The 57671-nt window shown below is 33.5% G+C and carries 47 protein-coding genes (2 of these 47 cut by a window edge); 33 read left to right on the forward strand and 14 right to left on the reverse strand.

Annotated elements, in window-relative coordinates; all coding sequences use genetic code 11:
- Positions 1–992, forward strand: the 3' portion of a protein-coding gene (locus ACFPTQ_RS04345; protein WP_379774318.1) for a formylglycine-generating enzyme family protein. It extends 133 nt beyond the left edge of the window; the window shows 992 of its 1125 coding nt (coding positions 134–1125); its start codon lies off the left edge, out of view; its stop codon occupies positions 990–992.
- A 128-nt stretch (positions 993–1120) separates the two neighbouring features.
- On the opposite strand, the gene ACFPTQ_RS04350 is transcribed toward ACFPTQ_RS04345, so the two are convergent.
- The 4 genes from ACFPTQ_RS04350 to ACFPTQ_RS04365 form a co-directional block, all read right to left on the reverse strand.
- Positions 1121–2284, reverse strand: coding sequence for a redoxin domain-containing protein (locus ACFPTQ_RS04350; RefSeq protein WP_379774320.1), 1164 nt, complete (start codon positions 2282–2284; stop codon positions 1121–1123).
- Between the two features lie 13 nt (positions 2285–2297).
- On the reverse strand, positions 2298–3710 hold the full coding sequence (locus ACFPTQ_RS04355) for a RagB/SusD family nutrient uptake outer membrane protein (protein WP_379774322.1): 1413 nt from the start codon (positions 3708–3710) through the stop codon (positions 2298–2300).
- An 11-nt stretch (positions 3711–3721) separates the two neighbouring features.
- Positions 3722–7216: a SusC/RagA family TonB-linked outer membrane protein gene (locus tag ACFPTQ_RS04360; protein WP_379774325.1), complete on the reverse strand. Its 3495-nt coding sequence runs from the start codon at positions 7214–7216 to the stop codon at positions 3722–3724.
- Positions 7217–7430: 214 nt separating this feature from the next.
- Positions 7431–8579, reverse strand: coding sequence for a FecR family protein (locus tag ACFPTQ_RS04365; RefSeq protein WP_379774327.1), 1149 nt, complete (start codon positions 8577–8579; stop codon positions 7431–7433).
- A 49-nt stretch (positions 8580–8628) separates the two neighbouring features.
- Here ACFPTQ_RS04365 and ACFPTQ_RS04370 point away from each other — a divergent pair, with 49 nt between their 5' ends.
- A complete protein-coding gene (locus ACFPTQ_RS04370) occupies positions 8629–9237 on the forward strand; it encodes a sigma-70 family RNA polymerase sigma factor (protein ID WP_379774330.1) in 609 nt (202 codons plus the stop codon).
- A 25-nt stretch (positions 9238–9262) separates the two neighbouring features.
- Here the strand turns inward: ACFPTQ_RS04370 and ACFPTQ_RS04375 are convergent, their stop codons facing one another.
- Positions 9263–10261, reverse strand: coding sequence for a GntR family transcriptional regulator (locus ACFPTQ_RS04375; protein ID WP_379774332.1), 999 nt, complete (start codon positions 10259–10261; stop codon positions 9263–9265).
- Positions 10262–10588: 327 nt separating this feature from the next.
- Here ACFPTQ_RS04375 and ACFPTQ_RS04380 point away from each other — a divergent pair, with 327 nt between their 5' ends.
- The 6 genes from ACFPTQ_RS04380 (at position 10589) to ACFPTQ_RS04405 (ending at position 19356) form a co-directional block, all read left to right on the forward strand.
- Positions 10589–11911 (forward strand): BNR repeat-containing protein, encoded by a 1323-nt coding sequence (locus tag ACFPTQ_RS04380; protein WP_379774334.1) that lies wholly within the window; start codon positions 10589–10591, stop codon positions 11909–11911.
- A gap of 29 nt (positions 11912–11940) precedes the next feature.
- Entirely contained in the window at positions 11941–15066 is a 3126-nt protein-coding gene (locus tag ACFPTQ_RS04385) for a glycoside hydrolase family 2 TIM barrel-domain containing protein (RefSeq protein ID WP_379774336.1), read from the forward strand.
- 181 nt (positions 15067–15247) lie between these two features.
- On the forward strand, positions 15248–16441 hold the full coding sequence (locus tag ACFPTQ_RS04390) for a DUF4861 family protein (RefSeq protein WP_379774339.1): 1194 nt from the start codon (positions 15248–15250) through the stop codon (positions 16439–16441).
- A 36-nt stretch (positions 16442–16477) separates the two neighbouring features.
- The gene (locus ACFPTQ_RS04395) at positions 16478–17320 is read left to right on the forward strand and encodes an SDR family oxidoreductase (RefSeq protein ID WP_379774342.1); all 843 of its coding nucleotides are present in this window, start codon (positions 16478–16480) and stop codon (positions 17318–17320) included.
- Positions 17321–17349: 29 nt separating this feature from the next.
- The gene (gene uxuA / locus ACFPTQ_RS04400) at positions 17350–18528 is read left to right on the forward strand and encodes a mannonate dehydratase (RefSeq protein WP_379775547.1); all 1179 of its coding nucleotides are present in this window, start codon (positions 17350–17352) and stop codon (positions 18526–18528) included.
- A gap of 99 nt (positions 18529–18627) precedes the next feature.
- Complete coding sequence (locus ACFPTQ_RS04405) at positions 18628–19356, forward strand: porin family protein (protein ID WP_379774345.1); 729 nt, start codon at positions 18628–18630, stop codon at positions 19354–19356.
- Here the strand turns inward: ACFPTQ_RS04405 and ACFPTQ_RS04410 are convergent.
- On the reverse strand, positions 19351–19959 hold the full coding sequence (locus tag ACFPTQ_RS04410) for a hypothetical protein (RefSeq protein ID WP_379774348.1): 609 nt from the start codon (positions 19957–19959) through the stop codon (positions 19351–19353). The genes ACFPTQ_RS04405 and ACFPTQ_RS04410 overlap by 6 nt on opposite strands.
- Positions 19960–20274: 315 nt before the next feature.
- Between ACFPTQ_RS04410 and ACFPTQ_RS04415 the strand changes: the two genes are divergently transcribed.
- The 3 genes from ACFPTQ_RS04415 (at position 20275) to ACFPTQ_RS04425 (ending at position 24378) form a co-directional block, all read left to right on the forward strand.
- Entirely contained in the window at positions 20275–22719 is a 2445-nt protein-coding gene (locus ACFPTQ_RS04415) for a bifunctional UDP-N-acetylmuramoyl-tripeptide:D-alanyl-D-alanine ligase/alanine racemase (RefSeq protein WP_379774350.1), read from the forward strand.
- A gap of 86 nt (positions 22720–22805) precedes the next feature.
- Positions 22806–23189, forward strand: coding sequence for a large conductance mechanosensitive channel protein MscL (mscL, locus tag ACFPTQ_RS04420; RefSeq protein WP_278034262.1), 384 nt, complete (start codon positions 22806–22808; stop codon positions 23187–23189).
- Positions 23190–23382: 193 nt separating this feature from the next.
- Positions 23383–24378, forward strand: a complete 996-nt coding sequence (locus tag ACFPTQ_RS04425; RefSeq protein WP_379774353.1) for an aspartate-semialdehyde dehydrogenase — start codon at positions 23383–23385, stop codon at positions 24376–24378.
- 277 nt (positions 24379–24655) lie between these two features.
- On the opposite strand, the gene ACFPTQ_RS04430 is transcribed toward ACFPTQ_RS04425, so the two are convergent.
- Positions 24656–25309, reverse strand: a complete 654-nt coding sequence (locus ACFPTQ_RS04430; protein WP_379774356.1) for a hypothetical protein — start codon at positions 25307–25309, stop codon at positions 24656–24658.
- A 2-nt stretch (positions 25310–25311) separates the two neighbouring features.
- Complete coding sequence (locus tag ACFPTQ_RS04435; RefSeq protein WP_379774359.1) at positions 25312–25959, reverse strand: hypothetical protein; 648 nt, start codon at positions 25957–25959, stop codon at positions 25312–25314.
- Positions 25960–26219: 260 nt separating this feature from the next.
- On the opposite strand from ACFPTQ_RS04435, the gene ACFPTQ_RS04440 reads away from it, so the two are divergent.
- From ACFPTQ_RS04440 to ACFPTQ_RS04480, 9 genes are all read left to right on the forward strand, one after another.
- Positions 26220–26570, forward strand: coding sequence for a hypothetical protein (locus tag ACFPTQ_RS04440; protein ID WP_379774361.1), 351 nt, complete (start codon positions 26220–26222; stop codon positions 26568–26570).
- Positions 26571–26769: 199 nt separating this feature from the next.
- Positions 26770–29013 carry a TonB-dependent receptor gene (locus tag ACFPTQ_RS04445; protein ID WP_379774364.1) on the forward strand — a complete coding sequence of 748 codons (2244 nt, stop codon included), beginning with the start codon at positions 26770–26772 and terminating at the stop codon, positions 29011–29013.
- 246 nt (positions 29014–29259) lie between these two features.
- The gene (locus tag ACFPTQ_RS04450; RefSeq protein WP_379774367.1) at positions 29260–29913 is read left to right on the forward strand and encodes a flavin reductase family protein; all 654 of its coding nucleotides are present in this window, start codon (positions 29260–29262) and stop codon (positions 29911–29913) included.
- On the forward strand, positions 29906–31375 hold the full coding sequence (locus tag ACFPTQ_RS04455) for a cryptochrome/deoxyribodipyrimidine photo-lyase family protein (RefSeq protein ID WP_379774370.1): 1470 nt from the start codon (positions 29906–29908) through the stop codon (positions 31373–31375). The genes ACFPTQ_RS04450 and ACFPTQ_RS04455 overlap by 8 nt, the downstream gene beginning before the upstream one ends.
- 85 nt (positions 31376–31460) lie before the next feature.
- Complete coding sequence (locus ACFPTQ_RS04460; protein WP_379774372.1) at positions 31461–31607, forward strand: DUF2256 domain-containing protein; 147 nt, start codon at positions 31461–31463, stop codon at positions 31605–31607.
- Complete coding sequence (locus ACFPTQ_RS04465) at positions 31600–33135, forward strand: cryptochrome/photolyase family protein (RefSeq protein ID WP_379774375.1); 1536 nt, start codon at positions 31600–31602, stop codon at positions 33133–33135. The genes ACFPTQ_RS04460 and ACFPTQ_RS04465 overlap by 8 nt, the downstream gene beginning before the upstream one ends.
- Positions 33132–34424: a DASH family cryptochrome gene (locus tag ACFPTQ_RS04470; protein WP_379774378.1), complete on the forward strand. Its 1293-nt coding sequence runs from the start codon at positions 33132–33134 to the stop codon at positions 34422–34424. Before ACFPTQ_RS04465 ends, ACFPTQ_RS04470 begins: the two co-directional genes overlap by 4 nt.
- 55 nt (positions 34425–34479) lie before the next feature.
- Positions 34480–36594: a prolyl oligopeptidase family serine peptidase gene (locus tag ACFPTQ_RS04475; protein ID WP_379774381.1), complete on the forward strand. Its 2115-nt coding sequence runs from the start codon at positions 34480–34482 to the stop codon at positions 36592–36594.
- Positions 36595–36695: 101 nt separating this feature from the next.
- A complete protein-coding gene (locus ACFPTQ_RS04480) occupies positions 36696–37010 on the forward strand; it encodes an HPF/RaiA family ribosome-associated protein (RefSeq protein WP_379774383.1) in 315 nt (104 codons plus the stop codon).
- Positions 37011–37086: 76 nt separating this feature from the next.
- Here the strand turns inward: ACFPTQ_RS04480 and ACFPTQ_RS04485 are convergent, their stop codons facing one another.
- Positions 37087–38670 (reverse strand): L,D-transpeptidase family protein, encoded by a 1584-nt coding sequence (locus ACFPTQ_RS04485; RefSeq protein ID WP_379774385.1) that lies wholly within the window; start codon positions 38668–38670, stop codon positions 37087–37089.
- 316 nt (positions 38671–38986) lie between these two features.
- Between ACFPTQ_RS04485 and ACFPTQ_RS04490 the strand changes: the two genes are divergently transcribed.
- From ACFPTQ_RS04490 to ACFPTQ_RS04520, 7 genes are all read left to right on the forward strand, one after another.
- The gene (locus ACFPTQ_RS04490; protein WP_379774387.1) at positions 38987–40351 is read left to right on the forward strand and encodes an ammonium transporter; all 1365 of its coding nucleotides are present in this window, start codon (positions 38987–38989) and stop codon (positions 40349–40351) included.
- Positions 40352–40455: 104 nt separating this feature from the next.
- Positions 40456–41133 carry a tRNA (guanosine(46)-N7)-methyltransferase TrmB gene (gene trmB / locus ACFPTQ_RS04495; RefSeq protein WP_379774390.1) on the forward strand — a complete coding sequence of 226 codons (678 nt, stop codon included), beginning with the start codon at positions 40456–40458 and terminating at the stop codon, positions 41131–41133.
- Between the two features lie 47 nt (positions 41134–41180).
- The gene (locus ACFPTQ_RS04500) at positions 41181–41813 is read left to right on the forward strand and encodes a LysE family transporter (protein WP_379774392.1); all 633 of its coding nucleotides are present in this window, start codon (positions 41181–41183) and stop codon (positions 41811–41813) included.
- Positions 41814–41865: 52 nt separating this feature from the next.
- Positions 41866–42201, forward strand: coding sequence for an MGMT family protein (locus ACFPTQ_RS04505; RefSeq protein ID WP_379774395.1), 336 nt, complete (start codon positions 41866–41868; stop codon positions 42199–42201).
- Between the two features lie 185 nt (positions 42202–42386).
- Positions 42387–43514: a P-loop NTPase gene (locus tag ACFPTQ_RS04510; protein WP_379774397.1), complete on the forward strand. Its 1128-nt coding sequence runs from the start codon at positions 42387–42389 to the stop codon at positions 43512–43514.
- A gap of 14 nt (positions 43515–43528) precedes the next feature.
- Positions 43529–43768 (forward strand): NifU family protein, encoded by a 240-nt coding sequence (locus ACFPTQ_RS04515; RefSeq protein ID WP_278034245.1) that lies wholly within the window; start codon positions 43529–43531, stop codon positions 43766–43768.
- Positions 43769–43837: 69 nt separating this feature from the next.
- On the forward strand, positions 43838–44155 hold the full coding sequence (locus ACFPTQ_RS04520; protein WP_026712464.1) for a 2Fe-2S iron-sulfur cluster-binding protein: 318 nt from the start codon (positions 43838–43840) through the stop codon (positions 44153–44155).
- Positions 44156–44207: 52 nt separating this feature from the next.
- On the opposite strand, the gene ACFPTQ_RS04525 is transcribed toward ACFPTQ_RS04520, so the two are convergent.
- Positions 44208–44960 (reverse strand): SGNH/GDSL hydrolase family protein, encoded by a 753-nt coding sequence (locus ACFPTQ_RS04525; RefSeq protein WP_379774401.1) that lies wholly within the window; start codon positions 44958–44960, stop codon positions 44208–44210.
- 53 nt (positions 44961–45013) lie between these two features.
- Positions 45014–45796, reverse strand: a complete 783-nt coding sequence (locus ACFPTQ_RS04530; RefSeq protein ID WP_379774403.1) for a DUF3050 domain-containing protein — start codon at positions 45794–45796, stop codon at positions 45014–45016.
- Positions 45797–46127: 331 nt separating this feature from the next.
- Here ACFPTQ_RS04530 and ACFPTQ_RS04535 point away from each other — a divergent pair, with 331 nt between their 5' ends.
- The 6 genes from ACFPTQ_RS04535 (at position 46128) to ACFPTQ_RS04560 (ending at position 55366) form a co-directional block, all read left to right on the forward strand.
- Complete coding sequence (locus ACFPTQ_RS04535) at positions 46128–46721, forward strand: RNA polymerase sigma-70 factor (protein ID WP_379774406.1); 594 nt, start codon at positions 46128–46130, stop codon at positions 46719–46721.
- 82 nt (positions 46722–46803) lie between these two features.
- A complete protein-coding gene (locus ACFPTQ_RS04540; RefSeq protein WP_379774408.1) occupies positions 46804–47904 on the forward strand; it encodes a FecR family protein in 1101 nt (366 codons plus the stop codon).
- 12 nt (positions 47905–47916) lie between these two features.
- Complete coding sequence (locus ACFPTQ_RS04545; RefSeq protein ID WP_379774411.1) at positions 47917–51273, forward strand: SusC/RagA family TonB-linked outer membrane protein; 3357 nt, start codon at positions 47917–47919, stop codon at positions 51271–51273.
- 4 nt (positions 51274–51277) lie between these two features.
- A complete protein-coding gene (locus ACFPTQ_RS04550) occupies positions 51278–52759 on the forward strand; it encodes a RagB/SusD family nutrient uptake outer membrane protein (RefSeq protein ID WP_379774414.1) in 1482 nt (493 codons plus the stop codon).
- Positions 52743–54215 carry a hypothetical protein gene (locus tag ACFPTQ_RS04555; RefSeq protein ID WP_379774417.1) on the forward strand — a complete coding sequence of 491 codons (1473 nt, stop codon included), beginning with the start codon at positions 52743–52745 and terminating at the stop codon, positions 54213–54215. The genes ACFPTQ_RS04550 and ACFPTQ_RS04555 overlap by 17 nt, the downstream gene beginning before the upstream one ends.
- A 2-nt stretch (positions 54216–54217) precedes the next feature.
- A complete protein-coding gene (locus ACFPTQ_RS04560) occupies positions 54218–55366 on the forward strand; it encodes a cytochrome-c peroxidase (protein ID WP_379774419.1) in 1149 nt (382 codons plus the stop codon).
- Between the two features lie 15 nt (positions 55367–55381).
- Here the strand turns inward: ACFPTQ_RS04560 and ACFPTQ_RS04565 are convergent, their stop codons facing one another.
- The 3 genes from ACFPTQ_RS04565 to rimM form a co-directional block, all read right to left on the reverse strand.
- The gene (locus tag ACFPTQ_RS04565; protein WP_379774421.1) at positions 55382–56560 is read right to left on the reverse strand and encodes an acyl-CoA dehydrogenase family protein; all 1179 of its coding nucleotides are present in this window, start codon (positions 56558–56560) and stop codon (positions 55382–55384) included.
- Between the two features lie 147 nt (positions 56561–56707).
- The gene (locus ACFPTQ_RS04570) at positions 56708–57421 is read right to left on the reverse strand and encodes a tRNA1(Val) (adenine(37)-N6)-methyltransferase (protein ID WP_379774423.1); all 714 of its coding nucleotides are present in this window, start codon (positions 57419–57421) and stop codon (positions 56708–56710) included.
- A 77-nt stretch (positions 57422–57498) separates the two neighbouring features.
- Positions 57499–57671, reverse strand: the final stretch of a protein-coding gene (gene rimM, locus ACFPTQ_RS04575; protein WP_379774426.1) for a ribosome maturation factor RimM. Its footprint extends 352 nt past the window's final position; 173 of the gene's 525 nt are visible here — the last part of the coding sequence; the start codon falls outside the window, past its right edge; it ends in the stop codon at positions 57499–57501.

The raw sequence follows: 57671 nt of genomic DNA on the forward strand, positions 1-57671 counted from the left end.
AACCTACTTATAAACCTACCATTGAAAATAAAAATAACAAACCAAGTGATACTCCTGAAAGGATGGTTTGGATACCAGGAGGTGAATTTTCTATGGGCAGTAAAAGGGAATCAGAAAGCTTATGTAGTAAGCCTGGAGTTACACAAGATGCATTACCAATTCATCAGGTATATGTAGATGGGTTTTGGATGGATGCAACCGAAGTAACAAATGAGCAATTTCAAAAATTTGTGGATGCTACCGGTTATGTTACGGTTGCCGAAATGAAACCTACTGCTGAAGAGTTTCCCAATGTGCCATTGGAAAATTTGTTTGCAGGTTCTACTGTTTATACACCTACGCCTATTAAAGTTGCATTAGATAATTATTTACAGTGGTGGCGTTTTCAAAAAGCAGCCGACTGGAGGCATCCCGAAGGACCCAATAGCTCGATTAAAAATCGAGAGCATTACCCTGTTGTACATATTGCTTATGAAGACGCACTGGCTTATGCTAAATGGGCTGGAAAACGATTACCCACTGAGGCCGAATGGGAATTTGCAGCTCGTGGAGGGAAAACGGGAGAATTGTACAGTTGGGGGAATACTTTAACAGTTGAAGGAAAATACCAAGCTAATATTTATCAAGGAAATTTTCCTGTTGAAAACGGGGATAGTGCAGAAGATGGTTTTGCTGGAATTGCTCCTGTAGCTCAATATGCTCCTAATCCTTATGGTTTGTATGATATGGGGGGTAATGTATGGGAATGGGTGAATGACTGGTATAGTTCTGATTATTACAGTCAATTAAGTAAAGAAGCAAAAGTTGCCAAAAACCCAAAAGGGCCTGATATGCCTTATGATGCAAGAGGTGGTAACGAGTTAAAAAGAGTACATCGTGGAGGTTCTTTTCTTTGTACTTCCGAATATTGCAGTCGTTACATGGTAGGAACAAGAGGTAATGGTGAAGTTCGATCGCCAACGAATCATCTTGGGTTTAGATGTGTCAAGTAGCTTTTTTTGGGCTAATCCAAGTTGGAATATAAAAAAATCATACTTTTTTAAAAGGTATCTCATTAAACAACAAAGGCTTTCTAATTTTAGAAAGCCTTTGTTGTATGGTTTAAATTCTTATTAGGTATTTAAAATCCGAAAAGTTCTTGTAGTTTCTTACCTAAATCTTCACCTCTTAAATTATCGGCTATTAATTTACCTTCGCCATCAATTAAATAAGTAGTAGGCACTGCAATTACTTTATACAATGTAGCTACCTCATTATCATTGAAGTTAGGCCATTTCATCTTTTCGTCATCTAAAGCTTTTTGCCATGCTTTTGGATCACTATCAATTGAAATACTGATTACTTCAAAACCTTTGCTAGCATATTTTTCATAATTCGCTTTTACATTAGGTAATTCTTGGCGGCAAGGCTTACACCATGATGCCCAAAAATCAATTAAAACTGCTTTTTTACCTTTGATTAACTCGGCTAAGCTATGTTTAACTCCATTTGCATCCGTTGTCACAAAATCGTGTACTTTTTCACCAATTTTATTCGCTGGATATAATAACTCTGAAGCCATTTCTCCATAGTAACTTTCTTTTGCTTCTTTAGACATTCCTTCAAAAGTAGGTCGTTGATCCGGTGTGAAATAGGAGTATAGTGATAGCATCATCAAAGGTCCCCAAAAAGTTTCTTTGTTAGCTTGAATCACTCTCTCGAATTCGGATTCTACAGTCTTGAAGAAATCCTTTTCAGCTTTTTCATACTCTTTAAAAGCTGGCAATTGCATAAGAGAGTCCATTTTTTTGCTGTTTTTTTCGCCCTTGGTCTTGGAAGCTAGAATGATGATGTCTTTATAACGAGATTGATTACTTTCGAACAAATCATTTAATTTTTCTCTAAAAAGAACCTGACTTTTGAAATAGTCATTACTTTTTGATCCAGAAACAACGATGTTCTTGAATTTGTCCTTTTCTCCTTTTTTTGCTACTTCACCTTTAAGGGTGATAGTTGCATTTTCAATCATGATTTGGTAATAATCATTCTTCTCTCCCAATACTAAATAATACAAACGTGGTTCAGAAACGTCACCTTTAAAAGTAAATTTTCCATTTTTAATCACCGTTTCTAATTCTGTTTTTTGGGAGTATTTGGAAAAAGGAACCAAAGCAATTTTGGTTCCATTAGTAGCTCCTTTTAAAGTTCCTTTAAGTACGTATCCTTTACTGCTGTTAGCTAAACTGACAGCTGAAAGTAATAAGAAAAAAATACTAAAAAGTAATCCTGTAAATTTTGTTTTCATGATGTTGTTTTGATTATTTGGTAACGTTTTGTGTCAATGTTCCGTTACCAGGATTGTCAATTGCTCCCTGTGGGAAAGGCATTGTCCAAAGATGGGATGTTGGCGATAAAGTTAAGGTTTTGCCCTCTACAACTTTAGTTAAAGTTGTTGTATAGGTTCCTTCATGGTTCCATCTACGAATATCACAAAATGGTACAATACTTAAAATTAATTCGTTTCTTTTGGTTTTCATGATATGCCCCATAGCTTGAGCTACTGTTGTAGCTGTTAAATCAGCATAACTTGTACTAAGAATACGTTTTTTACGAACAGTATTTACCGCATTCATAGCGCCTGTTAAATCATTTTTACGAGCTAAACACTCCGCTTTAATTAAATAGATTTCTGCTGTCGTAATACCGCCTAAGTTGAAGAAACCTTGTATCGTACCAAAATAGTATGTGTCGGCACCTACTGTTCTAATTTTCCAACGTGATTTGAATTTAGCATCACCAGCTTCAAATTCATTGCCTCTTTCGTATGGAATGGTGCTTTCACTACTGTTATTGTTTGAAGAACCATGTCTAAATGAATAATTTTCAACATAATTAAATCCCATAGGTGAAGTGGTTCTAATATAGGATGTTGCATTTTCAATTTGAGTTTTATTAGCTTCATAATAGGCTGTCCAGTCATACAATTGGTTATTTTCTGCTAAAGCTTTTTCTGCAAATTCTAACGCTTTTGTGTAATTATTCATTTGTAAATAGATACGAGCATAAAAAGCATTAGCTGTTCCTATAGTTGGGTGTAAAATTGTAGCTCCAACTTTAGGTAAATAAGGAAGAGCTTCTTCCATGTCTTTAAGCATAAAATCATACATCGCCTGAATGCTGATTTGTGTATATGGTGCATTTACATTGGCACTAGTAATTAATGGTACAGATTGTTTTGTTGAGGCAGTAGTTGCGTCATAGGTGTCTGCATAAAAATTAACTAAATTGAAATAGGTCATAGCACGTAAAACTTTAGCTTGAGCCCATACTACTCGTTTCGCATCTTCTGTAGCGTCTTTGCTTACAAGTGCATTCTCAATGATTAAATTAAATGCGTTGATAGCTCCGTAACTTGCATAGTAAGTGGTCTCATCGGCATTGTTTAAGGGAATTCTGTTAATAGTTTCATCCCAAAAATAATTGGCTTTATACAATGGATAAAAGCTCAAAGTACCACTAGATTGCCATTTGTCGTTTAATAAATTTTGAGCTTGTGTGATATCAACACGATGGTTTCCATATTCGTAACGCAACATCGCTTCAAAATCAGCTAATGTTTCTGGTATTTTTTTCCCTTTAGGAACATCATCTAAATAACTTTCACAACTACTTAAGCTAATGAAAAATAGGAAAAAATTCAACAAGATGATTTTATGTATGGTCTTTTTCATGATTGTTTGTTTTAAAAGTTAACATTTAATCCAAATACAAAATTTGGTGAGTTAAATCCTCCTAGCATAAATTTAGCATCGTTACTATGTGCAAGTGTAAACACGTTCTCAACATTAAAATTTAAATGTGCAGCTGCCATTCTCAATTTAGAAACTAACGAAGAAGGGAAATTATATCCTAATGAAATATTACTTAGTCTGATGTTAGTTGCATCTAATACATTGATGTCTGCTAATGAATAAATAGAATATAAAGCAGAACTAAAATCATTATCATATTCAAAAACCGCACGAGGAATGTTTGTTGTTAATTCATCACCTGGATTTCTCCATCTGTTTTTGATGTCACTATTTACAACACCAATAGTAGTAATATAACCACCTGCTGCACTATTATATGTATTATTTAGCATAGGAAGCTTGTTGTTTCTAATCTTGTGTCCTCCTTGATAGATAAATAGCATTGACAAATCAACATTTTTGTATTTAAAAGTACTTCCAAAGGAACCACTGTATTTAGGTGTTGTAGTTCCTAAATTTACTATAGATTCTAAATCTGTAGGTTGTGAACTTTGCGCTGTTCCTTGACTATTATATACTTGTGGTAATCCTGTAGCTGATAAACCAGCCCATTTGTAACCATAAATAGAATTATATGGAGTTCCTATTCTTGGGAATTCACTTGGGTAATCTATTTGTAAGATGTAAAATGGAGCTTTTACATTTACATAAGTCACTTTGTTTTTGTTGTATCCGTAAATTGCAGAAGCATTCCAACTAAAGTTGTTAGTTTTAATAACGGTACCGTTTAAAGTAACCTCGATACCTCGGTTTTGCATTTCTCCATTGTTGATGGTGTATGTTGAATATCCCCAACCTTCAGTAGGGACTCCTTGTGTATTTGCTAATAAATCTTGACCTTTTTTGTTATACAGTTCTACAGTCCCGTTTAAACGGTTTTTAAATAAAGCAAAATCAACTCCAAGGTTTGTGGTGGTTGTTTTTTCCCAAGATAATTCTGGGTTAGGCCTTGTTCCTACATAACCATATGTTCCTCCTACTGTTGTACTGTTAAAATAGAAAGCTGTCATGTATGGAGCTGAATCTTTAGCTATATTTCCACCAATACCATTAGATACTCTCAATTTTAACATGTCTATCCATGAAACATTGAAAAAGTCTTCGTCACTAATATTCCAGGCAGCACCCACAGACCAAGTAGGTTTGTTTTGGTACTTATTATCGGTTCCCCATAAGTTAGAACGATCCCAACGTAAACTTCCACTAGCAGTATATTTTTTGTTAAAGGTATAATCGGCATTTCCATATAATGAAACAAAGCGATTAGTGATTTCACGAATTTGAGCAAAATCTCCAGCAGCCATAGAACCACCTATAATTAGTCCAGATGGATTTAATAAACTACCTTGATTTACAGGGCTAAAAGTAAGTAAAGACGGGTCGAAGTTGTATAAAGTGTTCGAACGGTATTCGTTTTTTGAGTGACGTATTTCATTACCAACAATGGCTGATAAAAAATGTTTGTCGCCAAAGTTTTTAGTAATATCTAATTGCTGTCTGAAATTATATGCATTAGAGTATTGATTAGTTTCATTATAAATATTTCCATAAGGTAAGTTGTATACGGCTTTTCCAGCTACAGCAGAAGCCATTTGATTTACCCTATTACGTACACCGTAAGATTCTTTGTTTCTTAATAAACTACCTCTATCTGAGGCATATTCATACTGGAACATGGTGTTGTGTTTTAACCAACTAGCTAATTTGAAGTTAGCTTTGATATAATTTCTGCTTAAAAAGTTTTTATTGTCCTGGATTCCGTAATTTAATTCATCCATTGGGGTTAAATCCATATTGTACAATCCAAAACTTTGAATAGCGTTTAATGTAGATTGATTGAATCTTGAAGCTGCGGTATAAACAAATGGATTTCCTTGGTCATCTACTAAACTATTATAAGGTTGATAAGTTGATAATCCTGGAGATAGTACATTGAAAGTTTGGGTGTTTCCGTCCAAATATTTAAAAAAGGCACCTACATCTATGGTTAACCAATCTGTTACTTCTGTTGAATTGCGAAGGTTTATTCCTAAAGATTTATCTTTAGTATTGATGTCTTCATATTCATTACCTCTGTAAGTTATAGAAGCATTAAAGTTATTTTGCTCACTTGCTTTACCAATAGTAAGGTTATGTTGTTGATACATTGGACTACGTTTTGCATATTTAGCCATGTCATCATAATACTTATAACCATTAGAAGCTAAATCATTTAAAGTAGCGTTCATAGTCGCTTGTGTGGTCTTTCCTGCGTAATAATTTAAAATAGATTGTAAACCAAAGCTAGTGAAAACAGCATTGTTAAGTAATGAATTAGCATAAGTTGCTGCACTACCATTTGTTGCTTGTAATTTGGGGTTTTTATTAGCCCATTCTTTTTCTAAATCGATTATGGCTTCAGAATCTGTTAAATTATCTGTGTAATAACGATAAGGGGTAATTGTCAAGTTTGAAGAAAAAGAGATGTTTGTTTTTCCCTTTTTAGATTTTTTAGTAACAATAACTACTACACCATTAGCTGCTCTGGCACCATAGATTGAGGTAGCTGCAGCATCTTTTAATACGGTAATGTTTTCAATATCGTCTAAATTTAAATCAGGTAAACTTTCTGTTAAACTACCTGTTGATGAGTAACGCGTGTTTTCAATTGGGAAACCATCAATAACATACAATGGAGTAGTAAAACCTTTCATTGTGGTAGTTCCTCTTAAAACACCATTTTGAAATCCAGCTACTCTTCCTTCAATTATAGTGCTTAAACTATTTAAACGTTGACTTTTGAAATCTTCTGTTCCAATTTTTGAAAATGCGCCAGTTGCTTGTTTACGGGAAAGGGTTTTATAACCTGTTACTAAAACTTCATCTAGTTTGTTTACATCACTTTCAAGTACTACTTGGACATTTCTTTCTGAACCTATTATGATATTTTTGTTTTTGTAACCAATGAATGAAAATTCTAAAACATCGTTTGTCGAAGCATTTATTGAAAATTGACCATCAAAATCAGTCACTGTTGCTTTAGTAGTTCCTTTTATATTTATGTTTACTCCAGGAATTGGTAAGCCTTTTTCATCTATTACTTTACCGGTTATTTGGTTTTGTTGTACAGAAGAAAAAGAACTTTTTTTTATGATTATTGTATTGTTTCCTGTGGCTACTAATTGTAAGTGTTTATTAGCTAATACTTTTTGAAGTAATTTTTCTGTGCTAATATTCCCTTTGGGTAAGATAATTTTAGGGGAATTTTTAAATAAATCTATTTCGTATATGAAATTGTACTCGGTTTGATCCATGATCAAATCAAAAACTTCATTAACGTTTAATGAGGTATCTCTCTGAATCTTAATAATCTTATTTTGTGATAATAAGTTATTAGGTGTGATACTAAATACCAAATTGCAAAATAAAAAGATAAAAGTTTTCATAATAAGCTTTAAAAGCTGGCTTCTTGAAAGAAACCTACTCGTAGTTAAGTTAATTTCCATAAATTTGTTTTTGGTTAGTTATATTTTATTCGACTGACATTATTAGGGGACTTGATATTTAAGACTTTGGCGAGTTTTATCTTGTCCTCTTTTTTTATTTTACTTGTTTTATTTCATAGGCAAAAAGTTGTTTTTAGTTGTAATGATTAGGTAGTTATTTAAGAATTATTTTTTTATCGTTAATTTCATAGGTATTGATTGAAGTACTCATCATGATGGACAGGATTTCTTCTATACTTTGATTTTTTCGTAATACCCCCTTGAATTTTACATTTTCTAGAGTTGGGTTGTCAAAAACAACTTTCATGTCATACCATCTTGAAAGTACTTCCATAATGGTTTTTAAATTCTCTTCTTTAAAGCTAAATTCGCCGTCTTTCCAAGAAATATCCGCTTTAACATTTGTCTTTTTAATGTTTAAAGAACCGTTAGTCAAGTTGCTAGTGGCTTGGTTATTTGGTTCCATTGTTTTTGAATTATTGTTATAATGGATAGCAATTTTACCTTCAATTAAAGTGGTTGTAATTTTTTTATCTCCTTTGTAAGCTTTAATATTAAATTTGGTTCCTAAAACTTCAACGGTTTGTTTTCCTTGATGAACCATAAATTTAGAGCCTCCGTTTTTTCTACTTGAAGCAATTGAAAAATAAGCTTCCCCATATAATAATTCAACTTCACGTAATTTTCCGTTTAGAAAACTAACAGGGAATTTAATTTCTGATTCAGAGTTCAGTATGATTGTACTTCCATCAGAAAGATTAAGTGTATATTGTCCTCCTCTTGGAATTGTTAAGATGTTATATGCCATTTCACTTGCAGGTGATTCAATAGCAGTATATGAAATAGAAGCACTATCTGTTTTGATAAATGGGGTGCGATAGTTTGTTTTTTCTCCTAATGTTATTTTTGTTCCATTACTTAGGGTCAAAATCGCTTTATTAGAACCTATTTTAATCTGATTATTGACAATTACAGGTGTGTTGATGCTTGATGGACTCGTAAATTGATGGGTAGGTTGAAACCAATATAAAGTTACGGCGAGAATAGTAATGGCTGCAGCTGCAAAATAGACGTATTTTGATTTCTTCTTTTTTGTATTTTTATTAAATACTAATTGATGGATTGTTTTTGTAGGTTCGTATTTTTTCCTTTCAGAAATCAACTGATTTGCCGCTATGTACTCATTAAAATAATTCAGGTTCTTTTCTCCTTTTAACCATTCTGCTAATTGTTCGGATTCTTCCTCTGTAATGGTATTTTCAATTAAGCGGATAATTAATTTATTTATACGATTTGACTGCATTTCTTTTCGGTTTTTGTTAATATGATGAAAAAAACATGAGATACCCTATATGTTTATTGAATTTTTTTTATTCATTTGTAGAAACTCTTTAATTAATGCCAAAGAAAAAGGAGGAAAGTTGAGTAAAACTGAGGAATTAAATACTATTGTAACTGCCATTAAAGTTGGAGATAAAAAAGTTTATGAGCAGCTTTATCTGACTTATTATAATAAGTTATGTCATTTTTTATCAGGCTACACAACTGATGATATCATTATCGAGGATGTAGTTCAAGAGGTTTTTTTAAAAATTTGGACTAAGAGACAAGAACTACATATTACAATTTCTTTGAATAGTTATTTATACCGAGCAGCTTATGTTACGTTGATGGAAAACCATAGGTATGTAAAGCGAAAACACGATATGTTGTCTTCCTATTATTATACGGCATTAACCTTAGCTTCTGATAAAAGTCAAAAAACCAAAGATTTACAATTGATTAAATTAGAAGAATGTATAGCTAGTTTACCACAGCGATGTCAGGAGATTTTTCGAGAAAATAAGTTAAACGAAAAAAAATATGCAGATGTTGCTCAAAAATTTAATGTCTCAGTTAAAACTGTTGAAGCTCATATCTCTAGAGCCTTAGCTATTTTACGTGAGTGTTTAACTAAATGAATTTTGAATTCGGTTATAGCATTTTTTACAACGAACTTCTAATAATTAGACTGCTTTTATTTTCAATTTGATCTTGTCTTTGATTCAGAATTAATTCGGCCAAAAGACGTCCCATTTCTTTAAAATCTGTCGATATGGTAGTGATTCCTTCTGCAACTACTTTTTTAAGTGGTGTGTCATTATAAGATATGATGCCAACATCCTTTCCAATGATCAGTTGTTGCTTTTTGGCTTGTTCTATGACATTGACTAGGTGACGATCATCTGGAATGAGATAAAGGTCTCCTATTTGGATTTCATTAGTATCAAAATTTGAAATGATTTCGTATTGGAAACTCTGCTTTTCGCAAAATGAAATAAAACCCTCACGCATACCTACGGGTTGTTTGTAACTTGAAAAGATTAAGATGAGTTTTTTGTATTTTTCAATTTTAGTTTTACCTGATTCTAATGCATGGAAGGTATCTTTAGAGTGGTTTTGGTGTACCGAAGGATAGTTTTTTAATTCATTATTTGTTTGATCCAAAATGAATACATCCTCGGAGGGTAAGGTTTTGATTATTGATGCCACATTGACCAGATTGGTGGGCATAATAATGTATTTAGAATAATTTCCATTATTGTCGTGAATGAGTTTCTTAAAGACTTCAGGGTTAAAATAATGGAAAAAAATATCGATTTCGGCATTGCGATTCATCGTTTCCATAAAGGAATTGTAAAGATCTTCTTTGAATGCATTTAATTCGTCGAATAATAAGAATATGCGTTGTGCGAAACTAAAATCTTCACTTTTTACATAATAGCCTTTGCCTAAAATAGCATAAATAATTCCTCTTTTTTTAAGCTCGTCGTAGGCGAGTAAGACGGTGTCTCTCGAAATCCCAAATTCAAGCGATACTTTGTTTACAGAAGGAAGTTTATCACCTCTTTTTAATCGTTTTTCTGCAATTGAAATTTCGACAGATACTATAATCTGTTTGTATTTAGGGAGATTTTGCCTTTTGTTAATGGATATAATTTTCATTCCAAATTTTTAAAAAGATAAAGATATAAATTAACCGGTGTGTAGTAGTATGGTTTCTGAAAGTATTTTTTTTGAGTTTCCCTTTAACTGAAAGCCTGATTTGTTTGCTAAGTAGAATAGAGCTGTTTTGTTTTTGTCTCCATCTATATCCAGTAGAAATACTAAAAAACTGGTTGGTACTGGCTTGTTTTAGTCAATTTTGTACATACATTTGTTAAATACTCCATAAAAGGAATGATTGAAAAAAATACATTTGCTGTTTTTCTAGTTTATCTTAAAGTAGTTTTTTGTAGGTAATAGTAATTAGGGTTTTATAAAAGAAAAGTAATGATTGTACGTTTAATGAATCGGTTAGAAAAACAGATTTTAACAATTAAAAATTTGTTTTTAATATTGACGTTGTTTTCTACAATGATTAATGCCCAAACAAATACCGAGTTGAGCGAAATAGGTTTAGGATGGAGTAATAACTCGGTTAACACCGTGATTTTTAGAAATAATGCCATTACTACGTATAAAAATTTTCAGTTTGCCGCTTATTATAATCCGGAGGGGAAAATGGTTTTGGCCAAACGAAAATTAAACACAAAGAAATGGGATGTTAGTGTTACTCCCTATTTTGGAAATGTCAAGGATGCCCATAATTCAATTAGTATAGTTGTTGATGTTGAAGGTTATGTACATGTAAGCTGGGATCATCATGATACGCCTTTGCGATATGCAAAAAGTAAAAAACCTTTAAGTTTAGAATTAGCAGAAGAACAAGCCATGACAGGCCAGGAGGAAGCTAAAGTAACCTATCCGGAGTTTCATAATTTGCCTAATGGAAATTTGTTGTTTTGTTATCGTTCAGGTGCTTCCGGAAGAGGTAATATGATTATGAAAGTTTATGATGTTAAAACTCAAAAGTGGACTTCATTGCAAAATAATCTTATTGATGGTGAAAATAAGCGAAGTGCTTATTGGCAAATTTGTGTAGGTAAAAAAGGGATATATCTTTCTTGGGTATGGAGAGAAAGTTGGGATGTGTCTACTAATAATACTATTTGTTATGCTTTTTCTGCAGATGGAGGAAAAACATGGGAGAAATCTTCGGGAGAAAAATACCAATTGCCTATTACAAAAGCTTCGGCTGAAGTAGCTTGGGCAGTTCCTCAAAATAGTAGTTTAATCAATCAAACGGCGATGACCGTAGATAAGTATGGTAATCCTTATATAGCAAGCTATTGGGATAATAATGGAGTGCCACAATACAAAGTAGTGTACTTTGCAAAAGATAAATGGAATCTAATCAATACTGATTTTCATAAAAATGCATTTCATTTAGGAGGAGGTGGAACTAAAAGTATTCCAATATCTAGACCTGAAATATTGGTTCGTAAATCGATGTTGTACTTGTTGTTTCGTGATCAAGAACGAGCTAACAAAATTTCGTTGGCCTACACCCATTTGGATAAAAACAATTGGGAAATACAAGATATAAGTTCTTTTTCGGTAGGACAATGGGAACCTAATTTTGATAAAGAATTATGGAATAAGAAAAAACAATTGCATATTTTTTCTCAAAACGTAAGTCAAGCCGATGGTGAAGGTATACTGAATGTGGTTCCTCAGCCCGTAGAAGTTTTAGAAATCAAGAACCTACCCTAACATAAATAAAAAAACAAAACTAGATTAGAATGAGAAGTAAAATTATTTTTACCCTTTTATTAGCTGTACAATTCGTTTTTGCTCAGGAACCTAATGAATGGGAAAATCCCAATATAGTGGATAAAAACAAGGTAGAAGGAAGAGCGACATTTGTTCTTTTTCAAAATGAATCAATTGCCAAAAATAACAAGGCAGAAACTTCTGCGTATTACAAAAGTTTAAATGGTGAATGGCGATTCAATATTGTAAAAAAACCTCTTGATAGACCATTGGATTTTTACAAGATTGAATTTGATGATACAAAATGGTCAACTATTACAGTACCTTCTAACTGGGAAATGCAAGGTTTTGATATTCCAATTTATACCAATATCACGTATCCATTTCCAAAAAATCCTCCTTTTGTAAATAACGAATACAATCCAGTAGGAACCTATAGAAGAACATTTACAGTACCTGAAAATTGGAACGGAAAAGAAGTGCTTTTACACTTTGGTTCTATTTCGGGTTATGCTCGAATTTTCTTGAATGGAAAAGAAGTTGGGATGACAAAGGCAGCTAAAACAGCAGCTGAGTTTGATGTGACTTCTTATTTGAAAAAAGGGGAAAACTTTTTAGCTGTTCAAGTCTTTCGTTGGCATGATGGAAGTTATTTAGAAGATCAAGATTTTTGGCGATTAAGTGGTCTTGAGCGTGATGTGTATTTGCAAGCGATGCCTAAGCTCACTATTTGGGATTATTTTGTTCATGCTGATTTAAATGATAATTATACGAATGGTATTTTTAACACCACTGTTAAACTAAAAGCATTTCAACAAAATAAAATTAAAAATGCTAAGCTTACATTGAGTTTGTTAGATGCACAAGGCAATAAAATCTATTCAGAAACTAAAGCAGTTACTAATACTACCAAAGAAGTTGCGTTTAATTCGATAATTAATAATGTAAATAAATGGAGTTCAGAAACACCGTATTTATATCGTTATGTTATCAAATTAGAAACGCCTAATGCTAGTGATAATGGAATCGTTTTTGGTAAAATTGGTTTTAGAAAAGTGGAGTTAAAAAATGCCCAACTTTTAGTAAATGGAAAAGCTATTTTAGTTCGCGGAGTAAATACACAGGATCATCATGAAACAAAAGGGCATACACCTGATCATCCCACAATGCGCAGAGATGTTGAATTGATGAAGCAAAATAATATCAATGCTATCAGAATGAGCCACTATCCGCATGATTCTTATTTGTATGAGTTGTGCGATGAATATGGAATGTATGTAATTGATGAAGCCAATATTGAAAGTCATGGAATGGGTGTAGAAGGACAAAATATTTCTGCCGAATCAAAGCATCCTTCTTATGTGCCAATGTGGTTTCCAGCGCATATGGATCGAATCGAACGTATGTTAGAATCCAATAAAAATCATACGTCAATTATTATTTGGTCGATGGGTAATGAGTGTGGAAATGGACCTGTTTTTCACGAGGCCTATAAGTGGTTGAAAAAGCGTGATGCCTCACGTTTGGTTCATTCAGAACAAGCGAAAGAAAACGCAAATACAGATATTGTAGCTCCAATGTATCCTACAATAAAATACATGAAAGAATATGCCGCTGCTACCGATAAAACAAGACCATTTATCATGTGTGAATATTCACATGCTATGGGGAATAGTAATGGAAACTTTCAAGAATATTTTGATATTATCAATAGTAGCCCGCACATGCAAGGAGGTTTTATTTGGGATTGGGTAGACCAAGGAATTAAAACCAAAGATAAAAATGGAACTCCATTTTATGCCTATGGAGGGGATTTAGGAGGCGAAAATTTATTAAATGATGAGAATTTCTGTAATAATGGATTGGTGAATGCAGGAAGAGTTCCACATCCAGCCTTAGTTGAGGTGAAAAAAGTGTACCAAAGTATTTTGTTTAGTTTAAAAGGTTCAAACCAGTTAACTATTAAAAATATTTTTCATTATACAAATTTAAATCAGTACCAATTTAAATTTGAAGTGCTGAAAAATGGAAAAGTAGTGCAAGAAAAGCCATTCGAAGTAGATTGTGCTCCAGAAAGTACAGTGACTGTTGATTTGCCATTGGATGCCTTAGAAGATAAAGGAGAGTATTTCTTAAATGTTTTTGCATACACTAAAACAGCCACAGATTTAGTTCCTGTAAATCATGAAGTTGCTAGAGAACAATTTTCGATAGGAAAAGGAAACTTCTTTGCCGAAAAAACAACTGAGCTAACTAAAAAGTCGGCATTGAAGTTTAAGAAAAAAGGAACGGAACTCACTTTTGAAAATCATAACATTGAAGGAAGTTTTGATTTAGCAAAAGGAGTGCTAAAAACCTATAATTTTAAAAATGCCGGTACGGATATTATTTCTAAATTCCCAACACCTTATTTCTGGAGAGCGCCAACCGATAATGATTTTGGTAACAAAATGCCTGAAAAATTAATCATTTGGAAAGAGGCACATTTGAACCCAGAAGTAAAATCGGTTACGGTAGGTAAACAAACGAATTTGGGGTTGCCAATTGATGTGCAATATGTTTTAGCAGGTGTAAACGTGCCTTATACAGTGAATTATTTAATTCAAAATAATGGCGAAATAAAAGTGACGGCTAGTATTGATAGAACTGGAAAGGATTTGCCTGAAATGCCTCGTTTTGGTATGCGAGTAGAACTTCCAGGGGCTTTTGAAAATTTAAGTTATTATGGTCGCGGTCCTTTAGAAAATTATTCGGATCGAAAAACAGCTTCTTTCGTGGGGACTTATCAAGATAAAGTAGCTAATCAATTTACTTGGGAATACATTAGACCTCAAGAATGTGGGTACAAAACAGACACTCGTTGGTTTAAATTGCAAAATAAAAAAGGGTTAGGTTTAAAAGTTACAGGTGAGCAAGCACTTTGTTTTAGTACATTGAATGTTTCTACTGAGTCAATAGATCCAGGTTTAACAAAAGCGCAACGTCATACAACAGATGTTATACCGCAAGATACAGTATATGTTCATTTAGATTTAGCACAACGTGGTGTAGGAGGAGATGATAGTTGGAAATCACTTCCGCATAAGCCATATTTGTTATTGGCTCCTAAATATAGTTATACCTATACTTTAAGTTTGCTTTCTGATAACAAATAATCGTATTGTGAATCAATAGAAATGGTTTGGTTTTTTTATAGAGAAAGTCAGAGCGTTTTATGATGATACAAAAAGAAGAGAAGCATTATTGGATTAGTGCTTTGCTTCTTTTTGTGTTTTTCAACTTCGATTCTATATCATAAATAATGCTAGTTTTTAATCCCTAATTCATAGTTAAGTTATGAAATTCTATTTAAAAGTACTATTGTATTCTTTATTGTTGTTTCCTTTTTTGACTCAAGCTCAAAAGGAAAATTATACGATTACCGTAAAAAATAATCTTGATTTTAATCGTAAAGAAATAGTTTCAATAAGTGGAAAATCACTTTTAACTATTTTGAAAGGAAAGGAAGCTAAGGCTGTGCGCATCAAAAAAGCAGGAACTCAAGATTGTCAAGTGCTACAATGGATTGATTATAATGAGGACGGAGTGTTTGAAGAATTGCTTTTTCAAGCCGAGATTTCCGCTAAGGGAAAAGCCAATTATGAACTTTTCTTTGATGAAAATTGGCCATTGACAGAAAGTCCAATTGCAACGTATTCCCGATTTGTTCCAGAGCGAACAGATGATTATACTTGGGAAAATGATAAAGTAGCTTTTAGAACTTATGGGCCTGATGCTCAAAAAAGAATTGAACAAAATCGTCCCGAAGGGACACTTAGCAGCGGTATCGACCTTTGGTTAAAAAGAACCGAAAAGTCAATCATCAATGCATGGTATGCTGGAAACTTAAAAAGTCCAGGCTACTATCATATTGATCATGGCGAAGGATATGATCCTTATCATGTAGGAGCGAGTAGAGGTACAGGAGGAATTGGAATTTGGGAAGGGAATAACTTGGAGGTTTCTAAGAATTTTGTGCGCTATAAAACCATTGCGGTAGGACCTTTAAGAACTGTTTTTGAGCTAGTGTATGCGCCTTGGAGTCACTACGAAATCAATGAAACGAAAAGAATTTCGCTAGACTTAGGTTCTAATTTTTCTAAGTTTGAAATTGTTTATCAATCTAATAAACCCTTGCCTAATATTACCACTGGAATTACATTGCACGACAATAAAGGGGAAGTGAAAATTAATAAAAAAGAAGGTTGGTTTCGTCATGCTGAAAAAATAGACGGTTTTTTTCTGGGAGAAGGTATCATTGTTAATCCGAAGTTGGTGAAAGAAGCATTTGCAAATGTTTCCAAAATAAAAGACCAAAGTAACCTTTTGGTTGTTACCAAACCCAGAAAAAATAAAGTAAGTTATTATGCGGGTTTTGCATGGCAAAAAAGTGGTCAAGTGGCTAATGAAGCCGACTTCGACAATTTATTACAAAAACAAGCAAAAATGTTAGCAAACCCTCTTAGAATTGCGATTACGGAAAATAAATAAATCTTTTTTTGTAGATTCGCTTAAATTTAGAATTTGATGGATATAATTGCAGGTCTTAAAGATAAGGTAGTAGTAATTACAGGAGGTGCGGGTGTTTTGGGTGCAGGATTTACCTTAGCTTTAGCACAACAAGGAGCTAAAGTTGCAATTTTGGGAAGAGACGAACAAAAGGCTCAAAAATTAGCCCAACAAATCAATAATTCAGGTGGACAAGCAATCGGTATTTCGGTAAATGTTTGTGATGAGAGCAGTTTGAAAAAAGCCCATCAAATGATTAATGATGCCTTTGGATTAGTAGATATTCTAATCAACACCGCTGGAGGTAATCATCCTAAAGGAATTACTTCAGATAATTTTTTCGATATAAAGAATTTAAGTACCGAAGGAATTCAAACTTTTTTTAAACTCGATGCCGAAGGTTTGCGTTTTGTCATGGATTTAAATTTTATGGGTACTTTATTGCCTATTCAGGTTTTTGCTTTGGATATGATTGGTAGAGAAGGCTGTAGTATATTGAATGTGTCTTCAGTTGCTGCTTTTCATCCTTTAACAAAAGTACCTGCTTATAGTGCTGCCAAAGCAGCAATTAGCAATTTCACAGAATGGCTTTCGACTTATTTTGCTAAAGAAGGAATTCGAGTCAATGCTATTGCTCCGGGATTTTATTTGACAGAGCAAAATAAAAGTTTGCTTACCAATGAGGATGGAAGTTTGACCGAAAGAGGAATTAAAATATTGGAACAAACTCCTATGGGAAGATTTGGTGAACCAGAAGATTTAAACACCACTTTATTATGGCTTTGTAACCCTGCTTCACGATTTGTAACTGGGATGGTAGTTGCTGTGGATGGAGGTTTTTTAGCCTATACAGGAATATAAACAATAAAAAAAAATTATAAAAAATGGGAATTGAACAAACTTGGAGATGGTATGGGCCAAAGGATACGGTGCCACTTTCTCATATCAAAATGGCTGGAGCAACGGGAATTGTAACTGCTTTACACCACATTCCAAATGGAACCGTTTGGTCTGTTGAAGAAATTCAAAAAAGAAAAAAAGAAATTGAAGATGCTGGTTTAACTTGGTCAGTTGTTGAAAGTATTCCTGTGCATGAACATATCAAAACAAGAAAAGGAGATTATAAAAAATACATTGAAAATTACTGTCAAAGTATTACCAATTTAGGAGCTTGCGGAATTGATACAGTTTGTTACAATTTTATGCCTGTATTAGATTGGACAAGAACAGATTTATCTTTTGAAGTAGAAGATGGTTCTAAAGCCTTACGTTTTGATCGTATGGAATTTGCAGCTTTCGAATTGTTCTTGTTAAAAAGAAAAGGAGTTGAAAATGAATATACTGCAGAAGAAATTGCTAAAGCCAAAACGGTTTTTGAAGCGATGACTGAAGAGCAAAAAACAGGATTAGTTAAAAATATTATTGCAGGATTACCAGGTGCTGAAGAAGGTTATACTTTAGAGCAATTGCAAGCGGCTTTAGACGATTATGCCGAAATAGGTGATGCTGAATTAAGAAATAACCTTTACGAATTCTTAAAAGAAATTATTCCTGCTGCTGAAAAAGCGGGAGTTGTGATGGCTATTCACCCAGATGATCCTCCTTACCCAATTTTAGGATTACCAAGAGTTGTGAGTACAGAGGCCGATGCGAAACAATTAATCGAAGTAGTAGATAGTAAAAACAACGGTTTGTGTTTTTGTACAGGTTCTTACGGTGTAAGAGAAGATAATGACTTAGTAGGGATGGTTCAACGTTTAGGACACCGTATCAATTTTATCCACCTAAGAGCTACGAAACGCGATTCAGAAGGAAACTTCTATGAAGCAGATCACTTAGACGGAGATGTCGATATGTATGGTGTTATGAAAGCGATTGTGGAAGAACAGCAAAAACGTATCGACGCGGGTCGTCCTGACTATAGGTTGCCAATGCGTCCTGATCACGGTCACCAAATGCTGGATGATTTAGATAAGAAAATGAATCCAGGATACTCTGCTATAGGTCGATTAAGAGGTTTAGCCGAATTAAGAGGTCTTGAAAGAGGAATCAGAGGAAATCAAAATTAATATCATAAAAAGGAGCAATTTTTTTGCTCCTTTTTTGTTTAAATAGTGTTACTGTTCTATTCTAAAACAGTTAATTTTACATTACTAAATTTAGACTCAATGAATCTACTTCTCAGCCCATTTAAAGAAAAATTATTTTTTAGTATTTTGCTGGTATTACCTTTTCTCAGTGCTTTTGCACAGGAAGAAATAACTAAGCCGGAATTACAAGAAATAAAAGTAGATTCTTTATATAGAGAAGACCAGTTCTACTTTGCTTTTACTTATAATACTTTGCAACAAAAACCGGTAGGACTAAAACAACAAAAGTTCTCCATAGGATTGTCGGGTGGTTTTTTGAGAGATATGCCCATCAATAAAAACAGAACCAAAGCTTTTGCAACTGGAGTTGGTTTGAGTTTAAATAACTACAATCAAAATTTAGCAATTACAGGAACTGCTCAGGAGGCAAATTATGTCATTATGGGCTCTGAAACGAGTTTTGATAAAAATAAATTTACCCAATTATTAATTGATGTTCCGCTGGAGTTCAGGTGGCGAACATCCACGTATGAAAGTTATAAATTTTGGCGAATTTATGGAGGTGTCAAATTAAGCTACCTTGCATATAGTAAGTCGGTTTTGAATGATAGTCAAGGTAAAACGCTCATTACTAATAATGATGATTTTAATAAATTCTTGTACGGTTTATACCTTTCGGCGGGTTACAATACCTTCAATGTATATGCTTACTACGGCTTAAATCCTATTTTTAAAAACTTAAGTATCGAAGGCGAAAAAGCGAAGATGAACACGATGAATGTTGGGGTTATTTTTTACATTTTATAACCATAAGTACATCAAAAGTATCTGAGGTATACTTCCTGCAAGTACACCCATCGTCAATTCTTTTGGAGTATGCGCATTCATAATTAATCGCGAAGAAGCAACTAAACCATTTGTAATTACTAAAAAAATAGTGGTTAGCGTGCTAGTCGTTTGGTGATGCATACTCAATCCAAAAACAAAAAAAGTCAAAGCGCTAATTCCTATCATATGCAAACTTGCTTTTTTATTGGCAAACAATAAAATCAAGGCAATGAGAGTACTGGTTAAGGCACCTAGAATAAAAAAATGCAGTTCGGGATAGCGTTCAACGGTGATGCTTTTTTTTACTAGCAGAATCAGTAAAAAAGATTGGATTACTAATGGGAACTTTCTTTCAGATAATTCATGAGCCATGATAGAGCTTATTCGGCCAGTAGACTTTAGTAGAAAAAAAAAGAGTATTGGGATAATAAATGTAATCACAGCTACCTCAAGTAAAACCAAAGATTTTTCTTTGTTGATAACATAGGAATATTCTGGAAACAAATAGAACAACGTGGCATATATGGGGATAAATACCGGGTGAAAAATATAAGAGAAAAAAGGGAGTGTTTTTTTTAGCATGATTTTAGGGCTTGGATATACAAATATAAGCAAACTTAGAAATCTTACTTGTGTAGGTTTTTAGATTTCATTGAACTCATTTTTAACCCAAATTCCGCTGTAGAAAAAGCGGAATCGATAAAGTAAATCTAATCAATGTTTTAGGAAAAACATTGAAGATTTACTAAATCGGGGTTAACCCTTATGGAATCATTGGTGCTTTATTATCATAACTTCCAATGATTAATTCGGGTTTAATCCGTATTTCTATGGGTTCATTTTAAAAAGAAGTCTTATTTTTGAAGAAGTATTTTGCCATAACTCTATTTCGATTTCATGAATCTAACCATAAAGAATGTAATAGCAATTTTAGATGCGCAATGGTTTGGACAACATCCAGAAGCCAGTATTGATAGTATTTCTATTGATAGTAGATCATTACAAAATAGCGAACACAGCTTGTTTTTTGCATTAATTGGACCTAACAATGATGCTCATCATTATATTCAAGAACTAATTTCTATTGGAGTTCAGCATTTTGTGGTAAGTTACATACCAGAAGCTTGTGCAGATAAAGCCAATTTTTTAGTTGTTCAAAATACCTTAGAGGCCTTACAACAATTGGCCGCTTATTACCGTAGTCTTTTTCATTTTCCAATTATTGGTTTGACGGGAAGCAACGGAAAAACAATCGTGAAAGAATGGCTTAATTTTTTGTTGAGTCCCGATTATAATGTAATTCGTAGTCCTAAGAGTTATAATTCACAAGTAGGAGTTCCCTTATCGGTGGTGGCGATTAATGAAAAACACAATTTGGGAATTTTTGAAGCGGGAATTTCTACCGTTAACGAAATGGACAAATTAGAAAAAATCATCAAACCCAATATTGGTGTTCTGACGAATATCGGTTCCTCTCACGATGAAGGTTTTTCCAATTTAGATGAAAAAATCAAAGAAAAAATGCAGCTTTTTAACGATGCTGAAGTTTTGATTTATCCTAAAAGTGCTGATATTGAGAAATATATAAATCAAAATACAAAAGCTTTTTCATGGAGTTTTAAAGACGAAACGGCCGATGTTTTTGTGACTAAAAAAGTAGTTTCCAATCGTGAAACTACTTTAGAATACCAATTCAAAGGCAAGATTTACGAATTAAAAATTCCATTTGTAGATAAGGCTTCTATAGAAAATGCAGTGTCGAGTTTGTTAGTCTTATTGCATTTTGAATATGAAATAGAGGTGATTCAATCGCGTATGGAAATGCTTTTTCCAGTCCAAATGCGATTGGAAGTTAAAAACGGAATCAACAATTGCAGTATCATTGATGATAGTTATAGTTCCGATTATCAGTCGTTGAAGATTGCGCTGGATGTTTTGGAAAGTCAAAATCAATACGACAAGAAAACCGTAATTCTTTCGGATATTTTTCAAAGCGGTTTTCCCAATGAGCAATTGTATGCCAAAGTGGCTAAACTCGTAGTTTCCAATAAAATACATCGCGTGATTGGAATTGGAGAAACGATTTCAGAATTCAAAGAGCAATTTTCAAATTGTATTACCTTTAAAAATACAGCCGAATTTATAGCCAATTTTGAAAAACTGGATTTTTCTAACGAAAGTATTCTTATTAAGGGAGCGCGTTCGTTTCAGTTTGAAGAAATTGTGACTTTGCTCGAAGAGAAAACCCACGAAACAGTCTTGGAAATCAATCTGAATGCACTAAGTTATAATTTGAATTTCTTTAAATCCAAGTTACAACCAAAAGTAAAAATCATGGTTATGGTCAAGGCTTTTGGGTATGGAAATGGCGGATTGGAAATAGCCAAATTGCTAGAGCATCACAAAGTAGATTATTTAGGCGTGGCTTTTGCCGATGAAGGAATTTCATTGAAAAACGGCGGAATCAAATTGCCTATTATGGTTTTAAATCCCGAAAGCACTAGTTTTTCGGCGATTATTCAATATGGCTTAGAGCCTGAAATTTATAGTTTAAAAGGTTTGCATGCCTTTTTAAAAATTGCCAAACAAAAGAATTTGCAACATTTTCCAATTCATATTAAAGTGGATACCGGAATGCATCGTTTAGGATTTGAAGAAAATACTGTGGACGAATTGATTGCTACCCTAAAAGGAAATTCAACTGTTAAGGTGCAAAGTATTTTGTCGCATATGGCCACCAGTGATGATGTGAATTATCATGATTTTGCACTGTCGCAAATTCGACTTTTCGATAAATTATCTTCAAAAATTATCAATGAATTAGGAATTAGTCCTATTCGTCATATTTTGAATACTTCTGGAATTTCTAATTTCAAAGACGCTCAATTTGACATGGTGCGACTTGGAATTGGTTTGTATGGCGTTTCTAATGACGAAACCGAACAGAAATTTCTAGAAAATGTAGGAACGCTAAAATCCCTCATTTCTCAAATTAGAACCATTCCTGCAGGAGATAGTGTAGGTTATGGGCGACGATTTATGGCGGAGAAAACGACAAAAGTGGCTACCATCCCCATTGGTTATGCCGATGGGATTTCTAGAGCTTGGGGGAACGGAGTGGGTTTTGTAACGATTAAAGAACAAAAAGCATCCATTTTAGGAAGCGTTTGTATGGATATGCTCATGGTCGATGTAAGCGAAATTGATTGTTTGGAAGGGGATGATGTGATTATTTTTGGCGAAAGCCCAACGGTTTCACTTATGGCTAAAAAGTTAAATACGATTCCTTATGAGATCCTTACGAGTATTTCACAAAGGGTAAAACGAGTATTTTATCGTTAGTTTTTTTTAATTGATGCTTTTTCTTCCTAAAAAAAGTTTAATTTAGTTACTTTAATTGAAGTTTAATTGTAAAAAACAAATTCAGTATGGGAATGATTTCAGAGTTTAAGGCCTTTGCTATGAAAGGTAACGTAGTCGATTTGGCAATCGGGGTTATCATTGGTGGCGCTTTCGGTAAAATTGTTAGTTCGTTTATTGACGATGTAATTACACCGTTATTATTAAAACCTGCTCTCGAAGCAGCAAGCTTGACCAAAATTGAGGAGTTAACCATTTTTGGTGGCGTAAAATACGGTTTGTTTCTTTCGGCGGTTATTAATTTTGTAATCGTTGCCTTTGTGTTGTTTATTCTTGTAAAAGCAATCAATGCTACTAAAAAGAAAGAAGAAGCTGCTCCTGCACCTGCGGCTCCAGCTGGTCCAACTCAGGAAGAATTATTGGCTGAAATTAGAGATTTATTGAAAAAGTAAACCGCTTCACTATATGTTCAATTTAACCTGAATTTATTTCAGGACTAAACCATCTGCTGTGGCGGATGGTTTTTCTTTTTTGTTATATTTATAACTTTTTGTTACTTTTTGTGAACCGTCTTGTTTTCCTTTGAATATTAATTACTTTTGCAATTCGAAATTTGAAATGAATACAATTAAAGATATATAACTTATGAAAATAGCAGTTGTAGGTGCAACCGGAATGGTTGGAGAAGTAATGTTACAAGTATTAGCTGAAAGAAATTTTGTTAAAGCAAATGACGAATTAATTCTTGTGGCTTCTGAGCGTTCAGTAGGAAAAGAAATGGAGTTTCAAGGGAAAACATACAAAGTAGTAGGATTAGCTACTGCTGTGGATATGAAACCGGAAATTGCTTTATTCTCTGCTGGTGGAGATACTTCATTAGAATGGGCACCAAAATTTGCTGCAGTAGGAACTACTGTTGTAGATAACTCGTCAGCTTGGAGAATGGATGCGACTAAAAAATTAATTGTTCCTGAAATCAACGCGAACCAATTAACAAAAGAAGATAAAATCATTGCTAACCCAAACTGTTCTACAATTCAAATGGTTTTGGCTTTGGCACCTTTGCATAAAAAATACAACATCAAACGTGTTATTGTTTCTACTTACCAATCAATCACTGGAACAGGTGTGAAAGCTGTAAAACAGTTAGAAAACGAATACGCAGGAATTGATGGAGATATGGCTTACAAATACCAAATCCACCGTAATGCAATTCCACAATGTGATGTTTTTGAAGATAATGGATATACTAAAGAAGAGATGAAATTAGTTCGTGAGACTAAAAAAATCTTAAGTGATAACTCAATTGCCGTTACAGCTACTGCTGTTCGTGTGCCAATCGTAGGTGGACACTCTGAGGCGGTAAACGTAGAGTTCTCCAATGATTTTGATATCAACGAAGTAAGAAGCATCTTAGAAAGTACAGAAGGTGTTATTGTTCAAGATAACTTAAAAGAATTTGAATACCCAATGCCATTATTTGCTCAAGGTAAAAACGAAGTTTTCGTTGGTCGTTTAAGAAGAGACGAATCACAAGCAAACACATTGAACATGTGGATTGTTGCTGATAACTTAAGAAAAGGTGCTGCCACTAACACGATTCAAATCGCTGAATATTTAGTAGCTAACAACTTAGTGTAAGTACTAAATCACAATAAATAGAAAAGCTTCTCGAAAGAGAAGCTTTTTTTGTATAATAATATTATAAAATCCCACAGGTTTTGTACTTTCTCAATCTTGTCTTTGCGAGCGCAGCGAAGAAATCTCATCAAGAAATGCCATAAAGATTGGGTGAAAATACCACACGAAAGGATTCGTGCTGTAGCGGGGGAAACACCTGCTAATTAAGTCAAAAAATCTTAACTTAATGACATTGTTCGTGCGGTAGCGGGGTATCTGCGCTATCGGGTAAAATTTATTATTGAGATTGTTTTTTAACTACAGAATCTTTCTTTACGATAATTAATTGGTGATTTGTATTTTTTATGGTGTCGTTAGAACTTGTAAATTGATTTTTTTGACCTAAAATCTTATTGTTAATAATAATGTTTTCCTTTTCATTCGTTTCTTCAGAAGAGAATTTTTTCATTTTAAAAATATTCATTTCCGCAAGAATTCCAACTATGAGTAATAGTCCTAGAACCGTTACCGGAATCCAGAAAAATTTATTTAACGGGTTTAGCACATGTGTGTTGAAAAAGTAATGAATTAGTAATGCAAATATTGAAACAGAAGCAGTTAGGCCAATTATTAATAAAATTGCAGATAAAATATCCTTTGCAGATGCTACAATATTTACATTGATAATTAGCAACGCTAAAACTGAAGAAAAAATACCAATTACCTCAATGTTTCTTGTAGATTGGTTTTTAATATCATTTTTAATATTTGTTAATTCTTGTGAAGAGGTATTAATCCTGTTTTCAAGAATTGATTGTTGTTGTTGAATGTGATTCAAGTACTGAAGTGTACTTGAATTTATTGATTGTTGTGTAGCCGAACTTGTATTTTGTGAATTTGTTGTTGAAGATGATATTCCTCCTGTCGTACTATTAGAATTATTATTTGCCATAATTAATCTAATTTATTTTTAAATGTGAACTCTTCACTCAAAATAATGAATTTATCTATCAAACTTTTTCTTTCATCTTTTACCAACTCATATAATATTTCATTTAATGTGTTAATATCTCTCCTAACTATGCAGCCGTTTTCTACTTTCTGTTGTCCGCCAGGTTGTAATTTAATAATATCTCCAAATTCTATTTGTTCAATATTATTACACTTCCTTCCTAAGACTTCTTTTTCAATATTTATTCGCAGATTAAATTCCTTAATATCAATTTCCTGAAATTCAGCATTTAGAAGTTTTTTCGAATTAACAACTTCCTTTACAATAAAATAAGACCTTACGAAACCTATTCTTCGTATTTGGATTCCTAGAGAACTATAATCTATATTGTTAAAGAAATCAATTTTCTCAGCATAATTGTCAATAGAGTCTAAATACAAATCAATTCTGTTCTTTGATGCTTGAACTTTATAATTTTTATAGATAATTTCAAGCCTTGGTAATTCACTTGGAGCTGAATTATCTATGGGTATGTAATTTAAACGTTCAGGTTGCCCAAGTACATCTTGAATATTTAATGATAATTTCTCGATTGGTTTATTATAGTCTTCTTTTAAGAAAAAAGCTACTTGAATGTTTATAGTCTCCATGTTAAATTTAATTTTTTTCAAATATATAAAATAGTTGCTTTTCGTAATGTGCTTTGATAATTTTCGTCAACTAGTTTGTGAGTCTAATAATATCAGGCTTATCGATTCTAAATTAGGTAAATAGGTTTGATATTTGTTAGGTTTTATTTGAACCCAAATATATTAAAATATTCTTACAAAATAATTCCATAAGTTATAGCCTTGTTAAGGAAATTCAACTCATTAGGAATTCTAAGATTCAGGACTTATCTTTGCCTCTCATGAAAAGAAAGCAAATTCTATATAGTTTAATGCTCACGGCGGCGGTATTGTTCTCGATACTGTTCCAGTCTTTTCATAGCTATGAGCATTTAGAAAAACAGCTTTCGCATACGGTTTGTCATCACAAGACTACCCAAAACAAAAACGAAATTACCCATCAGCACAAGGTTTTTGAACAATGTGAGGTATGTCATTTTGCTTTTAGTAGTTTTGTGCAAACACAAATAGCTAACTATCATTTCTTCGTTGATTACAAAGAAATCCCTTTCTTCAGTAAAGAACAGCGATCTATTGTTTCTTTCCCGGGCAGCTTGTATGCTCATCGTGGCCCGCCTGCAAGTATTGTTTAATTACGGACTTTATTATTACTATTAAAATCATTTGTTTTTACCATTAAGAAGTTAAGAGAATTAAGTCATAATCTTAATAAATCGTAATCCCTTAATGGTTTAAAATAGTACAATGGTTTTGTAAACTAATTAAATCAATTCTATTTCCTTTTCTTCTATTGTTGTTCAATCAGGAGGAAATAAACAATACATTCTTTCAATGAAAAAATATATCATTGCCCTATTTTTAGGGTTATCGGCTATGGTGCAAGCCCAAAATACACTTTCAGGAACGGTTACCGATGAGGCGCAACAACCTATTATTGGTGTTTCGGTTTACATTTCAGAATTACATAAAGGCACCATCACAGATGCTAACGGAAATTATAGTTTTAAAAATTTACCCAATGGGAATTTCCGAATCGCTTTTAGCTACATGGGTTATAAAACCCTTAATCAATGGGTCGATAAATTAAACAAACAAACCCGATTGAATATTCAATTGCAAAGTGCTGTTTTAGAAATAGATGAGGTAATTGTGTCTACACCTTTCAATAAAATGCAATCGCAAAACGTAATGAAAGTAGAACACGAAAGCATAAATAGTTTAAAACAAAAAGGAACGGCTACCTTAATTGAAGGTCTGGCAACGATTCCTGGAGTTTCGCAGATTTCAACAGGAACTTCAATAGGGAAACCGGTTATTCGTGGTTTGAGTGCTAACCGAGTGTTAGTGTATTCTCAAGGGGTTCGTTTAGAAAATCAGCAATTTGGAGGCGAACACGGTTTGGGTTTAAATGATGCTGGGGTGGAGAGTGTAGAGGTTATTAAAGGTCCGGCTTCTTTGTTGTACGGTTCGGATGCAATGGGTGGTGTTTTGTTTTTTAACCCTGAAAAATTTGCCGATGCTCACACTTTTAAGGCAAACGTGAATCAACGTTATTTTAGCAATACATTAGGTAGTAATGCCTCTGTAGGACTAAAAACATCAACAGATAATTGGAAGTTTTTGGCAAGAGGAACCTACAATACTCATTCGGATTATAAGATGCCAAATGGTGATCGTGTGACCAATACCCGTTATAATGAAACCGACTTTAAAACCGGTGTTGCTTATAATAATACTACATTTTCAACCGTATTGCGATACAACTTTAACCAATTGGATTTAGGTATTCCAGAAGAAGGAATAGCAGAACAAACTATAAGTAAGCGTCCTGATTTTCCAAGCCAAGGGGTAGATAATCATTTGTTGAGTTTGAATAATGTGATCTATTTTGGTAATTCTAAATTAGATGTCGATTTAGGTTTTATTTCAAATAATCGAAAAGAATTTGAGGATAGTAATGTTGCTTCTTTAGATATGTTGTTGAATACCTATAATTACAATTTGAAGTATCATTTGCCTAAAAAAGGAAATTTTGAAACTATTTTAGGAGTGCAAGGAATGCATCAAACAAATAAAAATCGAGGAGAAGAGTATTTAATTCCAGATGCAACGACTAATGATTTTGGTGTATTTGGTACAGTAAATTATGAATGGGGTACTAATGTATTACAGGCAGGATTGCGTTTTGATAATCGTAATTTAAATTCATTGGCTCATGAAGCCGAAGAACACGAGGAAGAAGAAGCTGATGAAGAGCACGAACATCATGGTGGTGATTTTGAGGCATTGAGTAGGTCGTTTAATAGTTTTAATGCCTCTTTGGGGTATAAAACAAATCTTTCGGAACCATTGGTTTTGAGAGTGAATGTGGCTTCAGGATTTAGAGCACCAAATTTAGCCGAATTGACTTCAAATGGTGTGCATCATGGAACCAATCGTTTTGAAGAGGGAAATAGTGCATTGAAAAATGAACAAAATATTCAAACCGATTTGAATTTAGAATATCAAAATCAACATTTTGAGTTTTTTATAAATGGATTTTACAATCATATCGATAATTACATTTATGCCGCTCCTAATGGAGAAGTGATTGATGATACAGATGTTTTTGCTTATGTGCAAGACAATGCCCGTTTGTATGGAGGTGAAATAGGTTTGCATATTCATCCTCATCCACTGGATTGGTTACATTATGAAACCAGTTTTGAAACGGTAACCGCTAAGAAACAAAATGGTGATTATTTGCCTTTAATTCCAGCTAACAAATGGAATAATACACTTCGTACTGAATTTAAAATCAAAAATTGGTTGGAAGAAGGTTTTGCTTCTTTTAACGTAAATACAACTTTTGATCAAAATAAAGTTAGTGGTTTTGAAACGGCGACTAATGGTTATACCCTAATTAATTTAGGTTTAGGAGGAAAAGTAAAGCTTGGAAACAAAGCTTTTGATGTGAATTTGAATGCGAATAATCTATTCGATAAAAAATACATTGCACATCTTTCTCGATTAAAAACCGATGGTATTCCTAATATCGGTAGAAACATTGTTTTAGGACTCAATTTTAATTTGTAATTTTTATAAGTTCAAAGCTTAGCTAGCTTTTTAGCTAATAATAGATCAGTTTTAAACCATTAAGTTGTTAAGAATCATTGAGTTTCCTGCTCCTTTTTCTTAATTTCTTAATGGTTTTCTTGTTTGTCGACTTTTAGAGAAAAGTTTTGTTTTTGTAATTTTGTTTAGTAAATTTATAAAAAGTTTAAACAAAATATAAATTGTTTTTGTTTACTCGGATTAGGAATCATAAACAACAGCAAGATCATGCAAAAACATTTTACAACGGAACGATTAGAATCTTTAGAAAAAGCTTACAGAATACATTTGATCAATAGTTTAGGAGGATTTAAGAGTGTTTCTTTGATAGGAACGATTAATAAATCGGAGGTTACTAATTTGGCGATTTTTAGTTCCATTTTTCATATTGGAGCGCATCCGCCATTAATTGCAATGATCTTTAGGCCTAGTCCACCCGAGAGAAATACCCTTAGCAATATTCTGGAAACGGGTTATTATACTATCAATCACATAAACGAAAGTATCTACAAACAGGCGCATCAAACTTCTGCGCGTTACGATGAGGATATTTCAGAATTTGAGGTAACAGGTTTAGAAGCAGAATTTAAGAATGATTTTTTTGCACCGTTTGTGAAGCAAAGTCATATTCAGATTGCTGTTCTTTTTAAAGAGAAAATAGATATTGCTATCAATAATACTTCAATGGTAATTGGAGAAATCACAGAGATTTATGTACCCGAAAATTGTATCAGTGACGATGGCTTTTTGGACATTGAAAAAGCAAATACAATTACCTGTTCTGGTTTGGATAGCTACCATAAGACAGTGCGTCTCGACCGATTAAGTTATGCTAAGCCTAATAAACCGCTAAGTTCCTTATCCATAAATTGTTGTGATTAAAAAAGAAATCAATATAGTTTGGTTTAAAAGAGATCTTCGTTTTGTTGATAACGAAGCGCTTTTTGCTGCTCATCATGCAGGTTTGCCTCTTTTGTTGGTTTATTTTTTTGAACCCTCTGTAATGAATTATCCCGATTCCGATGTTCGTCATTGGCGGTTTGTGTATGAGTCACTCAAAGAATTACAACAACGTTTAGCTGCTCATAAGGCTACAGTTTATTTTTTTCATTCCGAAGTACAGCCCGTTTTGGAGCAATTACTTCTTCGTTACGATATTAAAACGGTTTTTTCGCATCAGGAAATTGGAAACAAACTCACTTTTGATAGGGACGTATCTATAGAAGCTTTTTTTGAACAACATGGAATTGCTTGGAAAGAATCACAATTGCATGGTGTAATCCGAAAATTAAAATCAAGAATTGATTGGGAGAAAAGATGGGAAAAAGTAATGCGTGATGAGCCTAAAATAGTGGCAGAATCTGCATTGAATGTGGAAACAATAGAGGAATCTTTTTATCAATCGCTTAAAGGTGAAACACTTCCAGAATCGATTACCACTAGGAATACTAATTTTCAGCAAGGAGGAGAATATTGGGCTTGGCGCTATTTGGATAGTTTTGTAAAAAAACGATACGTTAATTACAGCAAACATATTTCTAAACCTGCCTTAAGTAGAAGTTCTTGTAGTCGTTTGTCTCCTTATTTAGCCTATGGCAATATTAGTATGCGAATGGTTTACCAATATACGAATCAACATTATAGTGAGTCGACTAACAAAAGAGCGCTTCGCAATTTTATTTCTCGTTTGCACTGGCATTGCCATTTTATGCAAAAATTTGAAGACGAATGTAGTATGGAATTTGAAAATCTTAATTCGGCATACGATAGTTTGATAAGGCCTAGAAACGAGAACTATATCAAAGCCTGGCAGGAAGGTAAAACAGGTGTTCCTATTGTAGATGCCTGTATGCGTTGTCTGGTCACAACAGGATATATCAACTTTAGAATGCGGGCCATGGTGGTTTCCTTTTTTACTTTTAATTTATGGCAAGACTGGCGAGAATTGCATTTTCTAGCAAGGCAGTTTCTGGATTATGAACCAGGGATTCATTATCCGCAAATTCAAATGCAATCTGGAACGACAGGAATTAATACCATCCGTATTTACAATCCTATTAAAAATTCGGAAGATCATGATCCTGAAGGAGAATTTATCAAAAAATGGGTCCCTGAGTTGGTCGAAGTACCATCGAGTTTAATTCATGAACCATGGAAATTGAATCCTATAGAACAACAATTGTATCGATGTGAGATAGGGACAGATTATCCAGCACCTATTGTTAATATTGAAGAAACAAGAAAACAAGCGAGCGACATTGTGTGGAGTTTTCGAAAGAAAGACGAGGTCAAAGAAGAGGCTAAACGCATTTTGAAGAAACATGTAAAACAAAAGTCGTCTTGATGATTAGCGCACTTTCTGGATTTTCAGGAACTTTTTGTGGGTTTGAATTTCGATTCTGCTATCGTTAAATAAAAACAATTGTCAAATGAAAGGGGTTAAAAAACAACATCTTCCTAGTAAAAATTGCGTAAGCTGTAATAGACCTTTCGCTTGGCGAAAGAAATGGGAAAAAGATTGGGAGCAAGTAAAATACTGTAGTACAAAATGCAGAAGCCAGAAAAATCATGAATAAAACATTACGATTAGTGCTAGGAGATCAGTTAAATAGCCGTCATTCTTGGTTTAAGAATCAGGAAGATGAGGTTGTTTATGTAATGATGGAATTGCGTTCAGAAACCGATTATGTGCAACATCATATTCAAAAAGTAGTGGGATTTTTTGCTGCTATGAAGGCGTTTTGTCTTGATTTACAAGCTAAAGGACATAAAGTACTTTATATTCATTTGAATGATGCATCCAATAAACAATCGTTTCAAAATAATATTCAACTCTTAATTGATGAGCATCAATTTACGCATTTTGAATACCAGCAACCTGATGAATATCGAGTAGATGCATTGTTAAAATCATGTTGTCAGGCTATTACGATTTCTAGTGCTGTGGTTGATACCGAACATTTCTATACTTCTCGATTTGAATTGGCTGAATTCTTCGAAGGCAAGAAAGTGTACTTGATGGAGAACTTTTATAGAATGCTTAGAAAAAAACATCATGTGCTCATGCAAGGAGGGCAACCACTTACAGGAAAGTGGAATTATGATAGTGATAACCGAAAGAAATTGCCAAAAAATCATAAGCCCACGCCACCATTGGTATTTTGTAATGATGTTTCGGCTATTGTTGATGAAGTAAACGAAGCAAACATAAAAACTATTGGGACAATAGATGCTAAAAATTTTGTTTGGCCCATCACTAGATCACAATCATTACAATTGTTGGATTTTTTTCTTGCCGAATGTTTGCCACTGTTTGGTAGTTATCAAGACGCGATGCTTCCTAATGAATGGTCTCTATATCATTCTAGGCTTTCCTTTGCATTGAACGTAAAAATGCTATCGCCACAGGAAGTAATTGACAGTGCTATTCAAGAATGGTATCGAAGACCCGAAGTAATTGAGTATAATCAGTTGGAAGGATTTGTGAGGCAAATAATTGGTTGGCGAGAGTATATGCGGGGCATTTATTGGGCTCAAATGCCTGAATTTGCTTCGATGAATTATTTTTCACATCAAGCGAAATTGCCGCAATGGTTTTGGAACGGAAACACGAAGATGAATTGTTTGAAACAAGTCATTCATCAATCTTTAGAATATGCTTATGCTCATCATATACAACGCTTGATGGTAACGGGCAATTTTGCGCTTTTAGCAGGCATACATCCTGATGAAGTGGATGCTTGGTATTTAGGAATTTATATCGATGCCATCGAATGGGTTGAAATTACAAATACGCGTGGGATGAGTCAGTTTGCCGATGGAGGAATTGTAGGTACAAAACCTTATGTGAGTTCTGCTGCTTACATTGACAAAATGAGCCATTACTGTGGAAGTTGTTTTTATAAAAAGCAACTCAAAACAGGTGAAAAAGCCTGCCCCTTCAATAGTTTATATTGGAATTTTTACGATAAACAGGAGGCTAAATTAAGTTCCAATCCGCGTATTGGGATGATGTATAATCTTTGGCGGAAAATGAAATCATCGGATAAAGCAGCATTGTTAGAACAAGCAAATTACTATTTACAAAATATAGAGGATTTATGAAAACAGCTATTGTATGGTTTAAAACAGATTTACGTTTAGTTGATAATGAGACAGTATTGAAAGCGATTGCAAAAAGTGAAAAAGTAATAGCGGTGTATTGTTTTGAGGAGTCTCATTTTCAAAAAACTACTTATGGTTTTCAAAAAACAGGTAGTTTTAGAGCACAGTTTTTACTGGAATCCTTACAGGATTTAGATCGTAATTTGCGTCAATTAGGTTCTGGTTTAGTGGTGGTTAAAGGAAAAGCTGAGATTGAAATTCCAAAAATTGTACAAGAATACAAAGCACAAAAGGTTTTTGCAAAAAAAGAAGTAACCATCGAAGAAAAGCAAACCGAAAGTTTGCTCAGAGAGGCCCTTTTTAAAATCCGATGCGAACTTGAAACCTTTAGTACAAGTACCTTATATCATCCCGAAGATTTGCCTTTTTCGATTAAAACTATTCCTGATTTGTTTACGAGTTTTAGAAGAAAGACAGAATTAGATGCAACGATTAGGAATGCATTTGAAAAACCAATTGCGATCCCATCACCTGAAATTCCCGAATTGCAATTGCCCACACTAAAAGAGTTGGGTTTGGAGTATCAAGCTATGGATTCACGTGTAGTGCTTCCGTTTAAAGGCGGAGAAACTGAAGCTTTGAAAAGACTACAATATTACTTTTTTGAATCCAAACAACTGTCGGTTTATAAAGAAAAAAGGAATGAAATGGTAGGAGGGGATTATTCTTCTAAGTTTTCGCCTTGGTTAGCTTTGGGTTGTATTTCGCCGCGAACCATTTACAAAGAAATAAAAAAATATGAATTGCAAAATGGGGCAAATGAATCTACTTATTGGTTGGTTTTTGAATTATTGTGGCGGGATTTTTTCCGTTTTCAGTTCAAAAAGCAACAAAATAAATTTTACAGACTTTCAGGTCTAAAAGAACGAGCCGATCAACCAAAAGCTTTTAATGAAACTTTGTTTTTAGATTGGATTAATGGAACTACGGCTTCGGATTTTATCAATGCGAATATGCTCGAATTGAAGCAAACGGGATTTATGAGTAACAGAGGGCGACAAAATGTAGCAAGTTATTTTTGCAACGAACTCAATTTTGATTGGCGTATTGGGGCTGCTTATTTTGAATCCCAGTTAATCGATTATGATGCATGTAGTAATTGGGGCAACTGGGCTTATTTAGCTGGAGTGGGAAATGATTCCAGATCAAAACGATTATTTAATATAGAAAACCAAGCCGATACGTATGATAAGGATAGAATGTATAGAGATTTGTGGCTTAAAAAATAATTTAGAATCTGCAATTGATTGTTTTGTTACATTTGTGAATATGAAAAAATACAATATGAAACTTAAGCTTGTTTTTATAATGATGATAACAAAAGGAGCCTTTTCCTTCGGACAGAAATCAATTGTGTATCCTGAAACCCGAAGCGATAAAACGATTGATACCTATTTTGGTACTCAAGTAAACGATCCTTATCGTTGGCTAGAAGATGACCGTTCAGAAGAAACGGCTGCTTGGGTGGTAGCGCAAAATAAAGTAACCAATGCGTTTTTAGAGCAAATTCCATTTCGTAACCAGCTAAAAGCGCGAATGGAGCAGTTATGGAATTATGAAAAAACAGGCGCTCCATTTACCGAAGGTAATTTTACCTATTACTTTAAAAATAACGGTTTGCAAAATCAATCGGTTTTGTATCGTAAAGATGCGAATGGAAATGAATCGCTCTTTCTAGATCCTAATACTTTTTCAAAAGATGGAACAACTTCTTTGGGAGAAATTTCCTTTTCTAAAGATGGTTCAAAGTTGGCTTATTCCATTTCCGAAGGGGGAAGTGATTGGCGAAAAGTAATCATTATGGATGCTTTAAGTGGGAAGGTAATTGAGGATACATTAGTGGATGTTAAATTTACTAGTTTGTCTTGGCAAGGCAATGAAGGTTTTTATTATTCGAGTTATGATAAGCCAAAAGGGAGTGAATTGTCGGCTAAGACGGACCAACATAAATTGTATTTTCATAAACTGGGGACATCTCAAAAAGAAGATAAGGTAATCTTTGGCGAAAGCCAAAAAAGAAGATATGTAGGAGGAACGGTTACACAAGACGATCGTTATTTGATTATTTCGGCGGCCAATTCTACTTATGGAAATGAGCTGTATGTGAAAGATTTGTCGCAACCTAACAATCCTATCATTTCAATTGTAAGCGATTTTAAAAATGATTACAATATTCTGGTGAATGAAGGTTCTAAATTGTTTGTGGTAACCGATTATCAGGCGCCAAATAAAAGAATTATTGTTATCGATGTAAGCAAACCATCGGTTGCCAATTGGCAAAATTTAATTCCAGAAAGTACGAATGTTTTAGAACCAAGTACTTGTAGCGGATTTATTTTTGCTCATTATATGAAAGATGCGGTTTCATTAGTAAAACAGTATGATTATTCTGGAAAATTGATTCGTGAAGTGCAGCTTCCAGGCGTAGGTACTGCAGATGGTTTTAGCGGAAAACAAAAAGATAAAATCGTCTATTTTACCTTTACAAATTATGTTACCCCTGCGACCATTTATGCTTTTGATCCCAATTCAGGATTGTCAAATGTATATGAAAAATCCAAATGTCAATTTAATTCTGAAGACTATGAGTCGAAGCAGGTTTTTTATACCTCTAAAGATGGAACCAAAGTTCCTATGATTATAACCCACAAAAAAGGATTGGAATTAAACGGTAAAAATCCAACTATTTTATACGGTTACGGTGGATTCAATATTAGTTTGACACCTAATTTTAGTATTTCTAATGCGGTATGGATGGAAAATGGAGGTGTGTATGCTGTTGCTAATTTGCGTGGAGGTGGCGAGTATGGTAAAGAATGGCATGATGCGGGTACAAAAATGCAAAAGCAAAATGTTTTTGATGATTTCATTGCTGCCGGGGAATATTTGATTGCTAAAAAATATACTTCTTCTAACTTCTTAGCCATTCGTGGCGGTTCTAATGGTGGTTTATTGGTAGGTGCAGTGATGACACAACGCCCTGATTTGGCTAAGGTAGCTTTGCCCGCAGTTGGGGTTTTGGATATGTTGCGTTACCATACTTTTACCGCTGGTGCTGGTTGGGCTTACGATTACGGAACAGCGCAGGATAACAAAGCAATGTTTGAGTATCTTAAAGCTTACTCGCCTTTGCATAATATCAAGAAAGGAGTGCAATATCCAGCCACAATGATTACAACAGGTGATCATGACGATAGAGTAGTTCCAGCGCATAGTTTTAAATTTGCAGCCGAATTGCAAGCGAAACAAATAGGGGATAATCCAGCTTTAATCCGTATTGATGTAAAAGCGGGTCATGGTGCTGGAAAATCATTGGCGGCAACGATTCAGGAAAACGTAGATATTCAGGCTTTTACTTTGTTTAATATGGGCGTTACTCCATTGTTGAATGCAAACTAGCCCTAGTTTTTTTCAATGTTTGTCACAAATTTTTACTAATACATTCGTTTTTTATAGTGTGGTTTATTAAATTAGAGGAATAATATTTAATCGATCAAACCATGAAAATTCAATTTAATACCGACAAACATATTGAGGGACACCAAAGAGCAGAAGCTTATTTTGCTACTGAAATAGAAACGGCATTAGCTCGTTTTGAAGAAAAAATAACTCGCGTTGAAGTACATTTTGGACAAGAAAATAGTGCAAAAATGGGCATCAAAGATAAGCGTTGCTTGATTGAGGTACGTCCGGCTAAATTAGCTCCTTTAGCTGTAACGGAACATGATGATACAAATGAAAAAGCTTTTAGAGGAGCACTAGAAAAAGTAAAAAAAGCATTGACAACTACTTTTGAAAAACAAAAAGAACATTAATGTACCATAAGTAAAGCATACAAAAAAGGCAGTTACACAAATTCGTAACTGCCTTTTTTTATTGCAAATTGTTGCTTTATTGATTAAATAATAAATGCGCTAATAAATCATCTCTTTTGTAGATGTCATTATAAAAGTGAATGGTTCCGTCGTTATCTGCCCATGCAGTAAAATAACCAATGTACACTGGGATTTTGTTGGTAAGCGTGTGCCAAGTTTCTTTACCGCTATGCATGGCTGTTTCAATTTTTTCAGCAGTCCATTTTGGGTCGTCTTTAAGAATTTCCATTGCTAATTCCTTTGGTTTTGCTACTCGAATACAACCATGACTAAAAGCTCGGCTCTCTTTTTCAAATAAACTTTTCGAGGGAGTGTCATGAAGGTAGATATCATTAGAATTGGGGAATAAGAATTTAATTAGACCTAATGAGTTCTTAGGGCCTGGTTTTTGTCTAACACTATTACCTTTCCATTCCATGTCGTGTTCGGCTAAGTAATTTGGATTTTTGGCTATTCCTGGCAGGATTTCATTTTTTAAAATGCTATTTGGAACATTCCAGTAAGGGCTAAAAACAATGTATTTCATCGGAGCACTAAAGATGACCGTTTTATTCATGGTTTTACCCACCACTACTTTTGAACGTAGAACCACTTCTTGGTTTTTGAAATACGAAAGTTGAAATGATGGAATATTGATAGCGATTAATTCTTTAGATTTTGGAATGTCACTAGAAACCCATCGACAGCGTTCCATGTTAACAATTATGGTTTTAATTCGTTCGCTAATAGGTATATTTAAATCTTGAATAAATGCCTTTGTGATGGTGCTTCCTGAAAGCATGCCATGTCTTTGTTTGTAATGCAAAACGCCTTGGGCTAATTCTTCGTCGTAAATTACACTTTTAGAATTTGATTTAAGATCTTCAGATAGGTATAAACGGCTTCTTATTTCGGCAATGGTTTGGGCGCTATCTCCAATTTTGTAAGTGCTAACAGCCGTATCAATTGTAATGCTTTTCCAGCCTCCTTTTTTTTCAATTTGACGGTATTTTTGTAATGCTTTTTTAAGTAGAAAATATTGTCCAATAAGTTTTTTTTCTTCTTTGTTAATGAGTGTAGGATTGGTCAAAAGGGAATCCAAATAGCTAACGTAAGAAAGTTTTTTTCTTGGTATATGCCAACCTGTTTCTGTCGATTTTTCAGAATCTAATCCGTGATAAACATTTTGTGCATAAAAAAAATACATGGCCGAATGGAAAAGCTCTATTTCGGTATTTGGATTTGTGTCTTTTTCTAAGTTGTCTTTAATTTCATTTAGCTTTTCTTTATAGGGGATACTAATTTTTAGGCCTTCCTCGTCTATGTTGTTTATTTTGTCATACAAAAGATAGGCAAATTCATTAATGTTGTTATCGTCATACCAAACATAGTGGTATTGATGTTTTTGGTATAATTTCTTAACGTCCTTCTCGTATTTTTTTAGTAGCGGATAATTTTTGAAAAAAGTATTGATTGCTGTACTGTCGAAGGTTTTTTGGGTTTCTTCGGCAAAAGGTTCTTTTTGTGCAATTGGATTTTCATCATTTTTGTTTTTGCACGAAAAAAATAATGATAAGATTGCAATTATAATAAGGCTGGAGGAAAGGATTATTTTTTTCATACGAACGGTTTTAAGTTTAATCCAAATGTTTTAAACAAAGTAAGATGAATTTATGGAATAGTAAATTACAATTTTTTAGGATTGTTTTACATAATAGCTGTTTTTTTATTACGAATTCAAATGTGGGTACGCTAGAATTTGGCTTATAAAAATGTTATATTCTTTGAAAGAGCTAATTTTTTTTAACGAAATTATTTTTAAAAAGTTCAAAATGGGGTTTTTGTTGTAGAGTTCCTTATTTTATATGGTCAAGAGTTTGAAATGTAAATTATTTTTAAATTTGCCCCCATAAATTAATGGGTTAAACTAAGAAAATATGAAAATTGAGAAGCGTTGGATCATTTCTTTTGTTGTAATTAGTATTGTTTGTATTTCGGGACTTTTTTGGCAAGTACCCTTAGAACCTGAGGCTGTACATTCCCAATTTGGGACAATCGAACAAATCGTTCCTGCCGATGTTGCTTGGATGCTTACTTCTTGTTGTTTGGTACTTATTATGACGCCTGGTTTGGCCTTTTTTTACGGCGGTATGGTAGGGAAGAAAAATGTAATTTCTACGATGCTGCAAAGTTTTATTTGCATGGGTGTAGTTACTCTAATTTGGGTTGTTGTGGGCTTTAGTTTGGCCTTTGGAGAGCCGTTAGGGATTCATATAGGAGATGGATTCTATAGTTTTGTAGGTGATCCAACAACTTTTGTGTTTTTAGATTACGTAGGTGTGTTACCTCATAAGTTGATTGCTAGTACGGTGCCTTTCATGCTTTTTTCTTTATTCCAAATGAAATTTGCTATCATAGCACCAGCTATTATTACAGGTTCTTTTGCTGAACGTGTTCGCTTTATTTCCTACTTATTATTCATTTGTTTGTTTAGTATTTTTATCTATTCTCCTTTGTGTCATGCTGTTTGGTACCCAACAGGGATATTAGGGTCTTTCTTTGGTGTAAAAGATTTTGCAGGAGGAACTGTAGTACATATGAGTGCGGGATTTGCAGCTCTGGCAGGGGTTTTAGTTTTAGGTAAAAGAAAAAACAGCAATCATGTGCCTACAAATATTCCTTTTGTTTTATTAGGGACAGGTATGCTTTGGTTTGGGTGGATAGGTTTCAATGCGGGTTCATCGATGGAGGCTAATGGTGTTGCTGCAATGGCATTTGGAACTACAACTACAGCATCTGCGGCAGCTATGCTTACTTGGATTTTCTTCGATCGAATTAATGGTCGAAAAGTTTCTGCTCTGGGTGCTTGTATTGGAGCAGTAGTAGGATTGGTTTCTATTACTCCTGCAGCAGGTTATGTATCGGTTCCAGAGAGTATGTTTTTTGGATTTATAGCGGCTTTGGTATCTAATAAAATTGTGTACTCTAAATATTTAAAAGGTATTGATGATACCTTAGATGTATTTGCTTGTCATGGTGTAGGAGGAATCATGGGGATGATTTTAACCGCTATTTTTGCTCATGGAGAGGATGCAAGTTTGCTTCACGGTGGATGGGGTGTTTTTGGTCACCATATGACCGCTTTATTGCTGGTTTCTATTTATACTTTCTTTGGTGCTTATTTGTTATTTAAAATTACAGACAAAATTATCCCAATGCGTGTTTCGGAAGAAGCAGAAATTATGGGATTGGATTTGTCACAACACGACGAAACTTTATTTCCTATAGAGTGTGCGGAATAAGTTTTTAAACTAACCACATTATATACTAGGGCAAGTTTTTATTTATAAAAGCTTGCCCTAGGTCTTATTTATTTGCTTAATTTTGCGCAAATATTTTAAAAACAGTGGGAAGTAAAAATAAATTAAAACGATTCAAAGAGAACGAGACATTCAATAATGTTTTTCAACCAACTAGAGAAGAAGTAGTAGGTGATTTATTTTCTTTAAAAGGGAAATGGAATACGGACTTCTTTAAAAATGACAATCCTATCGTATTGGAATTAGGTTGTGGAAAAGGGGAGTATTCTGTAGGTTTAGCCGAAAGATATCCTAACAAAAACTTTATTGGTATTGATATTAAAGGAGCCCGTTTTTGGAGAGGAGCTAAAACCGCTGTTGAAACAGGTTTATATAACGTAGCTTTTGTTCGAACGCAAATCGAGTTGATTAATCATATTTTTGCGGAGAACGAAGTAGATGAAATATGGATTACTTTTCCAGATCCTCAAATTAAATACAAGCGTACCAAACACAGAATGACTAATTCACAGTTTTTACAATTGTATAAAAAAATTCTAAAAAAAGACGGAGTAGTCAATCTTAAAACCGATAGCGAATTTATGCACGGTTATACCTTAGGATTGTTGCACGGAGAAGGTCATGAGGTTTTGTATGCTAATCATAATGTGTATGTGAACGAAGGTAGTCCTGAGGAAGTTACTGCTTTTCAAACTTTTTACGAAAAACAATATTTAGAAATTAATAAAGCAATCACCTATATCCGTTTTAAGATTAAAGACTAAAGCCTTTCTGATATAAGATGTTTTGGGTATTCCTGTAAGTAAGGCTTATGAATATAATTGTATCCTTGTTATCTGGTTTTATTTCTGCCTTTATAGGAATTACTCCTCCGGGTTTGTTAAATATGACTGCGGCCAAAGTAAGTATGAAAGACGGAAGGCGTCATGCTTTTTGGTTTGTTTTAGGTGCAGTTGTGGTTATATTTCTACAGGTTTATCTCGCTGTTTTGTTTGCTCAAATTATTAATAGTAGACCTGATATTGTTTTGCTATTGCGTGAAGTTGGCTTTGTGGTTTTTACGGCTTTAACAGTCTATTTTTTTTGGTTAGCCAAAACGCCTAAACTAAAGAAACCCAAGTTGAAAAAACACAGTACTAAGAAACGTTTCTTTTTAGGGATGTTTTTATCGGCATTGAATTTTTTCCCAATACCCTACTATGTTTTTATCAGTGTTTCCTTGTCATCGTATGCTCTTTTTTCTTTTGATCTTACTTCAATTTTAATTTTTGTAAGTGGAGCAGTTATAGGTTCGTTTCTTGTTTTCTATTTATACATTCTTTTTTTTCAAAAAATTGAAACTAAGGCTGATTATCTTCTTCGTAATATGAATGTTATTATTGGAAGTATTACTGGTCTAGTCGCCGTTTTGGCTTTGGTTAATATTTTACAATATTACTACTAAGCTTTTTTGTTGTATAGTTTTGCATTAGTGAAATATTTAATTTTACAGTACTATGTCGAATGCCGATAATGCTAATTTTTTTGAAAGAGTCTATGCGGTAGTTAGGCAAATTCCTTATGGAAGAGTGACTTCTTATGGAGCTATTGCTAAATATCTAGGAGCTGCTCGTTCTTCAAGAATGGTTGGTTGGGCAATGAATGCTTCTCATGCAATGGAAGATGTTCCTGCTCATAGAGTAGTCAATCGAAAAGGCTTGCTTACGGGTAAATTTCATTTCGATGGAACCAATTTGATGCAGCAATTATTAGAGAATGAAGGCTTGCAAGTAGTCGATAATCAAATAGTCGATTTCGAAAAATACTTTTGGGATCCGCAGCAAGAACTTTAAAGCTTTAAAAGTCTAAAAATCACATTATAAGTCTTTATCGTTAGAACTGATTGCGGTATTAATAATTACAATTCAAATACTTTAAATTAAGAACTTAATCTATTATCTTTGCAATCTGAAATCAGTTTAAATAAACGTTAGCTCTTTAAACTGAAAATAGCAATTGAATAATAGTAAATATAGTAATGAAATTAGATAGAAAAGAAATTCTTAAGGCTTTAGAGACAATTACTATTGCAGGAGAAGGAAAAAACATGGTTGAAAGTGGAGCAGTTACCAATGTTCTTACTTTTGGCGATGAAGTAGTGGTTGATTTGGTTTTACATACTCCAGCCATGCACATAAAAAAACGTGCTGAAGACGATATCAAAAAGACAATTTTAGAAAAAGTTTCTGCCGAAGCTAAGATTAAAGTTAATATAAAAGTTGAAGCTCCTGAAAAGCCAGAAATTAAAGGAAAAGCAATTCCAGGAATCAAAAATATTATTGCTGTAGCTTCTGGTAAAGGAGGTGTAGGTAAATCTACTGTAACAGCAAATTTAGCGGTTTCATTAGCTAAAATGGGCTTCAGTGTAGGAGTTTTGGATGCGGATATTTATGGTCCATCAATGCCTATCATGTTTGATGTTGAAAATGAAAAACCAATTTCGGTTACGGTTGATGGAAAATCAAAAATGAAACCTATTGAAAGTTATGAAGTAAAAATGCTTTCCATTGGGTTCTTTACGTCGCCAAGTCAAGCCGTAATTTGGAGAGGTCCTATGGCTTCTAAGGCTTTAAATCAAATGATTTTTGATGCCGATTGGGGAGAATTGGATTTTATGTTAATCGATTTGCCTCCAGGTACAGGAGATATCCACCTTTCTATCATGCAATCTTTGCCAGTTACTGGTGCCGTTGTAGTAAGTACACCTCAGGCTGTGGCTTTGGCTGATGCCAAAAAAGGAGTTTCTATGTTTATGTCAGAAGCTATCAATGTTCCTGTGTTAGGAATTATTGAAAACATGGCTTATTTTACTCCAGAAGAATTACCTAACAATAAATACTATATTTTTGGTCAAGAAGGCGCTAAAAATTTAGCAGAAGATTTAGCAGTTCCATTTTTAGGAGAAGTTCCAATTGTTCAATCTATTCGTGAAGCAGGAGATTATGGTCGTCCAGCAGCTTTGCAAACAGGGTCGATTATCGAAACAGTTTTTGAAAATATTACACGTAAAGTGGTCGAAGAAACCGTTAGCAGAAATGAGAGTTTACCTGCTACTGAAGCGATAAAAATTACTACTATGGCTGGTTGTTCAGCGATAAAAAAATAATTTAAGTAAAGAAAATGACAACAGAAGAATTAACAATTGAAGTTCAAAAAGCACTGGCTGAAATCAGACCTTTTTTAGAGTCAGATGGAGGTAATATTAGTCTTATTTCTATAGAAGATGATAAGCATGTAAAAGTGCGTCTTGAAGGAGCTTGTACTAATTGTAGTGTGAATCAAATGACACTTAAAGCTGGCGTGGAAACAACAATTAAAAAGTTTGCTCCACAAATAGAAACAGTTGTAAATGTTTTGTAAGGCATAGGTTGTCTAAAAATTATTTACCCAAATTATTTTGTTCAATCAATCAATTCCCAATAATAAATAATGGATGTTTTAATTAAAATTAAGGATAGAGAAGGAGTAGTTCATGAGTTACAAGCTCCCACAGATATGGCCATGAATATCATGGAACTTTGTAAAGCTTACGAATTGCCTGTGGAAGGTACTTGTGGAGGAATGGCAATGTGTGCTTCTTGTCAATGTTATGTTTTAAATGATGTGGCTTTGCCAGAAATGGGAGAAGATGAAGAAGCAATGCTTTCTGAGGCTTTCTATGTAAAATCGAATAGTCGTTTGGGTTGTCAAATTCCTATTACTGTAGATCTAGAAGGATTAGAATTAGAATTAGCTCCTGAGAGTTAATATTCTATTTTGTGTATAATGAATAAGGCTGTTTTTAATTGAAAAAGCAGCCTTATTTGTTTAGTATCGTTACCGCTCGAGGAAGAATTCGTTCTACAAATAATCTGTAGGCATAATCAGAAGGATGTAAGCCATCAGAGGCTACTAAATTTGTATTATTTAAGCCTTGACGAGTTATATCTGTGATATTGATAAATAATAGTTCATTTGATTCACAATATGATTTTGCAAAGGAATTGTAACGATCAATTTCTTTTGATATATTTTCGGTATTACCAAAGCTTTGCCCGTAAGGAGTATAAGCATAATCTGGAATAGAAATTACCATTAATTTGTTTTTATCACCTTTGGCCAGATTAATTGCTTTGGAAACAAGTTGTGGAAATTCTTTTTCATAAACACTAAAATTCAAACCTCGATATTGGTTGTTGACACCAATTAATAGTGTAACCAAATCAAAATTAGGGATTGGTTTGTTGATTTCTATAGCTTGTATCAATTCGCTTGTTGTCCATCCTGTTCGGGCAATAACTTCTAGCGAAAACTTGTTTTGTAGATTAAGATTTCTCAAGGATTCTTTTAGTTGCTCAGGAAATTTACAGGTTTCGCATACACTTTGACCTATGGTGTAGCTATCGCCTAGTGCCAGATAGTTTACAGTGTAGTTTAGTGTAGGAAGTGATAAGGATGAATTTACTTTTGGCGGACTTGTAGTAGGGGATATTATCAATGCATTTTCGGTACTGCAACTTATGCTTAGTGCTATAAATAAAAACGTAACTACTATTTTTAATTTTCTTTTCATGTTAAAATCAATTTCTAGTAGTTACGTTTTTTTTGATGTTATGGATTAGTGTTTTAAGCCATTTCTACTTTCATGGAGATTATTTCTTCGATCGCATTCCAAAGTTCGATTCTTTTTTCTAAGGCCAGAATAGAAACTTCTTCAACTTCTTTCCACTTTTGTTCGTCATTTTCGCAAAGTTCATTAATCATTTGCATTGCCATAGGTCCGTGTTCGTCGGCATCTAGCTCAATGTGTCTTTCAAAGTAGTAGATTAATTTAGTTAAATCAGTTTCTGGGAATTGAGCCTGAAAGTTCTTTAAAATGGCAAAGAACATACTTGGGATTAAGTCTTCACGGCCAAAGGTAAAAGCTGCAGCTATTTCATGCGTTTTTCCTTCTTCAATAACACGGAACGTAAAGTCTATAAATGCTTTAATGTTGGGGTGTAAATCACTTTTTTTAATTGCTACAAAAATGTTTTGTAAAGATTGTATTTGTTCTAAGAAATGTTGGATTTTGCTTGTATCTGCTCCACAAGCCTCCATCGCTTCGATGTACATTTCGTAATGACTTTGATGTCTTCCGTCCAGCGCCAAATCACTTTCCTCGGCTAAAACAATTTCGTTAATTAAATATCTTGTTTCTGGATTTTTAGTTGCAAACCATGGTGTGCTAGTGCATGTTAGTCTTTCTTGTAAGGCTTTTAATAAAGACATAAAGTCCCAAACAGCATACACATGGCTTTCTAGAAAGGTGTGTAAATCCTCTATCGTTTTTACTTTGCTGTAAAGTGAATGTTGGAGTAATACGTTTTTTTGGGTCTCAATACTTTTATTAATATGCTGAATATTCATCGTGTAATAATTTTGTGTAAAGATAAAAAAGCTATAAGTTTTCGGTGAAATTTGCTATCAATTTTATCAATACTTTAATAATTGTTTCTTTTATGTTCTTTTCAAAATTTACTTTATTTTTATTTACGTCTTAGTTTGATTTTTGGTTTTATTAGTTGTTGAAATTTGGTTTTTTGTATCAATTTCAGCATTTTTGTTTGTTTTTTATATCGTTTAGTCTTAATTTCTGAAAAAAATTTAATTACTTATTTAGAATCATTTTAAATTAATTACATATCTTTGTAATCTCTCTAGTCATAGAGTTTAAAGCTTTAATCTTTTTTTATTGTAAATGGGAATTAATAATCATTTAAAAGCATCATTTTTTGAGTCCTTTAAAAAAGGAGACGAAAAAGCTTTTACGTATTTCTACGAGTTGTATTTTAATGCCATAAAGAATTTTAGTATATCTTTTATCTACGATGTTGAAGAGGCTGAAAATATTGTTCAAGAAGCATTTTTAAATCTATGGGAAAAGAGAGGGCAAGTTGAATCAGTCAATGGAATACAATCTTTTTTATTTACCTATGCTAAGTCAAAATGTTTAAATGCAATCCGACATAATAAAGTTAAAGATCGTTTTAAGAGTCAGATATTAAATGAAAAAGAACGAGCCTTAGACTTGGAAATTTTAAATTCATTGCCCTTAGATGAATTAGAATTTAAAGAATTAGAAAAAGTTATTGAAAATTCAATTAAACAATTACCATTAACGACACAAAAGGTTTTTATTCAAAAACGTTTTGAAAACAAGAAAAATGCTGAAATAGCTGAGGAAATGAATATTTCAATTAAAACGGTCGAAGCCCACATGACTAAAGCTTTAAAGTTGTTGAAAGAGGGTTTGTCAGATTATCATTTTATTCTTATCCATTTTTATTTTTAAATCAAAATTAAAAAAAAGTTAAAAAAAGCTTAGGGTTTTATTAAACTTAGGTGTACTTACTAAAAGCACTAAATAAATCCTTATGCAAATACCTGATTTAATTTATAAATATTTAAACAATCAAACCACTGAGGTGGAGGTTGAAAAACTTTTTGATTGGATTGAAGCTTCTGAAGAAAATAAGCAACTTTTTATTGGCATAAAAAAAACATGGGTATTAGCTACACTTCCGGGAAATAACCCTACTGAGGTTATTCAGTTGAATAAAAAGAAGCGCAAAACGATTACTTTATTTAAATACGCAGCAGTATTTGTAATTCTTTTAGGTTTAGGTAAACTCGCTTTTGATTATTCTAAAAAACCACAATCAGAAAACGAAATTATTCTAGAATTAGGAGATGGACGTATTGAATATGTTAGCAAGCAAAATCAAACCAATTTATTGGATGAAAATGGAAAATTGATTGCAGAGAAAAAAGAGGATCAAATTGTCTATCATGGAAAAGTTAATGATGATAAAGTAAATTATAATACTTTGACTGTTCCTTATGGTAAAACATTTATCGTTGTCCTTTCAGATGGAACGAAAGTCACTATAAATTCAGGAACTACTTTACGTTATCCGGAACAATTTGGAATTCACAGTAACAGACAAGTCTATCTGAGCGGAGAAGCTTTTTTTGAAGTAACAAAAGATAAATCTCACCCTTTTATTGTAAATATAGACGATGTAGCAGTTAAAGTACTAGGAACCAAATTCAATATCAGTGCTTATCCAGAGGAGGCAACTGTAAATAGTACTCTTGTTGAAGGAAGTATCCAGTTAGAAGAAGATGCAAATAAATCAAATTCGGTTGTAATAGTTCCTAATCAAATGGTAGTGTGGAATAAGATTTCTAAAAAAATGGCTGTAACAACTGTAGATACGGCTTTTTATACCGCTTGGATAAATGGAGAGTTAGTATTCAAAGACACTCCTTTCTCTGTTATTGCTAAGATTATTCAACGCACCTATAATGTTGAAATAATTAATAAAAGTACGGAATTAGCTAAGCAGCGTTTTTCTGGAACAATTTCTACCAAAGAATCGAGTGTAGAAAATATTTTAGAATTATTAAAACGCGATACCGCTTTCCAATATTCAAAAGATAATAACACAATAACCATTTCCAATATTCCTTAAATTCAAAAGCAGATGGCATTTTTTAATCCCCCCAATTTTTTAAAGCGAATAGTTTTAGTCGTAATTTTTCTTTCAGTCGTTCCAGGCTATTCGCAAAATTCATCCATTAGTTTAAATTTTAATGATAAACCAATTTCTTTGATTATTAAAGAAATAGAGCAACAAAGTCATTTTCGTATTATTTACAATGCACGAAAAATTGATGTAGCTCAAAAAAAATCAATAAATATTCGTAATGCTTCCCTAGAAGCAGTGTTAAACGAAATATTCAAGAATACTGCTATTTCGTTTTACATTCAAAAAAAGCAGGTTTTGTTAATTGAGAAAACGACACCAACTACTAATGTTGTGAAGCATAATGAAACCGAAAGATTCATTCGTGGAAAGGTAATAGATGCTAAAACAAAATTTCCTTTACCCGCAGCCAGTATTAGGGTAAAAGGAACAGGAATGGGTGTAATAACCGATTTTAATGGTGAATTTGTATACAAACTAAATGGTAACAATATAAATGATATCGAGCTTGAGGTTACTTATATTGGTATGCAATCACAGCTTATAAAAGTAAGTAACAAATCAGAATTTGTATTCGCATTAGAAGAATCGGTTGATTCTTTAGACCAAATTGTTATTACGTCTTCTTATGGTACTAAGAAGATGAAAGAGGAAGTTGTAGGGAGTATTTCGACATTGAGATCTAAAGATATTGCTGTAGATCAAGCTTCTGAAAGTATTGATAAAATGGTCGAAGGACAAATTGCTGGGGTTTTAATTGAAAATACTTCAGGTGTAGGAAATCCAGTGAAAATTAATATTCGTGGACAAGGTACTTTACAATCTTTGACCAATTCTAGGATTGGAACTTCTACTCAGCCATTAATTATAATTGACGGAGTAATTATGTCGGAACAATTACCTATTGATAGTGCATTTTTTGATGGAAACGGTGATTTTGCAGAAACCTTGTCGAATCCTTTGAGTCAAATTACACCTGAAACTATAGAAAGTTTTACTGTTCTTAAGGATGCAGCTGCTGTAGGTTTATACGGAGCTGATGGTGCGAATGGTGTCATTTTAATTACGACCAAAAAAGGAAAAAAAGGAAAGACTAAATTTGGTTTTTCAAATCAATTAGGGGTTTCGTCTGCAATAAATCAAATCAAATATTTAAATGGAGAACAATTTAATGAATTAAGAAATGATTATACAAAAAACAATTCGGAGTCGAATATGATTCCTTATAATGGAGTGAATACGAATTGGTTTGATTTGTTAAATAGAGATGGTATTTATAATAAATACAATTTTAATGTTTCTGGCGGAACAGATAAGTTTAGCTATCGAAGTAGTATTAATTATTTAGATATTGATGAACCTCAAATGGGAAATACAACTAAGCAATTAACCGCCGGAATTAATCTTGGATTTAATCATAAAAAGTTGGATGTGAGTTTATCTCTTAATCCGAGTTACATCCAAAAAGATGCTCCAAATGTTTATTATAGTTTTGCTTTTCTTCCTACGATTGCTCCCTACAATGAAGATGGAAGTTATTCAACTACTGGTTTAACGGGTGCGTTTGGGGGAAATCCATTAGCAGGAATTGCGCAGAACAGAAATCTAACGGATACTTATGGAATCTTAGGAAGTTTAAATTTAGGTTATCAGTTAAATAATGCCATTCGATTATCGACTTTGTTTGGTATAGATTATTCGGATAAAGAACAGGATCGTTATTATTCGGGAGAAAATGAAAGTGGACAAAATAATAGAAGTTTTGAACTTAATGGAATTAAATATAACAGATGGGGTAGAAGAATTATCAATCAAAGAAACACAACTAAGTGGAATTGGCAAGGACAATTATTGTTTAATAAAACTTTAGCAAAACATCATGGATTAGATGGTGTGATTGGTTTTGAACTTTCGGAAGAAAAAGGAAAATTTAACTATGCTGAAGGTTCAGGCTTTGTGAATCCAAATCAGTTGAATGCTGTTGCCGATGCCATTCAGGATGATGATCCAAATACTCCTGAGGATGATTCAAGAGATAATCAAAATTATAAATACGAAATTAATAATAGTTCAAGAGTTTCGGCTTTTTCACAGATTAATTACAATTATAAAAAGAAGTATTATGTATTAGCCAATTTTAGAAGAGATCAAAGTTCTGTTTTTGGAAGTGATAATAATGTGGCTTTTAATAGTGGTGTAGGTGCGGGATGGCTTTTGAGTAACGAAGATTTTTTAAATCAAAAATCTTGGATAGACCTTTTAAAATTAAAAGCAAGTTACGGTTCTACAGGAAATTCAAGAATTGGTTCCTATCGTTCAAAAGGAATTTATACTGTTTCTCAAAACGGATATAATGGCTATAATGATGCTACGCCTAGCGATGCGCCTAATGGAAATTTAGGATGGGAGAAAAATACAAAGTTTAATGCGGGTGTTGATTTTAATATTTTCAACAGAATACAAATGTCTCTGGAATATTATTATGATTACAAAACCGATTTGATAAGCAGTAGAGATGTTCCTACCGAAACAGGATATAGTTCAGTGCAACTTAATGCTGCAACTATGTATAATAAAGGAATTGAATTTTCGACTAAAATTAATTGGTTTCAAAAGGAAAAATTCAAGTGGAATACTTCTGTAAACATTTCAACAGTTAAGAATAAAGTAACTGATTTAGTTGGTTTAGGAAGTGATTATTCCCTTGCCAGTTTGGCGTTAGCGCAAAAAATAGGCTATAGTACTACTACAATTTGGGGAGTAAAATGGGCAGGTATTGATCCTGCAACTGGACGAGAGTTAGTTGAAAAAGGCGGAGCGATATACGATGATGCCACTTACAAAAGAAACTTTTCTAATGCCGATTGGGAACCAATTGGTGATACGCAACCTAAAGCTTTTGGAGGATTTAGTAATGTATTTTCAATCAATAATAGTTTAAGTTTAGCAATTAGAGGTTCATTTCAATGGGGAGGTAAAGATTTAATTTCAAATGAATTAATCTCTAAATACAGTAACATCAGTAATAGAAACTTGTCGGTTAATGCATATGATTATTGGAGAAATCCAGGTGATATTGTCACACAGCCTGCTCCTAATAAAGTTGCACCTATAGCTAATTTGAGTAAATATGTTTACGATGCTACTTTTATCAAATTAAGCAATATCAATTTGAGTTATAGTGTTCCAATTAGAAACACCTTTCTTGATAATTTGAATCTGTTTTTTGATATCTCAAATGTGGCTTATTGGTACAAAGATAAAAGCCCAAAAGGGATGAATGGAATTAGGGAGTTTAGTTATACTTACCCACAAGCTAGAACAATTTCACTAGGAATTAATACTAAATTTTAAGAAAATGATAAAAAGTCAATATAAAATCAGTTTTGTCGTATTCCTTTTTGCTGGATTGTTGTTGCTACAATCTTGTAGTGATTTCCTAGAGCAGGAACCGGGTACTAAAATTTCAATTACAGAGCAACTTTCTACTAAACAAGGTGTTTTAACGGCATTGAATGGTGTTTACAGTAATCTTGAGGCTAATTTAAGAGGAGAACGTTTTGCTGTTTATGCTGATTTACAAGGTGGAAACCTTAAGTTTTCACCAAATAAAGTAACTAGTTCTTCAAAAGGTGTGATTGCAATACCAACAAATATTGCTAATGTCTATTCTTTTGATGATCAATCTGCTGATTCAGATTTTGAATCTTTTTATAATGAAAGTTATGATATCATAAATCAGTGTAATTTGATTTTAGAATTTACAGATGCACTTACAGATGCAGGAACAACCGAAAAAAATCAAATCAAAGCAGAAGCATTAACTATAAGAGCATATACACATTTTTTACTAGCTGAAGTGTATAGTCAAAATTATGGCTATACTGAAAATGCTTCACACTTTGGTATTATTTACAAAACAAAATCTATTTTGCAAGGACTGGAATATCCAGCTCGTAAAACAGCAGCCGAAACCTATTCTTTAATTATTTCGGATCTAAAAAATGCCTTGGAACTGTATTCTTCAAGTTCATTTTTAACAGGGCCATCCTATTCTTTTTTTAGTGCTGCAAGTACGAAAGCATTGTTAGCAAGAGTTTATCTGTCTAAACATGATTGGCAAAATGCTTATGATATTGCAGATGATGTGATTAAAAATTCAGGAGTAAATTTAGTTGCTACTGAAAATTATTTGGCAGAATGGGAAAAACCAAACGTACCCATTAGTGAAGTTTTACTTGAGTTTTCAATTCCTAAGGATGCTTCGGGTGCGATTGGAGGTTCCTTATCAGCCTTTTTTGGATATGTAAATACAACAAGTTATGGGGATTATGTGGCCTCGCAGGATTTACTGGGATTGTATGGTACAAGCGATATTCGTAAAAATTTATTTTTAGTGCAACCGTTATCAACCTTAGTTAATGATGTTCAGGTAAATAGAAATTATTCTTTTACAAAAAAATTCCAGGATAATCCGGGATATGTTGCTTTCAGATTGTCGGAGCAATATTTAATTAGAGCTGAAGCAGCATTAAAGCTTCAAAATATAAATCAGGCAAAAACAGATATCAATATTATCAGAGCAAGAGCCAATGCTACTTTGCTTTCGGATAGTGAAAATCTTGAAGAAGCTTTGTTTTTGGAAAGAAGAAAGGAATTGTGTTTTGAAGGACATTTGTTCTTTGATATTGCCCGAAATAAAAAGAATGTTCAAAGAAATGATGGTTGTATTTCCAATAACTGCCAAATGAACTATCCATCTCTTAAATATGTGTTACCAATTCCGCTAGCAAATAAAAATCTTAACTCTAATTTAGTTCAAAATGAATCGTATAATTAAACATATATCGGTAGTATTTGTGTTCGTGATACTTATGCTTTCATGTTCCAAAGATGAATTTAAGTCCACTACCTATAATCTTGATCCTTTTGTGAGATTTAATTTTTTAGTGAATACTAATAATGTTCCACTAGAATATCCTGCTGTAGGTACGTCTTTGATTCCATTGAGTACGTATACAAATCAATCTTTAAAAACTTTAAAGGTTCCGGTAACATTAAGTTCGCCAACTTTAAAAGAAGCGGTTCGAGTTAATTTTAGTGCTACAACTTCAGGTGATTCGAATGTTTTTAGTATCGAACCAACTAACGAATTATTGTTTGATGGTAATAAACTTACGGATACTATTTCCCTTTCTTTTGATAAAAGATGGATAAAAAATCAGGGTATTAACTTGAAATTAGAATCGGTTTCGAATCCAGATGTTCATATTGGTAATTTAAATTCGATCGCTCCTAATGATACTTTTGAGATCAAATTAGGAGAAATAAATACAACGTATAAATTGTCTACTAGTAAAATTGAATTAAAAGGGGAATTAGGTGAGGTTGTAGATTTTAAGTTAGAATTTCCTAATGGCTTTTTTCGTTCAGAAATTGAAAATGCTTCTTTTTTTAATTTCCGTAATGGATTTAAATACTCACTAACTCGTGATGATTTTGATGAAAATATAAATTCGATTACCTATCACTTAACGCTTTTAGAAGATATTCAAGATGATGATGTTAGTTATATTACTAAAATTACACTTAATGCAATTCAAGATTATGAGATTAAGGGGCAAAATAGTTTGACAATTGAGAAACCTTTAATAACTCCGAGAGATGTAAATGTGAATCCTGCTGCTAATTTTTATAATTTATCAGATCCTTTTTATAGAACATATGGGGCTAATTGGTTTGAAAGAAATGGAACTTGTTCTTGGTTTGCTTTTAATGCGTTTACTTTTCCAGTAGTTGTGAATAAAGATGATTCAAATGCTATTCAATTTAGTGGTCAAGGAACCGCTGATACCTCAGATGATGTCTATCATGATGCTTTTAAAATTGGGTTTAATGTTACCTCAGGGACTAATACGACTAATTCTTTTGGTTTGAAAAATTGGTTCACTAATGAATCTACTTCTGCAGCTAATTCACCTGGCTTTAATATTACTTCTGCTCTTGAATTTTTTCCAGAGGGCGGAAATAATAAAACGAAAGGAATTGTTTTAGTCAACCAACAGGATATCATTATTTCAGGAACAAATGGTAAAAGTTATACTATAGAAATTGCTGGTGAGGGAACTTATCAGGACAAAGGGAATGGTTTGTTTGAGATTTCATTTGATTTACGATTAACAAATCAGGCTTTATTTGGAGGAACTGTTTCTTCTAAATATAAAATATATAATAAAAGTACTTTTCCAACATTAACCCCATTAAGTGAACCTTGTTTAAAACCAGTAACCTTATAAATATGAAATTAAAATTAATCACTTTTTCCGTTTTAGTTTTGTCGTGTTTAACGGCTTATAAAAGCTTTGAAGGTCCTAAATATATAGATATTCAGGAATTACGAAAAGTATATTCTAGTGGTGATGTTTCCAAATGGCCTAAAGCCGAATTGGACAAAAGTATCGATAAGAAAACTTTTCAGGATATTGGGGTTTTGCCAGAAGTAACTTATCCTGACTATAATCCGTATTCGAAAGAAAAAGAAAGCTTAGGGAAAATTCTTTTTTTCGATCCTAGACTATCAGTGAGTGGTCAAATTGCCTGTGCTTCCTGTCATAATCCAGAATTAGGTTGGACGGATAATTTGACGCGTTCTTTTGGTCACGACAGACAAACTGGTAAACGAAATTCAATGACTATTTTGAATTCGGCTTTTGCTACTTCTTTATTTTGGGATGGTCGTGCTAAAAGTTTAGAAGATCAGGCACAATTTCCTATTGGTGACCCACTAGAAATGAATGAAAAACTAACGATTGCAGTTGATAAAATTGCTACTATAAAAGGTTATAAGCCTCTTTTTAAAGCGGCTTTTGGGGATGATGCGGTTTCATTACAACGTATTCAATATGCTATCGCAACCTTTGAAAGAACTATTGTAAGTCCTAAAAGTAAATTCGACCATTTTGTTAGTGGTAAATCGGAAGCATTCACTGATCAACAAGTAAAAGGTTTGCATTTATTTAGAACAAAAGCACAATGTATTAATTGTCATAATACCCCTTATTTTAGTGATAATCAATTTCATAATGATGGACAAACGCTTTTTGGAACTAAAAATGAGGACTTTGGCCGTTTTAATGTAACTCATAAAATGGAAGATTTGGGTAAGTTTAGAACGCCAACACTAAGAGAAGTTGTTAATACTAGACCTTGGATGCATCACGGTCATTTCCCAACTTTATTAGATGTTGTAGAATTTTATAATTTGGGTAATCCTTCAGCAATACAAAAAAAATATTTAGGGACTGCCAGAGATACTCTAATTCCTAAACCAGATCCTTTGCTAAAAAAATTAAATTTAAACAAAGAAGAAATTAATGATTTATTAGCTTTTATAGAGACTTTAAGTACTCCGAGAGGGAGAATTATTATACCTACATTACCAAAATAATTGATTTTTTGGTTTTTATTTAAAAGCTGAAATACCCGTGATGTCCATTCCTGTTATCAGTAAATGGATATCATGGGTTCCTTCATAAGTAATGACTGATTCTAGGTTCATCATGTGTCTCATTATAGAATAATCTCCAGTGATTCCCATGGCGCCTAGAATCTGTCTTGCTTCACGAGCGATGTTAATGGCCATATCAACATTGTTTCGTTTAGCCATTGATATTTGTGCCGATGTTGCCTTGCCTTCATTTCTTAAGGTACCTAATCGCCAGGTTAGTAATTGTGCTTTGGTGATTTCGGTAATCATTTCGGCCAATTTTTTTTGTTGGAGTTGCATTCCTGCGATAGGTTTTCCAAATTGTATTCTTTCTTTAGCATAACGCAAAGCGGTATCATAACAGTCCATTGCCGCACCAATGGCACCCCAAGCAATTCCGTAACGAGCCGAATCCAAACAACCCAGTGGCGCACCTAATCCAGATTTGTTTGGTAGTAGGTTTTCTTTAGGAACTTTGACGTTGTCAAAAATTAATTCACCAGTTGCCGAAGCGCGTAATGACCATTTGTGATGGGTTTCGGGAGTAGAGAAGCCTTCCATGCCACGTTCTACAATTAAACCATGAATTCTCCCTTCTTCGTTTTTGGCCCATACGACAGCAATATCAGCAAAAGGGGCGTTAGAAATCCATATTTTAGCACCATTTAAGAGATAATGGTCGCCTTTATCTTTAAAATTGGTGGTCATGCCTCCAGGGTCGGAGCCATGATTGGGTTCGGTTAAACCAAAGCAGCCCATCCATTCTCCAGAAGCCAGTTTTGGTAAGTATTTTAGTCGTTGTTCTTCGTTACCGTATTTCCAAATAGGATACATAACCAATGATGATTGTACAGATGCTGTTGAACGTACACCTGAATCGCCTCTTTCTATTTCTTGCATGATCAAGCCATACGAAATTTGGTCTAATCCTGCGCCGCCATATTCTTGTGGGATGTAAGGTCCAAAAGCACCAATATCGGCTAATCCTTTTATAATTTGTGTAGGGAAATCGGCTTTTTGGGCATAGTCCTCAATGATGGGAGAAACTTCGCGTTTGACCCATTCGCGAGCAGCGTCACGAACCAATTTATGTTCCTCTAATAAAAGTTCATCAAGGTTGTAATAGTCTGGTGCTTGAAATAGATCTGGTTTCATGGTTTCTCATTGGTATTATAGTGGTGGGACTTTTTTAATGCAAAATCAAAAGTTATACTATAAATTTACACAAAGGATTTTTAATCAAGCATGAAAAAGTAATTAAAATTCTCTTAAAATAAAGATGGCTAATTGGATTTGAATGATTTACATTTTTAAATAAAAATCCTTCGTCAGTTCAATGTATTCTGGAGTGTATTGGTGGCGAGTAGTTTCGATGATGAGTTCGTCAATAGGAAATTCAGAATTTTCATTTCGGCTGAAAGCCAATAAACTGCGTTTAATCTCAGAAGTAGGTGTGCCTTTTACGCGGGTAATTTTTAAAGGGTATAATTCATATTCATGGGCTAATGCCAAGAATTTTTCTTCTTCTTTGAACGGAATGATTACTGCGAAAATTCCATTTTCAGAAAGTAATAAAGCAGCAGCTTCAATGAGCTCGTCAAATGGCATGGCATCTTGGAAACGTGCCAAGTCTCGTTGCTCATTATCCGATTTATAATCTTCGCTGTAAAAAGGAGGATTGGAAACAATTAAATCATATTCATCTTCTGGTTCTTCGACAAATTCGTCTAAACCAGCGTGAAAACAAAACAAGCGATCATTCCAAGGAGAATTTTCAAAATTATCTGTGGCTTGTTCATAAGCTTCTTCATCGATTTCTAAAGCATCAATTTGTTCGGCATTACTACGTTGTGCTAACATCAAAGCGATGATTCCAGTTCCGGTTCCAATATCTAAAACACTAAACGGATTATTACTTATTGGTATCCAGGCACCTAATAAAACACCATCTGTGCCTACTTTCATAGCGCAACGATCCTGATGAATAGAGAATTTTTTGAATTGGAATTTGGACATAGTAATGGCAGAATAAAGATTAGTGATTATTTTTACTTTTAAAACTGAGCACTAAAAACTGAATACTGATTACTTTTTTAAAGATACATTTCGATTAATCCCTCCGGTAAATCCATGATGACTTTTTTGTTTTCACGATCAACTTTAATCAGAAAATGATCAATCATTGGAATCAGGATTTCGGTACCATCTTTTAATACTTCAAAAAGTGGTTGCGCAGTAGTATCGTTAATAGACTGAATTTCACCAA

It is taken from the genome of Flavobacterium sp. GCM10022190, from assembly GCF_042656445.1.
In the GTDB taxonomy this organism is placed as follows: domain Bacteria; phylum Bacteroidota; class Bacteroidia; order Flavobacteriales; family Flavobacteriaceae; genus Flavobacterium; species Flavobacterium nitratireducens.

Excerpts from the sequence above, each read along its gene's own strand:
- ACFPTQ_RS04350 (WP_379774320.1), bottom strand. The coding sequence starts at position 2,284 with ATGAAAACAAAATTTACAGGATTACTTTTTAGTATTTTTTTCTTATTA.
- ACFPTQ_RS04355 (WP_379774322.1), bottom strand. The coding sequence starts at position 3,710 with ATGAAAAAGACCATACATAAAATCATCTTGTTGAATTTTTTCCTATTT.
- ACFPTQ_RS04360 (WP_379774325.1), bottom strand. The coding sequence starts at position 7,216 with ATGAAAACTTTTATCTTTTTATTTTGCAATTTGGTATTTAGTATCACA.
- ACFPTQ_RS04365 (WP_379774327.1), bottom strand. The coding sequence starts at position 8,579 with ATGCAGTCAAATCGTATAAATAAATTAATTATCCGCTTAATTGAAAAT.
- ACFPTQ_RS04370 (WP_379774330.1), top strand. The coding sequence starts at position 8,629 with ATGTTTATTGAATTTTTTTTATTCATTTGTAGAAACTCTTTAATTAAT.
- ACFPTQ_RS04375 (WP_379774332.1), bottom strand. The coding sequence starts at position 10,261 with ATGAAAATTATATCCATTAACAAAAGGCAAAATCTCCCTAAATACAAA.
- ACFPTQ_RS04380 (WP_379774334.1), top strand. The coding sequence starts at position 10,589 with ATGATTGTACGTTTAATGAATCGGTTAGAAAAACAGATTTTAACAATT.
- ACFPTQ_RS04385 (WP_379774336.1), top strand. The coding sequence starts at position 11,941 with ATGAGAAGTAAAATTATTTTTACCCTTTTATTAGCTGTACAATTCGTT.
- ACFPTQ_RS04390 (WP_379774339.1), top strand. The coding sequence starts at position 15,248 with ATGAAATTCTATTTAAAAGTACTATTGTATTCTTTATTGTTGTTTCCT.
- ACFPTQ_RS04395 (WP_379774342.1), top strand. The coding sequence starts at position 16,478 with ATGGATATAATTGCAGGTCTTAAAGATAAGGTAGTAGTAATTACAGGA.
- ACFPTQ_RS04405 (WP_379774345.1), top strand. The coding sequence starts at position 18,628 with ATGAATCTACTTCTCAGCCCATTTAAAGAAAAATTATTTTTTAGTATT.
- ACFPTQ_RS04410 (WP_379774348.1), bottom strand. The coding sequence starts at position 19,959 with ATGCTAAAAAAAACACTCCCTTTTTTCTCTTATATTTTTCACCCGGTA.
- ACFPTQ_RS04415 (WP_379774350.1), top strand. The coding sequence starts at position 20,275 with ATGAATCTAACCATAAAGAATGTAATAGCAATTTTAGATGCGCAATGG.
- mscL (WP_278034262.1), top strand. The coding sequence starts at position 22,806 with ATGGGAATGATTTCAGAGTTTAAGGCCTTTGCTATGAAAGGTAACGTA.
- ACFPTQ_RS04425 (WP_379774353.1), top strand. The coding sequence starts at position 23,383 with ATGAAAATAGCAGTTGTAGGTGCAACCGGAATGGTTGGAGAAGTAATG.
- ACFPTQ_RS04430 (WP_379774356.1), bottom strand. The coding sequence starts at position 25,309 with ATGGCAAATAATAATTCTAATAGTACGACAGGAGGAATATCATCTTCA.
- ACFPTQ_RS04435 (WP_379774359.1), bottom strand. The coding sequence starts at position 25,959 with ATGGAGACTATAAACATTCAAGTAGCTTTTTTCTTAAAAGAAGACTAT.
- ACFPTQ_RS04440 (WP_379774361.1), top strand. The coding sequence starts at position 26,220 with ATGAAAAGAAAGCAAATTCTATATAGTTTAATGCTCACGGCGGCGGTA.
- ACFPTQ_RS04445 (WP_379774364.1), top strand. The coding sequence starts at position 26,770 with ATGAAAAAATATATCATTGCCCTATTTTTAGGGTTATCGGCTATGGTG.
- ACFPTQ_RS04450 (WP_379774367.1), top strand. The coding sequence starts at position 29,260 with ATGCAAAAACATTTTACAACGGAACGATTAGAATCTTTAGAAAAAGCT.
- ACFPTQ_RS04460 (WP_379774372.1), top strand. The coding sequence starts at position 31,461 with ATGAAAGGGGTTAAAAAACAACATCTTCCTAGTAAAAATTGCGTAAGC.
- ACFPTQ_RS04465 (WP_379774375.1), top strand. The coding sequence starts at position 31,600 with ATGAATAAAACATTACGATTAGTGCTAGGAGATCAGTTAAATAGCCGT.
- ACFPTQ_RS04470 (WP_379774378.1), top strand. The coding sequence starts at position 33,132 with ATGAAAACAGCTATTGTATGGTTTAAAACAGATTTACGTTTAGTTGAT.
- ACFPTQ_RS04475 (WP_379774381.1), top strand. The coding sequence starts at position 34,480 with ATGAAACTTAAGCTTGTTTTTATAATGATGATAACAAAAGGAGCCTTT.
- ACFPTQ_RS04480 (WP_379774383.1), top strand. The coding sequence starts at position 36,696 with ATGAAAATTCAATTTAATACCGACAAACATATTGAGGGACACCAAAGA.
- ACFPTQ_RS04485 (WP_379774385.1), bottom strand. The coding sequence starts at position 38,670 with ATGAAAAAAATAATCCTTTCCTCCAGCCTTATTATAATTGCAATCTTA.
- ACFPTQ_RS04490 (WP_379774387.1), top strand. The coding sequence starts at position 38,987 with ATGAAAATTGAGAAGCGTTGGATCATTTCTTTTGTTGTAATTAGTATT.
- ACFPTQ_RS04500 (WP_379774392.1), top strand. The coding sequence starts at position 41,181 with ATGAATATAATTGTATCCTTGTTATCTGGTTTTATTTCTGCCTTTATA.
- ACFPTQ_RS04505 (WP_379774395.1), top strand. The coding sequence starts at position 41,866 with ATGTCGAATGCCGATAATGCTAATTTTTTTGAAAGAGTCTATGCGGTA.
- ACFPTQ_RS04510 (WP_379774397.1), top strand. The coding sequence starts at position 42,387 with ATGAAATTAGATAGAAAAGAAATTCTTAAGGCTTTAGAGACAATTACT.
- ACFPTQ_RS04515 (WP_278034245.1), top strand. The coding sequence starts at position 43,529 with ATGACAACAGAAGAATTAACAATTGAAGTTCAAAAAGCACTGGCTGAA.
- ACFPTQ_RS04520 (WP_026712464.1), top strand. The coding sequence starts at position 43,838 with ATGGATGTTTTAATTAAAATTAAGGATAGAGAAGGAGTAGTTCATGAG.
- ACFPTQ_RS04525 (WP_379774401.1), bottom strand. The coding sequence starts at position 44,960 with ATGAAAAGAAAATTAAAAATAGTAGTTACGTTTTTATTTATAGCACTA.
- ACFPTQ_RS04530 (WP_379774403.1), bottom strand. The coding sequence starts at position 45,796 with ATGAATATTCAGCATATTAATAAAAGTATTGAGACCCAAAAAAACGTA.
- ACFPTQ_RS04535 (WP_379774406.1), top strand. The coding sequence starts at position 46,128 with ATGGGAATTAATAATCATTTAAAAGCATCATTTTTTGAGTCCTTTAAA.
- ACFPTQ_RS04540 (WP_379774408.1), top strand. The coding sequence starts at position 46,804 with ATGCAAATACCTGATTTAATTTATAAATATTTAAACAATCAAACCACT.
- ACFPTQ_RS04545 (WP_379774411.1), top strand. The coding sequence starts at position 47,917 with ATGGCATTTTTTAATCCCCCCAATTTTTTAAAGCGAATAGTTTTAGTC.
- ACFPTQ_RS04550 (WP_379774414.1), top strand. The coding sequence starts at position 51,278 with ATGATAAAAAGTCAATATAAAATCAGTTTTGTCGTATTCCTTTTTGCT.
- ACFPTQ_RS04555 (WP_379774417.1), top strand. The coding sequence starts at position 52,743 with ATGAATCGTATAATTAAACATATATCGGTAGTATTTGTGTTCGTGATA.
- ACFPTQ_RS04560 (WP_379774419.1), top strand. The coding sequence starts at position 54,218 with ATGAAATTAAAATTAATCACTTTTTCCGTTTTAGTTTTGTCGTGTTTA.
- ACFPTQ_RS04565 (WP_379774421.1), bottom strand. The coding sequence starts at position 56,560 with ATGAAACCAGATCTATTTCAAGCACCAGACTATTACAACCTTGATGAA.
- ACFPTQ_RS04570 (WP_379774423.1), bottom strand. The coding sequence starts at position 57,421 with ATGTCCAAATTCCAATTCAAAAAATTCTCTATTCATCAGGATCGTTGC.